29 protein-coding genes (2 of these 29 only partly in view) are annotated in these 57,671 nt (G+C 39.7%); 4 read left to right on the forward strand and 25 right to left on the reverse strand.

Annotation, left to right across the window (positions count from 1 at the left end):
• The 4 genes from BV902_RS05870 to BV902_RS05885 form a co-directional block, all read right to left on the reverse strand.
• On the reverse strand, positions 1-329 hold the beginning of the coding sequence (locus BV902_RS05870) for an ABC transporter permease (protein ID WP_075991149.1). 2,065 nt of this gene lie to the left of the window's left edge; only the first 329 of its 2,394 coding nucleotides appear in the window; it begins with the start codon at positions 327-329; its stop codon lies beyond the left edge, outside the window.
• A gap of 252 nt (positions 330-581) precedes the next feature.
• Positions 582-3,029, reverse strand: a complete 2,448-nt coding sequence (locus tag BV902_RS05875; protein WP_075991150.1) for an ABC transporter permease — start codon at positions 3,027-3,029, stop codon at positions 582-584.
• A 26-nt stretch (positions 3,030-3,055) separates the two neighbouring features.
• On the reverse strand, positions 3,056-5,497 hold the full coding sequence (locus BV902_RS05880; RefSeq protein WP_075991151.1) for an ABC transporter permease: 2,442 nt from the start codon (positions 5,495-5,497) through the stop codon (positions 3,056-3,058).
• Between the two features lie 204 nt (positions 5,498-5,701).
• A complete protein-coding gene (locus BV902_RS05885; RefSeq protein WP_070566237.1) occupies positions 5,702-5,926 on the reverse strand; it encodes a helix-turn-helix domain-containing protein in 225 nt (74 codons plus the stop codon).
• 196 nt (positions 5,927-6,122) lie between these two features.
• On the opposite strand from BV902_RS05885, the gene BV902_RS05890 reads away from it, so the two are divergent.
• Positions 6,123-6,746, forward strand: a complete 624-nt coding sequence (locus tag BV902_RS05890) for a hypothetical protein (protein WP_157625898.1) — start codon at positions 6,123-6,125, stop codon at positions 6,744-6,746.
• 143 nt (positions 6,747-6,889) lie between these two features.
• On the opposite strand, the gene BV902_RS05895 is transcribed toward BV902_RS05890, so the two are convergent.
• The 21 genes from BV902_RS05895 to BV902_RS05990 form a co-directional block, all read right to left on the reverse strand.
• A complete protein-coding gene (locus BV902_RS05895) occupies positions 6,890-9,286 on the reverse strand; it encodes an ABC transporter permease (protein WP_075991153.1) in 2,397 nt (798 codons plus the stop codon).
• 27 nt (positions 9,287-9,313) lie between these two features.
• Positions 9,314-11,719 carry an ABC transporter permease gene (locus BV902_RS05900; protein WP_075991154.1) on the reverse strand — a complete coding sequence of 802 codons (2,406 nt, stop codon included), beginning with the start codon at positions 11,717-11,719 and terminating at the stop codon, positions 9,314-9,316.
• 246 nt (positions 11,720-11,965) lie between these two features.
• The gene (locus BV902_RS05905; protein WP_172840647.1) at positions 11,966-14,290 is read right to left on the reverse strand and encodes an ABC transporter permease; all 2,325 of its coding nucleotides are present in this window, start codon (positions 14,288-14,290) and stop codon (positions 11,966-11,968) included.
• A gap of 97 nt (positions 14,291-14,387) precedes the next feature.
• Positions 14,388-15,857, reverse strand: a complete 1,470-nt coding sequence (locus tag BV902_RS27650; protein ID WP_216640435.1) for an ABC transporter permease — start codon at positions 15,855-15,857, stop codon at positions 14,388-14,390.
• A 17-nt stretch (positions 15,858-15,874) separates the two neighbouring features.
• The gene (locus tag BV902_RS27655; protein WP_216640436.1) at positions 15,875-16,792 is read right to left on the reverse strand and encodes an ABC transporter permease; all 918 of its coding nucleotides are present in this window, start codon (positions 16,790-16,792) and stop codon (positions 15,875-15,877) included.
• Between the two features lie 33 nt (positions 16,793-16,825).
• Positions 16,826-19,216: an ABC transporter permease gene (locus tag BV902_RS05915; RefSeq protein WP_075991156.1), complete on the reverse strand. Its 2,391-nt coding sequence runs from the start codon at positions 19,214-19,216 to the stop codon at positions 16,826-16,828.
• Positions 19,217-19,267: 51 nt separating this feature from the next.
• Complete coding sequence (locus tag BV902_RS05920; RefSeq protein WP_075991157.1) at positions 19,268-21,661, reverse strand: ABC transporter permease; 2,394 nt, start codon at positions 21,659-21,661, stop codon at positions 19,268-19,270.
• A gap of 39 nt (positions 21,662-21,700) precedes the next feature.
• Positions 21,701-24,085 carry an ABC transporter permease gene (locus BV902_RS05925; RefSeq protein WP_075991158.1) on the reverse strand — a complete coding sequence of 795 codons (2,385 nt, stop codon included), beginning with the start codon at positions 24,083-24,085 and terminating at the stop codon, positions 21,701-21,703.
• 90 nt (positions 24,086-24,175) lie between these two features.
• On the reverse strand, positions 24,176-26,536 hold the full coding sequence (locus BV902_RS05930; protein ID WP_075991159.1) for an ABC transporter permease: 2,361 nt from the start codon (positions 26,534-26,536) through the stop codon (positions 24,176-24,178).
• Positions 26,537-26,636: 100 nt separating this feature from the next.
• Positions 26,637-29,027, reverse strand: a complete 2,391-nt coding sequence (locus tag BV902_RS05935) for an ABC transporter permease (protein ID WP_075991160.1) — start codon at positions 29,025-29,027, stop codon at positions 26,637-26,639.
• 215 nt (positions 29,028-29,242) lie between these two features.
• A complete protein-coding gene (locus tag BV902_RS05940; protein ID WP_075991161.1) occupies positions 29,243-31,606 on the reverse strand; it encodes an FtsX-like permease family protein in 2,364 nt (787 codons plus the stop codon).
• Between the two features lie 32 nt (positions 31,607-31,638).
• The gene (locus BV902_RS05945) at positions 31,639-34,020 is read right to left on the reverse strand and encodes an ABC transporter permease (RefSeq protein WP_075991162.1); all 2,382 of its coding nucleotides are present in this window, start codon (positions 34,018-34,020) and stop codon (positions 31,639-31,641) included.
• A 69-nt stretch (positions 34,021-34,089) separates the two neighbouring features.
• Positions 34,090-36,498, reverse strand: a complete 2,409-nt coding sequence (locus BV902_RS05950) for an ABC transporter permease (RefSeq protein WP_075991163.1) — start codon at positions 36,496-36,498, stop codon at positions 34,090-34,092.
• A gap of 47 nt (positions 36,499-36,545) precedes the next feature.
• Positions 36,546-39,017, reverse strand: a complete 2,472-nt coding sequence (locus BV902_RS05955) for an ABC transporter permease (protein ID WP_075991164.1) — start codon at positions 39,015-39,017, stop codon at positions 36,546-36,548.
• A gap of 34 nt (positions 39,018-39,051) precedes the next feature.
• Positions 39,052-41,472, reverse strand: coding sequence for an ABC transporter permease (locus BV902_RS05960; RefSeq protein ID WP_075991165.1), 2,421 nt, complete (start codon positions 41,470-41,472; stop codon positions 39,052-39,054).
• Between the two features lie 62 nt (positions 41,473-41,534).
• Positions 41,535-43,910 carry an ABC transporter permease gene (locus BV902_RS05965; protein ID WP_075991166.1) on the reverse strand — a complete coding sequence of 792 codons (2,376 nt, stop codon included), beginning with the start codon at positions 43,908-43,910 and terminating at the stop codon, positions 41,535-41,537.
• A 133-nt stretch (positions 43,911-44,043) separates the two neighbouring features.
• Positions 44,044-46,449 carry an ABC transporter permease gene (locus tag BV902_RS05970; RefSeq protein WP_083663489.1) on the reverse strand — a complete coding sequence of 802 codons (2,406 nt, stop codon included), beginning with the start codon at positions 46,447-46,449 and terminating at the stop codon, positions 44,044-44,046.
• 44 nt (positions 46,450-46,493) lie between these two features.
• Entirely contained in the window at positions 46,494-47,171 is a 678-nt protein-coding gene (locus tag BV902_RS05975; RefSeq protein WP_046672289.1) for an ABC transporter ATP-binding protein, read from the reverse strand.
• Between the two features lie 91 nt (positions 47,172-47,262).
• Positions 47,263-49,629 carry an ABC transporter permease gene (locus BV902_RS05980; protein ID WP_075991168.1) on the reverse strand — a complete coding sequence of 789 codons (2,367 nt, stop codon included), beginning with the start codon at positions 49,627-49,629 and terminating at the stop codon, positions 47,263-47,265.
• A 30-nt stretch (positions 49,630-49,659) separates the two neighbouring features.
• Positions 49,660-52,035 (reverse strand): ABC transporter permease, encoded by a 2,376-nt coding sequence (locus BV902_RS05985; protein ID WP_075991169.1) that lies wholly within the window; start codon positions 52,033-52,035, stop codon positions 49,660-49,662.
• 75 nt (positions 52,036-52,110) lie between these two features.
• Entirely contained in the window at positions 52,111-53,364 is a 1,254-nt protein-coding gene (locus tag BV902_RS05990) for an efflux RND transporter periplasmic adaptor subunit (RefSeq protein WP_075991170.1), read from the reverse strand.
• A gap of 645 nt (positions 53,365-54,009) precedes the next feature.
• On the opposite strand from BV902_RS05990, the gene BV902_RS05995 reads away from it, so the two are divergent.
• The 3 genes in view from BV902_RS05995 to BV902_RS06005 are tightly spaced (at most 32 nt apart) and all read left to right on the forward strand, a layout consistent with a single transcriptional unit that may run on beyond the window.
• Positions 54,010-55,392: a TolC family protein gene (locus BV902_RS05995; protein ID WP_158638948.1), complete on the forward strand. Its 1,383-nt coding sequence runs from the start codon at positions 54,010-54,012 to the stop codon at positions 55,390-55,392.
• Positions 55,393-55,424: 32 nt separating this feature from the next.
• Positions 55,425-56,786 carry a sigma-54-dependent transcriptional regulator gene (locus BV902_RS06000; protein WP_070566332.1) on the forward strand — a complete coding sequence of 454 codons (1,362 nt, stop codon included), beginning with the start codon at positions 55,425-55,427 and terminating at the stop codon, positions 56,784-56,786.
• Between the two features lie 3 nt (positions 56,787-56,789).
• Positions 56,790-57,671 carry the 5' portion of a sensor histidine kinase gene (locus BV902_RS06005; RefSeq protein WP_075991171.1) on the forward strand. Its footprint extends 438 nt past the window's final position, so only the first 882 of its 1,320 coding nucleotides appear in the window; it begins with the start codon at positions 56,790-56,792; the stop codon falls past the right edge of the window.

Here is a 57,671-nt window from a genome sequence, read left to right on the forward strand (position 1 = left end):
AGGACTGTTTTTTCACCAAAAAGGGGGTAACTACCGTAGTTATAGACTATTTTTCTTCCTGCATATACAATATCAGGTAAACTCTGTTTTAGCAATGGAGCCAGTGAAGGTGAAGTTTCGTCCGTAAATGCACCTTCCGATTCAAGGCCAATTTGGTAGATATCCTTAAAATGTGGGTTCCATTTATCGTAACTCGTTTCGCGATTAATATATTGATAGGAAAGGATAAAACCCGTAAAACCCAGGGTCAGACCAACAATATTTAAGAAAGTAAAACCTTTATTTTTTAAAAGTTTGCGCCAAGCTAGTTTGAAATCATTTTTTGCCATTTTTTGGAGGATATTATGTTTAAACTAATGCGAACCAATTCACTCAATTAAAATTACAATCCCCTTGCCATTGTTGTAATTGTTTTGTTATAAGTGTTTTATGTTGTTTTTTTTGTTTTCGGATGTCCGATTTCGAACAGTTTACGTCCAGAATCGAACATCCATCTCCTAAGCCCTTGGTTCATTGCCCACAACGCAATAGGAAAGGCAATTACCAAGGCAACAAACACCAAATTTTAAGATTTTCTGACTTTATTCATCCCTTAAACTTTCGACTGGATTGGCACGGACGACTTTCCATGTTTGATAAGTAATGGTTCCGAAAGCAACCAGGATTGCACTGAGACCCGCTAGAATAAAGTAGAACCAATTGATTTCTATTCGATAGTTGAAATCTCTCAACCATTGATTCATTGCCCACCACGCAACAGGTGTAGCAATGATCAAAGCTACAAACACCAATTTTATAAAATCTCCGGAGAGTAATTTGAGTAATCGGATGGAACTTGCGCCGAGAACCTTGCGGACACCGATTTCCTTGGTTCGTTGCTGGGTCACGTAGGTTGCCAGTCCGAAAAGTCCCAGAGCGGCAACAAAAATGGCTACAAAAGCAAAGCAACTGAAGATATTTTTTGTCCGTTGGACATCTTGATATAGATCTGCGAAGCCGGCATCGAGAAAATTGTAATCGATTTTTTGATTTGGTGAAAACTTGTTCCAAACGGTATTAATGTCGGCCAATGTTTTGGACATTTCTGTAGATTTAGTCTTGATGGAAAGCATGGAGGGGCTGTTGGCGAGAGTCATACAAACGGGATAGTAGCCCTCATCTTTCATCGATTCAAAGATAAAATCGTCGACGACGCCGATAATGGTCCAGGTCATGCCATTGGTAATTTGTACGCCAATTGGATTTCCTTTGATGCCTAGATCAGCAAGCATTCTTTTGTTAACAATAGCACCAGAACTATCCGATGCGATATGTGGATCAAAGTTTCGGCCGGCTATAAGTTTTAGTCCAAATGTAGTGAGGTAGCTTTCGTCGATATTCCAGAATTGCCCGCCTTCTCCCAATTCAAGATCTTCTTTTCCTTTGGCCCAAAAAAGATTCCCATTTCTTTTTGCACCATCCAATTGGACCGGTAAGTAGTCGCCGATGGAGACATCACTTACTGTTGGAATGGCTTTCAATTCATTTTTTAATTCTTTTGCCTGGGAGGCAATACCCGTTATACCGCGGAGTACGATTACCTGATCCTTATCGAAGCCAATGTCTTTATTGAGCATAAAACTGATTTGCTGATTCGCAATAAGTGCACTGATCATCAATATAATAGATGTTGCAAACTGGAAAATAACCAGTCCATTGCGTAACAACGAAGATTTAGGATTGGTGACCGATTTGCTTTTTAATGCGTTGATAGGTTGAAAACCTGATAAATAGAGCGCTGGGTATAAACCGGCCAGAATGCCGATGAACAACATGCTCAAGATCAGCGAAGGCACAAAGTACCACACTGTCCACGGTATAAACAGCGCTTTGTTGGCTAGATTGTTAAATACAGGTAATAACAGGAAGGCTAATAATAACCCTATAAGGAGTGAAATAAGACTGTAACATATCGCTTCGGTCATAAATTGGAAAATCAGTGTCCGTCGATTTGATCCAATGGTTTTTCGAATTCCGATTTCTTTGGCTCGCGTTGCTGCATTCGCCGTTGATAAGTTGATGAAGTTAATACAGGCAATCAATAATATAAAAAATGCAATTCCCGCAAATACCCAGACCATCTTAATGTCGCCTTGATATTGTGTTGCCATTCCATATTCCGAAATATTCTTCGAGTGCAGGTGCATATCAAGGGCGTTTTGAAGCAATACGGTTGATTGCATCATTTCGGGCGATATTTTCATTCCATTTTTTTTGTTGAGCAAAATATAATGGTCCTGAATATAGTTTTTTGAAATGCTGCGCTGTGCATTGGCAATATCTGCATTCTCCTTCAGTTTTACATAGGTAATGTAATTCGTCGCGCCCCAATTGTTTTGCTCACCCGGGTAAAAAGGTTCGCCTGCAAGGGAAATAAAATAATCATAGCCATAGAGACTGGAATTGCTCGGGACATCATCGATCACAGCCGTTATGTTGTATAAGACATTTTTATTATTGTTCAGATAGATCGTTTGTCCTACGGCATTTCCTTTGAAATATTTCTGAGCCCTACTTTTGGTAATGACTATCGCATTGGGTTTGTCCAGCGCATGTGATAACTGTCCTTGTACGACCGGAAGCGGAAATATTTCCAAAATGGACTGATCAACATATACAAAACCTTTATCAAGGTAGTTCTCCGCACGGCCATTTACAGTAAACAGATTGCTTCCGGCACCAAATAAGGTATTGGGTAAAACGCGACCGGCTAATTCAACACTTGGGATTTCCTCTTGCAAGGTTTTAGCTGCTGGGGCAGGAAAGGCAAAGGTTTGCCTCACTTTATCACCATCGGGTGCTGAAACGATAAGACGGAAAACACGGTTCATGTTGGGATACATTTTATCATAACTGGTTTCATGTCGAATGTACAGCATAATAAGAATGCAAATCGCAATGCTAAAAGCGAATCCGCCGATCTTGATGATCGAGTACAGTTTGTTGTTGACCATATTTCGCCAAGCGATCTTTAAATTATTTACTATCATAATAAAAGTCTTTTACGGTTTTGTATTTATTCATCGCGCAGGCTATCCACAGGATTGGCGCGAATGGCTTTCCAAGTCTGATAGCTGATTGTGCCTAAAGCAATTAAAATGGCACTCATTCCTGCAAGAATGAAGTAGAGCCAATTTATTTCGATCCGATAGTTAAAATCTGTAAGCCATTGGTTCATTGCCCACCACGCAACTGGTGTAGCAATGACCAAGGCTACAAACACCAATTTTATAAAATCTCCAGACAATAATCGGAGTAATCTAATCGCATTGGCTCCAAGGACCTTACGTACGCCAATTTCTTTGGTCCGTTGCTGTGTCACATAAGTTGCGAGACCGAAAAGCCCGAGTGCAGCAACAAAAATGGCAACAAGAGCGAAACAAGTGAATATATTCTTGGTCCGTTCCACGTCTTGATAAAGAGCCTCAAAACCTTCGTCCAAGAAGCTGTAGTTAATTTGTTGATTTGGGGCAAATTTGTCCCATACTCCTGTGATATCAGCGAGCGTCTCTTTGAGATGTTGCGGTTTTACCTTAATAGAGAGGAGGGAAGGATTGCCTTGTAATGTCATACAAAGTCCTGCATACCCCTTATCCTTTAGCGACTCAAAAATAAAATCATCTACTACGCCAATGACGGTCCATGTATTGCCATTGGTGATTTTTGCACCAATGGGATTCTTTAAGTGAAGTTCGTCGGCCAATTTCTGATTGATAATAGCCGAACTGCTATCGGTGGCTCTGGTGGGATCAAAATTTCGTCCTTTATTTAAATGAAGACCGAATGTGCTCAGGTAATCCTGATCGATTTCCCAAAATTGGCCCTGTGTAGCCATATCAAGATCTTTTCTGCCATCGACCCAGAACGGATTACCATTTCGTTTGGCTCCATCGATGGGTACTGGAAGAAAATCACCCATGGAAACTGAGGCAACATTGGGGAGGCTCTTTAGTTCATTTTTTAAACTTGGAAGCTGTTTCGATAATGTTCCAATACCGCGAAGCACAACGACTTGTTCCTTGTCAAATCCCAGATCTTTGTCCAATATGTAGTTTATCTGTTTATTGGTTACCAATGCTCCAACGATAAGGATAATTGAGGTCGCGAATTGAAAGACAACCAAACTATTCCTAAACAGCGAAGATTTAGCGCCAATGACATTGTTTTTCAGTGCGGTAATTGGTTTAAATTTGGATAGGTACAATGCTGGGTAGATTCCGGCAAGACCACCGATCACCAATATGGCCACCAAAAGAGAAGGAAAGAAGTACGCTGCTATCCAAGGAATGGTCAAGGATTTGTTGGCTAGATGGTTGAATACGGGTAGTAGTAGCCAGCTTAGAAAGAGCCCAATAATCAGTGACAATACACTATAACAAATTGCTTCAACAAGAAATTGTCCAACAAGCAGCTTCCTGGAGGAGCCAATAGTCTTACGGATACCAATTTCTTTTGCTCTCGTTGCTGCATTTGCTGTCGATAAGTTGATGAAGTTAATACAGGCAATGAACAAAATAAATAAAGCTATTGTTGCGAAGGTCCAAACCATGCGAATATCGCCTCTGTTCAATGTACTAACTTTATCGTCGCTTATATCCACAGATTTTAAATGCATGTCGAGTGCATTCTGTAAAGTTATTTTTGCCTGCTTGAAAAGCGGATTAAGTTTCCGTCCTGATTTTAGATATTCAGGGAGATAATGTATCTCTAAGTAATTCTTTGAAATTTCTTTTTCTGCCAGTGCAACATTTACGTTGGGTTTTAATTTGACATAAACAGTATAATTGTTATTGAGCCAAGCAGTCTGTTCGCCTTGATAAAAAGGTTCTCCAGCGAGCGACATAAAAAAACTATAACCGGCAAGGGTCGAATTGTTGGGCACATCTTCAATGACCCCAGTGATGGTATAGGCCTTCGATTTATTGTTGTTGAGATAAATCGTTTGTCCAATTGGATCATTTTTAAAGTATTTTTCGGCCTTGCTTCTGGTAATAACCAATGTGTTGGGCTTATCGAGTGCATGGGACAGCTGGCCCGAAACCATTGGCATAGGAAACATGTCGAGAATGGACTGGTCGACATAGACAAATCCGTCATCGTAATGGCTATCCGGGCTGTTATTTAATGACAATTGGTTGCTGCCCGCACCGAATAACGGATTAGGTAGGATGCGCCCCGTTTGCTCAATGGAGGGTATTTCTGCTTTTAGGGTTGGCGCTACCGGTGCAGAAAGTGAAACCCAGCGCTCGGTTTTATTCTCTATGGGTAACTGAACAACCAAGCGGTAAATTCTATCCATAGCCGGATAAAACTTATTATAGCTCGTCTCATGTTTTAGATATAAAACAATAAGAATACAGATCGCAATACTAAAGGCAAAGCCACCAATCTTGATGAATGAATATAGCTTGTTTTTCGCCATGTTCCGCCAAGCTATTTTGAGATTATTTCCTATCATAGCAGAAATTTTTAAGGTCTGAATGACTGGTAGTTATAATCAAAACAGACTTTTAAGCTGAAATCAATTGCATTGCCACTTTGTTAATGTGTTGATAACTAGTTTGTTGTTTTAAATTTGAAAAGCTCGTCTGTACGATATCGAACAGTTGGGCGTTCAGTATCGCACAGACGTTCTAGGCGCTGACGGTAAATAGAGAATTGCTTACTCTTCAATCTCTTTCAGCTGGAGATGATCACATAGTTCGAACATCATTTTAGCTGGATCTGTATCAATAGCCAATGCGATCAGGTACATTTCATCCAAACGCAATTTAGCCGTTTCGGTCATCGTTAACTCATTAATTCTTGCCTTACTTAAACCTGTTTTGCGCGCAATTCGCGATTTATTAACGGATTTCTTCTCTAAAAATTCACCTAGCTTTGTCATAGTTATGATTTAGTATGCTCTTGTTTTGTATAGATAAATATACAAAATGTTATTTTTATTTATACAAATGTTTTTATTTTTGGAATATTTTCTATTCTTTTGTATTGAAAATCTATATCATTTAAATATGTCAATGATGAAAACAGCGAAATTTCAAAAAACAAAAGTATATAGGAGGAGATGCGGAGAGTTAGACATGCAAATATATTATCGTATGCTGCTACAACGTATTTCGCGGCACCTGTCACCCGAAGAAGTTTCTTTTTTAATGGGAAAGTCATTCGATTTTATAAATAAAGTTGAGACATTCAAAAGGAAAAGAACTTTTGTTCATGATTTGGTTGTCATGCAGCTTGTACTAGAAATAAAGAGTATGAATGAATTGATGCCTTACGGAATTGATTTGTCGTCACAGAAGTATACATATGAATTGCATGTAACTAAATTGGGTGACCGCGTTATTTATGAACTGTATAAAGTTGATGTAGAGCAAGATCAAAAAGTAATCGAATTTAAGCTAATCGATATTCGACATGATCTCGACCCGTATGAAATTTCGACAATAGAAGAAGTAAAAAAGATAAGTACTCTCTTGGATGAGAATATTGATATCGGATATTTTAATGTGGAAAAGAGACCTGATGAAATACACAACTTATGCTGTGCTAAACTAGAAAGGTATATACATCCTAAAAACCTGATTAAGGTGCTAGATAATTTCCTTAATCGGTCTGATGAACGCAAAATTATTCGGAAAGTATCTAAATACGGATTCTGTTATATTTTAGCTGCTCCCACGGATTCGACAGAAAAGAAATAAGCAATTTTTAGCTGTCCAACACGAACAGCTAAAAATTGCTTCAAAGATCCTAAGCCGTAGGTACACCAATTATAAACTTCCATTCCCAATAGGTTAATAATAAATACACTTTTTAGCTTAGATAACCTACGGCTTATTTTTTCTTATTCATCCCGTAAACTATTGACAGGGTTAATACGGGCTGTCTGGAATATGCGGGTGGCGATAATCGCTAAAGTTGTCAAACCAATACACAACCCTGTGAAAATAAATAGAACGATCGGTACATCTATATGATAGAAGAAATTTTCTAGCCATTTATGCATAAACCACCATGCTATAGGGAAAGCTATTAGAATCGCTATTAGGAGGAGTAAGATAAAGGATTTGGAAATCATATATGTGATCGTATTTACGGAAGCCCCAAGTACTTTACGGATACCAATTTCTTTTACTCTTCGTTCTAGCGTATAAATAGCAATAGCTACGATCCCTAAGATGGCAATCAGCATACTGGAACCGGTAAAAAGTGCTAATTGCTGGTATTGTTTTTTTTCTTTGTTATATTGATTCTGTACTTGATCTTCCTGCCAGTTGATCTGCGCTATCCGGTTTGGAAAAAATTTGTTCCATGTCTTGTTTACCAGTGCTAAAGCTTCCTTTTTCTTGCCTTCCTCTACTCGAATGAGCATACAGCCACCTTCCCATTCAGTTTCTGCCTTAATTGCAAAGGGACCGATCGGAAACTTTAAACTTGCTCCGTTAAATTCTTTAAATATACCCACTGGTGTATTTTTTAGGAGCTCTAAACTTTTATTGAGTTTAAAAGGGAGCCGTTGGGCTGTTCCTTCGGAAACGAGCATGTTTGTAAATACTGGTTGCCCATTGTGTACCGAATCCGTAAATGATCTGTCCAGTGCATAGTCCGCACTCAAAGGACGTCCGTCAATGAGTTTTATACCCATTGTTTTGATGTAATCATAATCTGCATAAACAAATACAATAGGCAGTTCTTTGTTCGGGTCGTGAGGGTCTTTTACTATTTTAAAATCTGCACTCCCGCTAAAGGGAGTCCAGCTTGTGAGGCTAACCGATGCGATGTATGAATTTTTTAATAGCTCCTGTTTGAAAGCCTGATCCTTTCCTTCCCAAGAGGTATAGTTGATGGCTAAAAGATTTTTGGGTTCGTAGCCAAGATCTTTGCTATACAAATAATGCAGTTGTGCCCGCATTGACATCATGCAGATCGCTACGACGATGGAGATAGCAAATTGGAAGACAACCAGTATTTTGGTAAATGCCATATTTAAGGGAAGTCTGAAGAAAGAAAGTTGCTTCCGAAGTTCAAGCGTTGGCTGTGTTTTCGATAGAGACAACGCAGTCGGTAAACTGCACAGCCAGCCTAGAATTATCCAGGTGGTTAGTAGTCCAGCAAACATGAATAAAGAATGCTGGTAGCTCATTGTCAGTGGATGCTCTAAATAGTTTTCAAATGCAGGACTGACAAGAATATAACCGAAAAATGCGATCAGAAAAGAGCTGGCAAAGAGTATTGTACTTTCTATGCCCATTTGTAAGATTAGATTTTTTCGGCTTGCTCCCAATACCTTACGGATACCTATCTGTTGTGTGCGTTTTAAGGCATGCGCAAAGCTTAGGTTAATGTAATTAATACTGACCAATATAAGAATAAGTGTCGCTATTCCCACCAGTAGATAAATATCTTGCATGGGATTCTCCCATCCTGTAATACTTTGTAGGTGTATATCTTTGATGGGTTCAATAAAAAGATTAAAACTTTTCGCCCAGTCATTCAGTTTTTGTCCATTGTACCATTTGTTTATTTTGGTCGAAAAGTGGTTAATATCAGTTGTGCTTTTGAGCAATAGAATTTGTGTTTGCAATGAGCCGGCCTCTGTCGGATTGAATTCATTTACCTTAGGCATCAGCACGAGCGCTTCTGCCTGAAAGGATGAATTATGAGGAATATCCTCAATAATAGCATTGACATAATAAGCCTCTGGTTCCCCTTCTTGCGGTTTATTGTAGAATGTGCTGCCGAGTACATCTTTTCCGCTGAAGTATTTTTGTACAGCAGAGGCTGTCAATGTGATGTTTTTTGCACCTGCAATAATTTGTTTTGGATTGCCTGCAATTATTTTTGTATCAAAAAGATTGAAAAAACCACTGTCAATTACTAAGGTACTGATTTCAGCTAGTTGTTTTGACAGACCGTCGATTGTTAATTTCTGTGAACTACTGTTGATCGTGGTATAACCTAAAATTTCAGGAAAATTAGTTTTCAAGACCTTTGAGAGACCTTCAGGAGCTCCTGAAATATTGGTTTTGACACCTTCCTGTGTTTCTTTGGGTACCACCCTCATTCGGTAAAGCTCATTGGAGTTGCCCCATTGTCTGTCGTAGGAAAGCTCATCAATGACAAGTGAACTAATTAACATAAATACCAGTAACGCGATGGTTAAGCCGATGAGATTTGATAGCGAATAGATCCGATTGTGCATCAATGTTCGCCAAGCGGTTTTAAGGTGATTCTTTATCATACTGTTTATGTGGATTGGTTTCTTAGATTATTCATCTCTTAATTTTTCAACTGGATTAAACCGAGTTGATCGAAATACAATAATACCAACCAATAAACTCAGCAAACCAATCAACGTGCCCAATGGTAACAAGTAGGTAAATGCATTGATTTCTACTCGGATAATGTAATTTTGTAGCCAGTATTGCATCAATAGATAGCTCAGTGGAACTGTCGTAAATGCAGCAAATAGGAAGATTCCGTAGTACTCTTTTGAAAAGAGTAACATCAAATGTGCTAGTGAAGCCCCAAGTACTTTACGAATGCCAACTTCTTTATTGCGCAGATGGATGGAAAGCGATATTAATCCGGTAAGTCCCAATGCCACGATCAGTAGCGAAACAACCGTAGCAATCTGGGAAGCGCGATGCAGCTGCAACTCAGTTTCATATAAACTTTTGATACGTTCATCCATAAACTTATACTCGAACGGTGCATCAGGTAGCAACGTTTTCCACTTTTTTTCCAGTTGTTGTACTGCATTGGAAAGAGAGCCTTTTTGTAAGCGAATACTGAGGTATCGGTATTGAAGGCTCTCATGTACATCTATCCAGATAATAGGCGGGGATGCCTGATGAAGTGTGTTGGCTACAAAATTTTCAGCAACGCCCACAATAGTCATTTTGTAACTAGGATCATTGATTGCTATTTGCTGACCAATCGCCTGCTCGGCATTTTTAAAGCCAAAATCATCCATAGCCTTTCTGTTGATGACGACTGGTCTATTATCCGCATGAGTAGCATAGTTTTTAGGAAGAAAAGTTCCCGCAATTAGCGGTATCTCATAGGTTCCCAAAAAGTGACTATCACTTGTAATCCGTTGTACCTGGATTTCTTTGTTTTCAACCGTACCAAATGCAGATTGCATATTGAATCCCAGTAATCCAGGTGTTTCATAAGATAAGCTTACAGATTTTACTTCTGGTTGCTGGCTGAGTTCATGTTGTAAAGTCTCCATTTTGCGAACACCATTTTCGGACCAATCTCTAGGTACTTGAACGGTTAATAAGTAGTCCTTGTTGTAACCTAGATTGCTATGGAGAAATAGGTCCACCTGTTTGGAAATAATTAGTGTGCAGGCCAGCAGCAGCAAGGCTACCCCAAATTGAAAAAACAAAAGAATTTTTCGTACCAGCTGTTTGCCGCCCAAGGTCGAAAACTGATTTTTGACTGCCGGAAGTACCGCTATATTGGAAAGCTTGATTGCTGGATATAGACCCGCCAGTAAACCAATTAATAATGTCATTATACCCAGTAGACCAAAAAAATAAATCGGCAATTCCATTAACGTAGGGAGCTTGCGCATCAAGATATGTTCGAAGATTGGGCTTGTCACGATATAGATTGGCAGACTGATTAATGTTGCTATGGCCACGATCAGGATATATTCGGTCATCAGTTGTCTAATAAGCTGCACCCGAGACGATCCCATCATCTTGCGAACACCCATTTCCTTTAATCGCGTAATATGCTGAGCGATACTAAAATTAATAAAATTTATAATGGCCATGGTCAAGATAAAAATAGCCGTCAAGATCAATGTCTGTATCATTTTGCGAACAGCCCCCTGGTTGTCGTCCAAATAATAGGTTTTCAATGGTTTTAAACTAGGGCTATATTGGCTGGAAAATTCCTTATCTGTATTTTTGCCTACCAGCGTCTCTATGGCAGCATCTACTTGTTCCGAGCTGACACCTGGCTTCAATTCAATATAGCCGGCAATATATGGATTATTCCAATTGTCTATAGATCGGCCAAAGAATTGCTCGTTGATGATCGGTAAAAATATGTCTGCATGCATATTCTTTGTGAGATCCATAATGGCATTTTGGACATCGGATTTGATGATTGCTGTAATTTCAAAATCGTGTTTTTCACCCTTGAAATTTTTTATTTGTAGCGATTTTCCAAGTACATCCGCATGGCCGAAATATTTTATGGCTGCTTTGTCACTGATGACAACTGAGAAAGGATTATTCAGGGCAGTATTGGCGTTACCCGCTAGAATATGGAATCCGAACATCGTCAATAGACTAGGATCTCCGAGAGACATCCCTTCTTCATGGATTGTTGCTCCGTTTGCTACGATACCTGTCAATCCATCAATCCGATAATAATTAGAGACGAGATTAGGATACTCCTCATATAAGGCTTTGGGGAGCGCCCCTAACGTGGTTAAGTTAATACCAAATCCTTCTTTCTTATACTTGCTTTGCAACAAAAATTGCCGATCAATATTTTTGATATTGCTATTCACTTGGTGTACATCCCATACATAGGCGCCAACAAGTAGTAGAAAAGTAATACCGCAGGTCAATCCAATTAGATTGATCAGATTTTGCACTTTTTTCTTTCCGATATTTCGCCAAGCAATTTTGAAGTTTGTAAAGTTCATTGTCTTATACTAAGAATTTATTCCGTTCATGAAGCTGTTTGTATAATGGGGCCTCGACATAGAAAACTAAAAATACAAATGTTTGGCCAAGTCTGTATGTTGTTGATAGTTAGTTTTTTTATTGCTGATGTGCTGCTGAATGCTGTTCGATATCGGACAGTTTGCCGTTCAATATTGTACAGCATTCAATCTCCAGCTCGGCGGATGCCTGTAGCTGGAGATCCTCTTCCATGCCGAAGCAGTCAATCATTCGTTCCGTAAACTATGGACCGGATTTGCTATTGCAGCCTTGATGGATTGCAGTGCAATGACCAATAACGTCAAGATTAATCCAGTGCAGAAAGCAAGGAAAAAGATCCACCAGCTAATTTCTATTCGGAATGGGAAATTAGTTAACCAGTGCTCCATGAGATAATATGCTACAGGAGTGGCAATGGTGAAGGCAATAGCCATCCACTTGAAAAAGTCCTGAGATAGCAAAATGACAATACCTGAAACGGAAGCGCCAAGTACTTTTCGTATGCCAATTTCTTTTGTGCGTTTGAGGATATTGATGGACAGCAAACCTAAAAAACCAAGTGAGCTGATACATAGCGATACAATAGCCGCAATCCAGATAAGTTTTTCAACCAACGCTTCTTTTTTATAAAGGTTAGCAATTTGCTGATCGTAAAACTTATATTGGAAAACTTCATCAGGATACCAGTTTTTCCATTGTAGCGCTAGCGTTTTCAATAATATATCTTGCTTATGTCCCTTAAACTTAACGGCCAGGTTCTTTAATCGGCTTTCATTGTAGCCAATTACGGTAGGGGATATAGGCTCGTTGAGCGAATTGGTGCTAAAATCTGCAACCACACCTACAATTTTTCCGATGTGCTCTTCATTGAGCCCGCCAGCATTCAAATTTCGACCAAGGATATCATTGGGGTTTTTAAATCCCAATGTAGTAGCCATCTGCCGATTGACTAAAAACTCTGGATTTTGTGGATTGTCATCAAAATTCCGTCCGGCCAATAATTTGATATGAAAGGTCCTGATATAGGTTGAATCGCCGATTGCATACTTAGCAGGCCATTTTTCCCATTCTGATCTGTTATCAAATTGAAAAGTTCCACCCCATACTTTTTCGTGTGATGGCGGATTGTCGCAGAAAGTAAATGATTGCACTTCCGTTCGATCACGAAGGAAATGTACAATTTTCTCTTTTGATTTCAGCATGTTATTCGTCATGGGAAAGAGAACCACTTGTTCACGATTAAAGCCAATATCGGTCTGCTTGAGATGGTTTACCTGTAAGACAATAACGAACGTGGCAATCAGAAGAATCATGGCGATTACATTCTGTACGACAATAAAAGATTTTCTGGTTAAGCTCCATGGGCCTATGGTCAACTTTTTTAAGGCTTGCTGGATTTTCATTCGATTTACAAAGATCAGCGGGTAAACAGAGGTGACTAGTGCGGTAGCGGCCCAAAGTATTCCAATTGTACCCAAAAATGAATACAGGTTGATAATTTGCACGGGCTCATCTTCAAATAGGTATTGATTGGCCCAGGAGATGGAAAGACCCAATAGTACTAACGCAAATAAGACTGAGCACGCTGTCAACAGCAAGGTTTCGATCAGAAACTGGTAATACAGTTGCTGCTTGGAACTCCCTAGTATTTTTCTGACCCCCATTTCTACGCTCCGGTTCATTTGTTGGGCAAATACGATATTACTATAGTTGATAAATGCCATAACACCAATGCCCACGGCGATAACAACTAAGATGTTCAATAAGGTTCGTTGGGTCCCTTTGCCATAATCCGCGTCAAAATGAAAATGGGGTAGTGGCAGTAGCTTATAATGAAAGTATTGAAGTACATCCTTGTCCCAATATTTCGTGATTAGCTTTTGTATACTTTTCTCCACAGCAGCCTGATCGGATGTATGTTTTAGTCTTAGTATGATGTTGTTACTTGAATTAGTATAGCCCCAATTGAGAAAGAATCCATCATCTTTGGGAATCTGCCATAAATTTGTCAGTGAATTTAACGATATATAGATATCCGAACGAAAATCGGAATTTTTCTTGCTGTCATCGATGATACCGATGACTTTTATGGGGAATTTGCCATCTACTAAAATTATTTTTCCAATAGGGTTTTCATCTTTAAAATAAATTTTTGAAATACTTTTAGTCAAGGCTACCGTATTGGGTTGATCCAGTTCCTCCGGTTTGCCTTGTATCCAAGGGAAATTTAATATGTTGAAATAGCTGGAGGAAGTAAATGACGCTTTGCCTGCTGTCTGATATAATTGATCCTCTATACGTAGCGTAAGATTTTTATTATCGATATATAATGCTGTTTTTTCTACTTGAGGAATTTCACGAGATATGGCGTCATACATGGCATAAGCGCCCCCTTTGCTGTGTTCTATCTTGTCCAATTTTAAATCTTGTACGACTAAAAAGGTTCGATCTTTATCGACGTGAAACTGATCAAAGCTCAATTGGAAACTATTGTAGATGTAGATAAACAAACTACAGGCCATGGCTAACCCTAGCCCGAAAATCGTCAGCATTGTATAGTAGCCGTGTTTAAATAATTGTCTTAAAGCTGATTTAAAATATAGCTGAATCATTGTTTGAGGTTATTGTATCGATAATTATAAACGTTTTTTATTCATCACGTAGACTGTCAACAGGCTTTGTTAGGGCCGCTCGTATCGCTTGTGAACTTACAGTAATTAAAGCAATAAAAACGGCTAGTGCTCCTGCTAGTACAAACATCCACCATTGCATCTCAATACGGTACGCAAAATTCTCTAACCATTTGTGCATCATCCACCAAGCTAGGGGAGAAGAAATGATAATGGCTATTAGCACGAGTTTGACGAACTCCGAGGAAAGCATACGCGTGATGTCGGGAACTGTAGCTCCAACAACTTTTCGGATCCCTATTTCTTTTCTGCGTTGATTGGCGGTGAAAATAGCCAAGCCGAATAAACCAAGGCAGGCCACAAAAATAGTCAGTCCCGCAAAGATGCTCAGTAATTTACCCGTTTTCACTTCTGCTTGGTAGGTCTGTGCGTATCGGTCATCCAGAAAGGAATAGCTGAATGGAATGTCTGTTGGAAAGGATCGATAGAGAGAGGCTAATTTTTGAATGAGCTTCTCCATATCGGCTGTTTGGGTTTTGAGAATCAAACTCCCGGCTTGATCGCTAAGAACCATCACAAGCGGGGAGATCTGCTCATGTAAAGAGCGAAAATGGAAATCCTTAACGACACCAATAACACGATAGCTTTTGTTGTCTTTATTGGTCAATATTTTACCAAGGCTATGATTGTTCCAACCTAGATCTTTTGCCGCGGTTTCATTGATGATGACAGAAAGGCTGTCATTACCAAATGTTTTTGCGAAATTTCGTCCTTCTTTAAGCTGCATCCCCATAACCGGAATATATTCTTCATCTATATCGTAACGAATCGTTTTGACCCATTGATCAGTATTGCCATCTGGATAGATGAAAAAATTGTTGTTGTTACTTTCTCCGGCAGGGAGATAGGACGAATGAGAGACATGCTTGATTCTGCTATCTTGCATCAATAAATTATAATATGTCTTTTCGTTTTTCCCCAAAGGCCAGCTCGGTATAATAAGGACATTATCCTTGTTGTATCCAAGTTTAATATGACGCATATAATCCAGCTGCTGAACAACCACCACGGTTCCAAAGATAAGTCCGACGGAAATGATGAATTGAAATACAACAAGCCCACTGCGCAAATTAAGGCCTTTAGTCGAACGACTTATTTTTCCTTTTAATACACGGAGCGGATTAAATGAGGATAAATATAACGCGGGATAGCTGCTGGAAAATAGACCGACGACTAAACCAAAAGTCAGCAGGAAGGGGATAATTTTAAAAGCGTCAAGTTTTTGGATTTCAATCTCTTTTCCTGAAATCTGATTAAATAGAGGAAGGGCAAGTAAAACAATTCCCAAAGCTATTCCCAAGGAAATATAAGTCAGGAGGACGCCCTCCAGCATAAATTGTCGCATCAGGTTTTGTTTGTCAGCACCCAATACTTTTCGTACACCTACTTCTTTACACCGCCTAAAGCCACTGGCTGTAGATAAATTCATGAAATTAATTGTAGCAATCAATAGCATAAAGAGTGCAATAGCACTAAAAATATAAGCGTAACGTATATCCCCCGAAGCGCTGAGTCGTAGTTGAAATTCGAATATAGATGGATATCTGTGAGCGGCTGTAGGTAAAGACCAATCTTATTTCCCGTTTTCTTGTATTCTTGGTAACTCATGCCAAAACCTGCCATAAATTGTGTGGCAACATGTTTGTCGAATAGCGTGGCTAAGTTTTTTTCGAGCTTTTCACGTGATGCATTTTTCGAAAGCAGCGCATAAGTATAATATTCGGAGGTCATCCACGAATCTGATCGTGAATCTTCCAGTGCATCCAAAGAGGTAAATACATCAAAATGAAAATGGGAGTTTTGAGGGACATCTTTGATTACGCCAGTGATTTTGAGGATATTTGGACTGTCTTTGATGATGAGGTCTCGACCGACAACATCGTTTGTGCCGAAGTATTTTAAGGCGGTGGATTCTGAAATCACTGCAGAATTTGGGGAAGAAATAGCTGTAGACAAATTCCCTTTAATAAAAGGGAGCGTGAAAATTTTGAAGAAAGAAGCATCCACGAAAGCCATTTTTTCTTCGTGAAATACTTTATTATTGACGACAAATAGGGGGGATCCACCGATTCGTAGTCGTGCAGTTTCTTCAACTTCGGGCAGCTCTGACTTCATAGTCGAAGCTACTGGTGGCATCACATGTGCCTCATTGATCGTTCCGCCCTTTACTGTTCCTCTGAAAACAACACGTACAATACGGTCTGCATGCTCGTTGTAACGATCAAAACTAAATTCATCGGTCACATATAAGCTGATCAGCAGGCAGGTTGCAATTCCCATGGCCAACCCAACGATGTTGATAAACGAAGTGGAGAAATTGCGGGTTAAATTTCTCCATGCTATTTTTAAATTATTCTTGATCATATTGAGGCCCCCTCTATTACTATAAATGAATATTTACTCGTTTCGTAAGCTATCTACTGGATTGTTTAGTGCGGCACGTATTGTTTGGAAATTGACAGTAATGATGCTGATTAAAAAGATGGCAAGCGCGGCAAGGATAAAGAACCACCATTGTACGCCCACATTGTACGCATAATCTTCGAGCCATTTTTTTGAAAAATACCCCGCTATTGGACTGGCAATAAAAATAGCCAAGGTGGATAAGATGAGATAATCTTTTGAAAAGAGACGTGATATGTCGAGCACTGTTGCACCTAGGACTTTGCGTATGCCAATCTCTTTAGTACGCTGTTCGAGATTTTGCATAATCAATCCTGTGATTCCTAAGGCGGAGATCAACAATGTCAATGCACTGAATAGGATAAACAATTGCACTTGCTTGCTCTCTTTTTCATATTGTTTTGCAATCAAATCATCTATCCAATGGAAGGAAACGTGTTTATCAGGATAGGTATTTTGTATAATTTGAGATACCGATCGAAAGATTTGTTGTTCTTGTCCTTTCCCTACTTTTATCAGCATATTGCCGCTTCCGTTAAAATCTTTTGCCAAAATTACTGTTGGTACTATTTTGCTACGAAAAGACTCACTATGGAAATCTTTAATGATTCCGACGGGGATAATTTGAAGGTCTTTATACAGGATACCGAGTTTGTCTATCCCAAGCTTTTTTGCCGTACTTTCGGTCACAAGGGCATTATTGATACCTTCGTCTTCTCCCAGATCCATTTCAACATGCGTATAATCTTCAGGAGTCAATAATCGACCTTTAACCAACTGGATTCCCAAAGTTTTGGACAAATCGACATCGCCACCGATGAAACTGACTTGGATATTTTTCCCTGGATCGTCCTTGTCAACGATTGTCTTGGCAAGGTAGCCTGACCCGATTGTCGGCGTCCAGGCAGCGACGCTGACCGATTCAACCCCGGTAAGTTGACCAATGCGATCTTTTATATTTGTATTTTGTGTACCCTTGTTGAAATAATCAATGTTTAGCACATTTTTGACTTCCATTCCCAAGGGAGCTGCTTGCATATAGCTGAGTTGGGACTTGATTGTTATAAGGCCAATGATGACGATAATGGCAATGCTGAACTGTGTTGTGATAAGCATTTTTTTGATAAAGACTTCTGCATGGGGAATTTTTGATAGCTTATTTTTTAAGGCATCTGAACTCTTAATACCGGAGATCAGCCATGCTGGATAAAAACCAATTAGCAGGCCAAGGGCAATTGCAGTCATGATAAATGCCAATAGCAACGGGAGCTGTATGGATTTAATATAAGCGAGATCATAGCCTATAAAGTGCTCCAGTTGGGACAATCCAAGTCTAAAGAGTACCAAACTGCATAATGCAGAAATAAAAAACAGTAGGATTGTTTCTATCAGCATTCGTCTGATCATCTGGGATCGGCTGGCCCCCAATACTTTATGTATATGAAGTGCTCTTAATTTTTTAACTGTTCTTACAGCGTAAATATTAATAAAATTGATGCAGGAAATAATAAAGACCAAAACGGCAACACCCACAAATATGTTTGTTGTTTTTTGGTTGCCGCTGATATCTGCACTGCCTAATGGCTCCATATATATATCCTGAATAGGCTGTAGGCGAAAGGAAGTCACATGTTTTGTGTTAGGACTGAGGTACCCTTTATACCAATGATTTAGTTTCTGCTCGAGATCTATTCTTGGTGTCCCGGGTTTTAGCTGTACAAATTGTTCGGTGTAGTAGCCTGAGCCATCTTTGCTTAATTCCATCGATATTTTGGGAACTAAAGCAATGGCGGAAGCTCTGAGCGTTGAATTATAGGGAAGATTATCCATAACACCCGTAATGATATAATCGGATGGCTTATCGGTATAGGGGTCGGCACTTTGGATGACTTTGCCGATGACATTTTCGTTCTTAAAGTACTTTTCTTTGAATTCTTTGCCGATGAGCAAGTTTGTTTTTCCTTGGACCAGCTGTTTGGGATTGCCTTCGAGAACCTTGATGCTCAACATATCCAAGATATTTATTTCCGACTCCAAAACTTGTATGCCTATGGACTGTGCTGAGCTTGCATGCGGTTTTAAATAATATTTTCTGGATTCTATCCGAGCCTCATTTTGAATCTCCGGAAATACTTGTTTGAGTTCCGTACTTAAATTAACGAATGTTCTGGACATTTGGCGTTCAAGGCCAGCCGTTGAATCTATGGTCACAATCCGAAAGAGATGATCCGCATTTCTCCAGCTTTTGTCATACGAATTTTCTTCAATGACAAGAGCAAATACGAGAAGGCACAAGGAAAAACCAATACTTAAGCCCAAGATATTGATCCAGGTATATTGTCGGTTGCTAATGAGGCTGCGAAAAGTAAGTTTGAATGAATTCATGCCTTTCTTTATGGTTTAAAACTATACGAAACAATGTTGTTAAACTTTGGGCTACTCATCGCGTAAACTGTCAACAGGGTTGCCTAATGCAGCCTTAATTGCTTGATAGCTTATCGTGGCCATACTGATCAGAATAGCCAATAGTCCAGCAATGACAAAATAATACCACTGTATCTCAATTCGATAACTGTAATCTTGTAACCATTTATCCATGGCCCACCAAGCGATAGGTGTGGCGATAAAAATTGCGACCACAACAAGCTTAATAAAATCGATCGAAAGCAAAGAGGTTACTTGGGTGACACTTGCTCCAAGAACTTTGCGGACAGCAATTTCTTTCATGCGCGTTTCGGCCATATAGGCGATTAATGCCAGTAAACCCAGACAGGAAATAAAGATCGTCAATCCAGCAAAGATCATGGCCAGTGTACCTATAGCTTTTGTCTCCTTAAATTTTTCTTCGTAGGTCTTGTCAATGAATTGATATTCAAAAGGGTAGTCTGGGTTGAACTTTTTAAAGATTGACTCAATCGTTTTTAAGTTGTCTGCGATGTCATTGTTTGGATTTAAACGATAATGGATCGTTGTAAACCAGGCTTGTGGTCCTAATATCACCATAGGTTTATTGTCTCCAAATGGCGATCCCATAATGAAATCTTTGACCACTCCAACTACGGTCCATTTTGTTCCATCGCCATCCACAATGCTATTGACCGGGTTTTTGAGGTGCAAACTTTTTACTGCGGATTCATTTAAAATCAAGGCAGTACTGTCTGTAGCAAATTTATAGATATCGATGTCGCGGCCTTGGATCAATGTCAAACCAAGGTTCTTTACAGCATCGGCATCGGTACTAAAACGGTTATAGGAAATGCGTTTGTCCTGTTCCGTTGGTGTGCCGGAGGTAAATCCCCAGCCATTGCTATAGAAATCGGTTACCGGCGACATGTTTTTCGAAACAGAAACAACTGCGTTGCTGGCTAACAATTCATTTCTAAGAATTTTGTAATTCTTCTCGAGGTCACCTTGGATACTGCTATAAAGTAGCCCATTTTCATTGTAACCTCGGTCGCGCTGTTTGGTATGTTGGATTTGTTTCGCGACAATGACTGTTGCGATAATCAATATAATAGCGAGACTAAATTGAATGACGACTAAGAGCGAGCGAATACTAAGGCCTCTTGTTTTAGAAACAAATTTCCCTTTCAAGGTCTTGATAGGCTGAAATGAAGAAAGGAAAAAGGCCGGGTAGGTACCCGCTAACACACCCGTAAATAAGGCAAAACCAATTAAAAAAAGCCAGGTTGGTAAGTTTAATAACGATAGGCTAAGCTGTTTTCCCACAAGCTCGTTAAAAAATGGCAGGACCATAAAAACAAGTATAGTTGCGAGTACCATGCCGATCAGGCTAATTAATATGCTTTCAACCAGGAACTGCGCCATTAGGCTTGTCTTATTTGCCCCAATTACTTTGCGGACACCAACTTCTTTTGCACGGCGTTCGGAACGTGCCGTACTCAAATTCATAAAATTGATGCTTGCCACCAATAAAATAAATACACCAATCCAAGCAAATAGCTTGACGATATCGATACGTCCGGAAGTATAATTTCCTCCTTTTCCGCTATTGTAAAGGAAAGAATCTGGATAGGGGAAGGCAAAAATCTCACCCGTATTTCTTGCAGAAGTATAACCGGCAGCTTTATTACTCGTATTGATATGATCTCTCAGATAGGTTCTGATTTTGTCGTTAAATGCGTTGACTGAAGCACCTTCTTTTAACAGGACATAAGTAGTTATTGAATTATTGCTCCAGTTATCGTCTACGTAACCGATTATTTTTGCATATTCAAATGGGAGGAGGATGTCAAATTTGAAACTTGAATTACTCGGAAGATCTTTAAGTATAGCTTGCACGGTGACTTGATTAACCGAGTCTATCCGAACTGATTTTCCAATGGGATCTTCATTTCCAAACAGCGCTTTTGCGTAACTTTCCGTAAGCACAAGACCTTTGGGATGATCAAATCTCACATTCTGTTCTCCTTTCACAAAAGGCAAAGAAAACATTTTGAAAAAATCAGGATCGATGAAAACAGTATTTGCGATCAGTTTCTTTTCATTGAAAGTTGTTAAAAATTGCGATCCCTCATTATATCTGGTAAAAGCTTCGATATCTGGAAAATCTGCAGCCAATGAGGGCGCTAGTATTTTAGGTGTATAGGCCCAGGCTGATTTTTCGCCTTGAAATTCGTCACGATTACTCAATACGTGCAGGCGATCACCCTTCTCATGAAAGCGGTCCATGGTTAACATGTTCTGCAACCAAAGTGCTATAAGTAATGCTCCGGCCATACCGATCGCCAATCCGATGATGTTAATCAGGGAGAAGGATTTGTTTTTCACCAGGTTGCGCCACGCGATTTTGATATAGTTCCTTATCATAATTATATTAGCTGTTATCTATGATAGTTATAAGATTCTTTATTCGTCCCGTAGACTTTTGACAGGATTGGCTCTTGCTGCTTTAACAGCCATTGTACTGACTGTAAGTAAAGCAATCATTATCGCTAATGAGCCCGCCAATGCAAATATCCACCACTGTATATCTACGCGATGTACGTAGTCTGCCAGCCATTGATTCATAATCCACCAAGCGATAGGAGAGGCGACGAGCAGTGCAATACCTATCAGTATAATAAAGCCTCGGGACAATAATGTAATAATTCCGAATACAGAGGCGCCAAGTACTTTTCGGATACCGATTTCTTTTTGTTTCTGGATCGTTGCAAAAGAGACTAGTCCCAATAAACCCATAGATGCTATCAGGATTGCGAGTCCTGAAAATAAACCTGTCAGCGTCATTGTGCGTTTTTGACCGGCAAATTTTAAAGCATAATCGTCATCAATAAAACGAATATCTATGGGATAATCTGGATTATACTTTTTGATCAGGGATTGGATACCTTCTATATTCGCCAATAGGCCTTTAGCAGTATTTAACCGGATATGAAAATAATCGGCATAACCCATAGGGCCTTGGATCATCATAGGTTCGATATCTTGATAAGGAGATTGCAGCACAAAATCTTCGATAACCCCTACTACATGATAGGTACGTTGGTATGCCGTACCTTTGGATACCGTAACTGGTGTGCCGATGGGATAGGACAATCGCATCTTAGCAACAGCAGCCTGGTTCAGTAGCAACGCATTGGAATCAGAGGGGTGTGTATAAATATCGATATCCCGTCCTTGTACTAATTTGATCCCCATTGTCTTGATGAAATCACAGTCTGTCGCCATATTGTTGAATACGACGTCATAGTCTTCTGGCCGGTCATTGGGCCAGGAGTATCCCCAGCTATTACTTCCCGAACGACTGATGCGCCCCCAGGATTTGGTCATACTACTGGCAATATTTTGTTGGAATACTTCATTCCTTAAAGCCTCATAGTTTTTATTTAAATTTCCCTGAAGTGGTACATATATCAAGTTGTTACGGTCGTATCCGCTATCTCGATGCTCCCCAAAGCGTATCTGTTGACCGATTATAAATGTACATATACCTAGACCTATCGATATAGTGAACTGCAAAGTAACGAGTATTTTTCTGGGTTGAAGGCCTGATTTAGATGGTAAGACATTTCCTTTTAAGGTTTTTACTGGATCAAAAGCCGATAATACAAAAGCAGGATACAATCCCGCGCAGAGCGAACAAAAGAAGATAATGGCGAGGAATAGGCAGGAGAAAAACAGCGGATGATCCATGATTACAAGATGTCCGCTGATAAGCTTATTGAAAGACGGAAGCGCCAAGAGAATAAATAATAGCGCCAAGACTCCGGCCAGAAAGGTTAAAATAAACGATTCTAATAGAAATTGTTGAATGAGCGATTTTCTAGGCGCACCCACTACTTTACGTAAGCCTATTTCCTTGGCACGTCTTTCGGCTCCTGCGGTGCTTAAGTTTATAAAGTTGATACAAGCTATTAGGAGGATAAATATTCCGATCAGTCCAAATAACTGTAGCGTGGTAATATTACCTGCGACCATTTGTCCGTTGACCGATTTATTGTAAAGATGCCAACGGCTAGCTGGATAGAGATATATGGTCGCTTTTGTGGTCCTGTTGGTGTGTTTGGAAACCATGTTTTCGATGTTCCTGTTGACAGCGTCCACTGTTGCCCTTTCTTTTAGAAGAGCGTAAGTTTCATGGTTATAGGCTGTCCACGAATCACTAAAAGTCATGCCTGTTTTGGCCCGGTAATCCAATGAACAGAGGAAGTCATTTCCGTAGAATTTGGAGTTGGAGGGAATATCCTCAATAATTGCTTCGACAGTTAAGGAAACAGTGGTATCCATTTCGACTCGGCGTCCAATGACATCAAGCTTACCGAATAATTTTTTTGCAGTAGATGCAGTTAGCACCAAAGCATCCGGACGGGACAAGGGAGAATCTGAGTTTCCGGCTAGAATTTTGAAATCAAAAAGTTTTAAAAAAGCAGAATCTACAGCGACACCTGAGGCACTTAAGCTTGGTTCGGCATCATGATGGATACGATGGTCAATCTTCCACGTGCGCACCACCTGTTCTATCTCAGGGTGTTCCTGCTTTAAGAACGGGCCTAGTACATGTGGTGTATTTCCCCAGGTATGGTGACTGCCATCAAATACATCGCTTGTATAGACTTGATATAGGCGGTCTGTGTTGGTGTAAAAGCGGTCAAATCTTATTTCTGAGTTGATCCAAAGGGCGATTATCAACGAAATCCCCATACCTAAAGCTAAGCCCAGAATATTGATAAAGGAATATCCTTTGTTCTTCCATAAGTGACGCCACGCGATTTTGATATAGTTCCTTATCATGGTTTTAATTTTTCGTTTTGCAGCGCTTTGTTCGATTGAAGCGAACCAACTGTCGCTCTATTTTTTGCTTTACGTACTTAATTTTTGCGCTTATTCGTCTCTCAATGTCTTTACGGGATTACTATTGGCAGCTTTTATGGCTTGTGTACTTACTGTAAAGAAAGCTACGAATAAGGCGGAAATTCCTGCTAGTGCAAAAAACCACCATTGTATTTCAATCCGATAAGAAAAGTCCTGTAGCCATTTGTTCATTGCCCACCAAGCTATTGGCGAAGCAATTAGAATGGAAATAATGACAAGCTTAACAAAATCTTTCGATAACATTGCGGTAATTCCAGTTACCGAAGCGCCGAGTACCTTACGAATGCCAATTTCTTTGGTCTTTAATTCAGCAATATAAGAAGCAAGACCAAATAGCCCCAGGCAAGAGATGAAAATAGCCAATCCTGAAAAAATGAATGCGAGTTGAGCTGTCTGTTGCTGATCTTTGAATTTAGCTGCAAATTTCTGATCCACAAACTGGTACTCGAAGGGGTAGGCCGGATTGAACTTTTTAATAATTTCCTCAATTTGCTTTAGGTTCATTTCCATCGCTCTGTTTGGACTGGTGCGTATAACCATATTCAACATCCAATTTTTTGAAGGATAAATCAGTAAGGGGGTTATTGGACTATAAGGTGACCCCGTAATATAATCATTGATTACACCAACGATAGTATAAGTTTTATCGCCCCATTTGAGATAGCTTCCTATTGGATTTTCCAGTTTCATTTCTTTGACAGCAGCTTCATTAACTAGTACAGAAGCACTATCTCCCGGTAGCCTGCCATAATCGATGTCTCGACCAGCAATGAGCTTTAATCCAAGAGTTTTAACAAGGTCACTTTCAGTGCGTCCAAGTTCAAAACCCATTTTCTTTGCTTGTTCTGGGTTAGCTCCAGGCCATAGGAAACTACCTCCGGAACTGGCTCCATTTTTAGTAATTGACCAGCCCGTACGAGTAACAGCTTCGGCAATGTTAGCAGTGATCAGCTCCGACTTAATAGCCTCATAATTCTTTTCCATACCGCCTTCAATGGGTACTTCGATAAGTTGTGAATTTTCATAGCCTATTTCACGCTGGCTGGCATATTCTATTTGCTTGCGTACGATAATGGTTGCTATAATCAGTATAATAGCAATACCAAATTGAAATACAACCAGTAATTCTCGAAAATTCAGGGAAAACTTGTTTGTCCGTCCAAATATTTTGAGCGATTTTATCGGTTTAAAAGAAGAGAGCACGAAAGCAGGGTATAGTCCTGCAAGTATCCCTGTAAGGAAAATAAAACCAATCAGGGAAAACCAGATCGATGAATCTGAAAATGAAAAGATTAATGCTTTATCTAAAACCTGGTTAAATAGTGGAAGAGTCAGTATTGTCAATACGATAGCACATGTACCTGAAATAAAGGTTAACAATAAAGATTCGGAAAGAAATTGTATGATTAAATGGAAGCGTTGGGCTCCTACAACTTTTCTTACTGCAACTTCTTTTGCTCTTTTTTGGCTGCGGGCTGTACTGAGGTTGATAAAATTGATACAGGCGATCAATAATATTAATAAACCTATTCCCGCCACCAATTTAACTTGATCTATTTTTCCGCCAACAGCAATACCCTGCTCAAATTTTGAATACAGATGCATTTTGGACATTGGATAGAGGAACATGGAGCCTTTTATTTCATGGTTTGTTTTTTTGTTGATTATATTATTTAGCTTTTTATTAAAAAGATCAACATCGGTTCCTTCTTTTAGCTTGATATAAGTATAGAAAGTGTTTGAACCCCAGCCAGATGAATAGGTTTCGGCTTTTTCTAAAGGTATCAGATAGGTAAAGTCGAAACTTGTGTTACTGGGGAGATCCTGCATAATTGCCGATACCCTATACAGTTCTTTATTGTCGAGAAGAATCGTTTTATCTATTGGATCAGTTTTGCCAAATATGTTGTTAGCAAGACTTTCCGTCAGGACGATATCTTTTGTATCTTTTAGAGCCTTCTTGCTATTCCCTTTAAGAAGTTTGAAATCAAATAATTCAATAAATGCTGGATCGACTTCATTTCCCTTGGATTTAATCTTCTTATCGCCAAAAGACATCAGGGCGGTACTGCTCCAATACATCCGCGCAGCGCGTTCAACCTCGGGGTAATCTGCTAGCAGAGCCTGACATGCCGGTGCCGAAGTGATATCGTTTACGTAGATTTTTTGCTGATCTTCATATTTGTTCCAAAGTTTATATATGCTTTCCTTATTGCTGTAAAAATTGTCGAATTGCAATTGATTTTTTATCCATATACCGATGATCAGTACTGCTGCCAATCCGATAGAGAGTCCAATAATATTAATCGCAGAGTACCCCTTGCTTTTCCATAGGTTCCGCCATGCTATTTTGATGTAATTTTTAAGCATATCTGTCGTATTAGGTATCGATAAATAGAAAAAACTTGAATTTTAAAGGTCCAGCTTGTTATTTATCAGGTGTCTTTATTTTTATTAGCTACTAAAACAATTACTCATCTCTTAAACTATCAACCGGGTTTAGAATCGCAGCCTTTATGGTTTGAAAACTAATGGTGATAAATGATACCAATAATGCACTTATCGCCGCCACAATAAATACCCACCAGTCTAGCGTGATGTGGTAAGCAAAATTCTCTACCCATCGGTGCATGGCATACCAGCCTAAGGGTACACTGATCAATACAGCACACAGGACCAGGGCCATAAAGTCAACACTCAATATGTTGACAATCTTGATCGTTGAAGCACCTAATACTTTACGGATACCAATCTCTTTAAAGCGTTGTTGCACAGCATACGCTGATAGTGCAAATAGTCCCATACAGGCGATAGCAATTGTAATGATGGAAAATAACTGCATTACCCGTGTTGTTTGCTGATCTTTGAGATATAACTTGTTATAATCATCATTGAGAAAGTGATATTCAAAACTGTTTTTTGAATCAATATCTTTTATAACAGCTTTGATCTGCGCAAGAACATCTTTTACCGGCGACGTCGGATTGAGTCGAATGAAAATATTGCCGAAATAATCATATTCTGGAAAAAGTACAATTGGTTTGACTTCGTTGTGTAATGATGCAAAGTTAAAACTCGCCACAACTTGTTTGATACTGCCCTTACGTCCGTTCAAATTGATTTTCTTTCCAATAGCCTGTTCAGGAGTAAAACCCATGGCGGATGCCGCAAGTGTATTCACTACAAACCCATATTCTGGTGAAATAGTGTCTTGCGCGCGCAAAATGTCCGCATCTGACAACGGTGCGCCGGCGACAGATGGAATATGAAAAACGGATACGAAATCTTTTTCAATCGGAATTGCAGTGACATCCATATCAAAATCATTGGGTTGGCCTTCGACCTCCCTAATGCTGTAGCCTCCTTGGATATTGACAGGATTGTCATACGAAGCAGTAACGCCCTGGACACTATTGAGCTGCATTAGCTTTTCTTTTAATAGCTGCCTTTCTTTATCTTGCCATCCTCGGCCATCAATGACCAGCATATCAGAGCGATCCAATCCAGTGTTTTTAGACTGGATAAAATCCATCTGTCTACCCGCAAATAAGGTGCAGATAATAAAAAATATAGAGATACTGAATTGAAAAGTAACGAGCACCTTGCTTAATGATATACCATGTCGTTTTTCAGTTAGTTTCCGCTTAAAAATGGAAATAGGTTTTGAACTAGCAATTGAATAGGCAGGCCAGCCACCCGACAGAAGCGTCAACAAGGCTATGAAAACAAGTAAAATCGTATAAAACCGAGGGTCTGTCCATACGGTTAATTTCATTTCGGTACCCATAAATGAACTGAATACGGGTAACAAAAGTACTGTAGTCAGAAGACTAAAAGCAACGGCTAGAAAAACCATGAGGCTACATTCAAAAAAGAACTGAAAGAATATCGTTTTCTTTGCTGCACCCAGAACTTTCTTGACACCGATTTCTTTCTTGCGTTCAAGCGCATGCGCTAATACCAAATTTGTAAAATTGATGCAGGTTAAAATAATAAGCGCAGCACCTAACGCCAGTAAAATATAGATATAAGTAATGTTTCCTGTACCTGCTGCTTTGGAGTGAAGATGGATATCGGTCAGCTTTTCTAGGATAAATCGAAATTGATAGCCCTGTTTTGTTGCTTCGGCGAATTTTGATTTTGTCATTTGGTCCAATTTCTGTTGGATCGAACCGAACTGATCTTTGTTTTTGAGGAGCGCTATAGTTATATCATTTGCAGATGACCAAGCCATTTCTTTGTAGCGTTCTAATCCTTTATTGGAAAGGAGTGCAGAGAAGTTCAACTGTGTATTTGTGGGCAGGTCTGCAATGATACCTGTGATTTTCCAGTTGACTTTGTCAATGGATAGTGTCTGACCGATGGCCGACTGATTGGGGAAATATTTCGCCGCGAGCTTTTTTGTTAAGACAATCTGATTTGGTTCTGCTAAGGCTGATCGTGAATCACCTTCGAGAAAGGTATAACCTAAAGTTTTAAAAACATTTTGGTCAGCATAAAGTAGGCCTTTTTCAGTTATTAGTGCCTCTTTGGATTCTATTTTACCGCCTTTGGAATAGCTGTAGAATCTGGTTGCCTGTTCTACATCCGGAAATTCAGCTTGTAAAGCAGGAGCTAAACCTGTTGGTGTTACCGCAGAATTTACTTCTTCCGTGCTATTGGGTGCTTTATAAGTGAGGCTAATATAAGCTAGACGGTCTGCATTGGGAAGGAAACGCTCATAACTGGATTCATGATAGATGTACGCTGCCAACAATAGAAAACATGTTATTCCGATGCTGAGGCCAAACATATTTAAAAGAGAAAAACCTTTGTTTTTTCTGATATTCCGCCAAGCAATTTTAAAATAGTTCTTTAACATGGTTATGAGCATTTAGACTGTTAATTAGGCTATATTCTTGTCACTTAGCTCGCTTTAGTAGAAGGCTCCGTTATTCGAAAAATAGCAAAGCCAAGTAGTTCAATTCGTTTGCCATAAATATAATGTATTGATTTTTAAGTTTTTGGTGTGTTTTTATGGTGGTTTTAAATGTTCGGAAACGGACAGTATAGTGTCCGTCCCCGAACAAATTGGTCTTATTCGCTTCTTAAGGTTTTTACAGGATTTGCTAATGTTGCTTTAATCGCTTGGTAACTAACGGTTAATAAGGTGATGATTAGCGCGGTTAAGCCTGTGATAGCAAAGACCGTCCATGTAATTGATATGCGGTAGACATAGTCTTCGAGCCATGATTCCATGAGGAGATAGGCTAAAGGGGCTGCGACTAAAAAGCCAATGCCTGTGAGCCAAATGTATTCTGTGGAAAGTAGCCGCCACAAGCCAAGTTCTGACGCACCCAATACTTTACGAATGCCGATTTCTTTTTCTCGTTGCTCCGTAAGAAAGGAAACCAGCGCGTAGAGACCAAGACATGAAATGAGTATGGCCAACCCTGTAAATAAACTGGTCAAGCTCTTGATCATTTCCATCTGTTGAAACTCTTTGGCATATTCCTGATCCGTAAATGTATAATCAAAAATAAGATCAGGGTCTATGCGATTGAACGCTGTGGAAATCGCTTTTAGGTTTTGTTTGAGGTCTTGATTTTCATCCAGTTGAAGCGTTATTTTATTCTTTGGTAAAAATTTTAGAAAATAAGCCGTCGGTGTAATGGATTTGAAAGGAGATTCGGAAAGCGTATTTTGAATAATACCCAAGATGTGGTAATTGATACCGGCACGTGAAAGCTGTTTGCTGTTTAGATCGGTAACCCCCATAAATTTGGCCGCCGCTTCGTTCAGAATAACAGCAGTTGAATCTGTTTTGAAATCTTTTGAGAAATTGCGTCCTTTTATAAAATTCCACTGTACAGTATTCGCGAAGTTTTCATCTACGGTGAAGATCCCCATGATCGCACCGTCTTTGGAATCATTACCTTGCCAATTAAAGCCACCACCTGTTAAGGATAGGTGGTTCACAAAGTTGGAAGAAAGGGCGGCATCTGCCACAAGGCGCTGACCGATCAGCTCTTTTCGAAGTACATCAAAGTTTTTGACGATAGTTGAATTGGATGAAGTAATGTTTATCAAATTTGAACTTTTATAACCTATTGGACGATCCTTTGTGTAATGCAGTTGCTGAATCACCAGATAAGTGGATATCATCAGAAAAATAGAAATAGCAAATTGCACGATGACCATTGCCTTTCTACTTCTTGATCCGCCTTTTCGGCTGTTGATTTTACCTTTAAGGGCAAGAATAGGATTAAATGCCGATAAAAATAACGCCGGGTACATGCCTGCTAAAAGACCTATAACGCCTATTCCTACTAAGGAGTAGCCATAGAAACGAATATCGGTAAAAGGGATATGCAGTGTCGTATGTGTAATCGTTTTGACCCAAGGCAAAAGCAATGTCGCGAATAGAACAGCTAACAAAAATGCGCAGGCTACTGCGAGGATGGATTCCACAAGAAAGCCAGCAATAAGCTGCCGGCGATTGACGCCAACAGATTTTAAAACCCCGATTTCTTTTCCTCTTTTTAAGCTTCTCGCCGTACTCAGGTTAATAAAATTGATACTGGCCAATAAAATGATGAATACGCTTATCCAAACAAACATCCATACATATTGAATCTGTCCGCCTACGTTCTTTCCATTCTTGAACGAATCATATAAATGCCATTTGGACATCGGATGTAACAGGATCTCAGGTTTTATATCCGTCAGTTTTTTGTTGATGATATTGGTTAGTTTATTTTCCAAAGCGGGAACAAAGGCATCATTGTCGATTTTGGCGAAAGTGCTGAAATAGCAGCTGGACCAGCTTTCTTCAATACCTTGGTCTTTTGCAATATAATCGACAAAGGGCAATACATAATCTAAGCCATAAAAAGTGTTGTTGTCAGGAATATCTTTATAAACACCTTGAACAGTATACTGTTCTTTGCCATTCAATTGAATTGTTTTCCCGATGATCTCTACCTTATCGAACAGTCGTTTTGCTAAGGATTCTGAAATTATGATGGTCGATGGATTGCTCGGTGTGGTACTATTTCCTTGTACAGATTCGAGAGAAAATAATTCGGCAAATTTTCCCATGGCGTAAAACCCCGGTGCATTAAGCTTCTTATCACCTACCTTAAGATTATTGCTTTCCATATTCGTGATCAGTGCTGCATCTTGCATTTCATTTTTGAAATCAGACGCGATCGTTTTGACCAAAGGAATAGGGGTGGAGCGATCAGTAGATTTCTCATCATTGAAAGTCCCGGTCATCATGACCTGATAAATATGTTGATAATTGCTGTAATGCTTATCAAAAGAAAATTGTTTCAGTACCCATAATGTACTTATCAGGGCAACAGTAAACCCCAATGCTAATCCCAAAATATTTATTGTTGTGTTTAAGGGACTGCGCTTCAAATTTCTCAGCGCTGTTTTTAGGAATAATCGAATCATTTTATGCTGTTGTTTTGGTTCTCAAATATAAACTATTCATCGTGCAAACTTTTTACAGGATTGGCGTATGCCGCTTTGATGGACTGGAAACTCACCGTAAATAATGCAATAGCAATGGTTATCCCCGCCGCATATAGAAATATGGTAAATGGGAGAGTCGTTCTGAAAGCAAAACCATCGAGCCAATTTGTGCTGAAATATACAGCGATTGGTACTGCGATGACATTGGCTAAAATGACTAAGAGTAAAAATTCCTTGTTTAATAATTGTATAATACCGAATACCGTTGCGCCAAGGACCTTTCTGATACCAATTTCTTTGGTCCTAACCTGTGCGGTGTAGGTGCATAGTCCTAAGAGTCCTAAGCAGGAGATGACGATGGCAATCAGGGCAAAAAAATTGAATAAGGAGCCTTGTTTCTGCTCATTCGTATATTGCTTTTGATAGCTTTCGTCCAGGAAGCTGTAATTCATCGGCATATCATCATAATAACTTTTCCAGATCTGTTGCAAGGAGTTTAATGCGGATTTTGTACCAGAAGTTGTTGTTTTAAGGTATAGCTGCCAGCAATCTTTTGGGCTATATTGAAAGACCATAGGCTCAATCTTTTGTCTGGCGCTCGCATAATTAAAGTCTTTTACAACCCCAATAATAGTTCCCGGAACTGTTCGAATGCGTAAACGTACGCCAATCGGATCTTTTAAACCCATTTCCCGCGCTGCCGATTCATTGATAATGAAATGGGTTGAATCGGCTATGGAGCCTGTGAAATTACGACCTTGCGTAAGTTTTATCTTAAAAAAGTCGAGCGCCGATTGATCGGAATATGTCATATTGAACCAAAGATTGGATTTGCTTGGCTTTCCTTCCCAATCGTTGTCCCCAGTTGAAGCACCACCATAAACCATGTCGCGGCCAAGACGAATAACATCATCAATATCCTTATTTTTTAGAAGTTCGGTTTTGACAGCATCAAAATGTTTGGACATTTTTGGCGCCATAGTAACGGAAATAATATGATCCTTTTCGTAGCCTAAATTTTGATGTTTTATAAAATCCAATTGACGGCCAATAACAATTGTTAAGGTGATAAGAATTATAGAAACAGTGAATTGCAGGACAACCAGTATTTTTCGTGCACTGGAATTTTTTATGGTAAATCGACCCTTCAATACCTTAATTGGATCAAACTTCGATAAAAGCAGGGCAGGGTATACACTAGTAAGTACTAGTGTTCCCAAAAGCATAATCAGTACGCTTATCCATAACGTAGGATTAAAGAGCTGTAGCGAAATCTGCTTCCCTGAGAAATTATTAAATAGGGGGAGACCAATAAATACGAAGGCAAGTGCCAATGTTGATGCAATGACAAATAGTATGGTTGTTTCCAATATAAATTGGAAAAAAAGTTCCTTTCTACCTGCGCCGATAACTTTACGTATCCCCACTTCTTTGGCGCGCGACAACGACCGTGCAGTAGAAAGATTGATATAGTTAATACTTGCTATTACAAGAATCATAATCGCTACACCTATAAAAACTCGAACATTGTCAATTCCTGCATCACCCCCATCCATTTGGTAGAGATGCACCTTTGCGAGTGCTTGTGTAACGTAGGGGACAGGGGCATCCTCAGGTTTGTTCCTTTCGTGTATCGCCTGAAGCTTTTTTGAAACTGTAGCAAGATTTGCATCAGGCCTCAGCAGCAGATAGGTTTCGAATGAAAAATTGGACCAATCTTCATCCATGGAAGATAGAAAGGTCTTATTATCATAGGTCGTTTTATTTTTGATGTAGGCTTGCTCATTAAATCTCGAAATGGGAAGCAGAACCTGAAATTGAAAAGTAGAGTTTTCAGGATAATCAGCAATGACACCTGATACAACACAAAGGTCCTCGATACCTAATGTTACGGTTTTTCCAATTGGATTTTCATCACCGAAATACCGACGTGCCGTGCGCTGGGTGATTACAATGGAATTGTTGTCAGGGAAGGGTTGTTTTGAATTTCCCTGTAGTAGCGGAAAATCGAAAACCGTAAAATAACTGGGGTCTACAAACGCAAAATTCTTTTCGTTAAATCTCTTCTCTTTATGTTTAAGTGCAGCATCTCCAATTTTGAAAATACGTACTGCATCTTGGACTTCAGGAATTTCCTTTTTTGCAAAATTTCCTACGGGAGCAATGATGGATCCAAAGATTCGTTTTGATATCCCCGTTCCCCCTTCTATTCCAATTTTGTAAATGGAGCGCTGATGTTTATGGAATCGGTCAAAGGACAGCTCATCTTGTATCCATAGCAATAGGAATATCCCCACAACCATTCCTGCTGTTAATCCTAAAATATTAATGGCACTGTAGAATTTATTAGAAAAAATACTTCGCCATGCGGTTTTGATGAAGTTCTTTATCATTGTTATGGGGGTTTAAGTTCTTAATACATGTTATGAATACACATAAGCCTATCTCTTTTACTCGCTGATTTACTCATCCCTTAGACTATTGATCGGGTTTGCTTTTGCTGCAAAGACACTTTTGGTTGATAGTACAAGACTTGCAAAGGCAATCAACCCTACGGCTGACAGCCCAAAAATCCAGGGACTTATTGTGGTTCGGTAAACAAAGTCGTTCAGCCAGCTATGCATAAAATAATAAGCAATTGGAAAAGCTACCAGACAGGCTATTGCAACCAGTGATAGCAAATTCCGAAGCAGTAAAAATGTGATCTGGAAAACAGAAGCCCCCAATACTTTGCGAATTCCAATTTCCTTTGTGCGCTGATTTGCCGTAAATATGGCAAGTCCAAATAAGCCTAATCCAGCAATTAGCACAGAGAGTCCTACTGCCCAAGAAAGGAGCTTAGACAGCTGCTTCTCTTGCGTATAGAAGTTCTGGATGACCTCATCTACAAACCGTAGGTCCAATTCATCATCAGGGAACACCGATTTGTAGCTTGATGTTATTTTATCAATGGCGTTTTTCCAGTTTTCAGGATGCGATTGATCCAAGGCAATATGGAGTACATATCCTTCTTTACTGCCTGTATAAAGAACTGGTTTAACCCCTTGTCGCGCTGAAGACAAATCAAAATCCTCCATTACACCAACGATGATGTTCTGTCCATTTTCGAAGGTTTTACCAATGGCATCCTGCGGGTTTTTGATATGCAGTAGTTCAAGTCCTTTTCTATTGATCAACATTTCACTTGTTGAATCCAATAAACGGATATTTCTTCCCGCTAAAAGCGGAATCTGATAGACATCTAAATAGTTTTCATCACCCGATCGGCTATCAAAAGTCAAGGATTCCTTATTTGGCGATTGATCGTAAGCGATTGCGGTAGTCATCCAGCCATTCATTGCAGGAGCGATATTCCCAAAACTTATGGCCTTGATATCTTTTAGCTTTTTGAGTTCATTTTTAAGAACTACACCTTTTGCCGAATTTTGGAAAGCTCCAGGAATATAGAGATTGACAATAGCATCTTTCTGGAAGCCCATATCTTTATGAGTAACATAATTTATTTGGCGAACGACGATAAGCACGCAGATCAGGAAAGCCTGGGCCATGACAAACTGGAAGATGGTCAGTGCTTTGCGTATCCATGCACTTCGGGAAAGATTCGTGTTCTTTCCGAGCTGGTTTTTGAGCGCTAGCACCGGAGCATATCCTGTCAGTACCCAGGCAGGGTAAAATCCGGCTAGTAAGGTTACTAAGATCAATTGTCCAAATAGAAAGAAAACAATAACGCTTTTGTCCAGGCCTTCCATGCTTAGGTTTTTCGGAATAAATCCTTCAAAGACATGTAAGAACAATGGCAATAATAAGACCGCAAGTACTGTTGCGGTCAAAGTTATCAGAAAAGTTTCGATCAAAAACTGTTTGATCAATGTAGTTTTAGAACTACCCAACGTCTTACGAATACCCACTTCTTTGGCTCTTTCGATGGATTGCGCCGTGGATAGGTTGATAAAATTTACGGCCCCCAGGGCTAAGAGGAAAACTGCAAGTAAAATAAGGTTGCGTAGTGCTTCCGGATGGGTGGCGTCATAATTAAATCTTGTATCAAAATGTACATCCGCCAATGCTTGTAATTCAAGCTTATCGTTAATTTTCTCCCCTTCTTTGTATTTATATTTTTTAAGGAGATTCGCGATATTACGCGCTATTAAAAGAGGGTTACTTTGCGCTTTTGTTTTGATGAGCACCTGATGTGAATCCGATATGCTGTTCCAAGCTTCCCACGTATACATGTTTTTTAGATTGTTATCCTGAGGGATCGTCGACTCAGCGATGAAGCTTTCAAAATTGAAATCCGAATTATGCTGCGGATTTTCAATTACACCAGCGACCTGAAGTGGGATACTATCTGCATAGATGATGGTTTTGCCAATCACATTTGCAGGCAGTTCTTTTCCATAAAATTTTTCTAATGTTTTCTCTGTAAGGATAATATTTCCGGATGAATTCAAAGCTTTAGCGCTTCCAGCCAACAATTTTGAAGGGAAAATATCGAAATATTGGCTGTTCGTGAATACCATCTTCTGTTCTTTCGGGAAAGTCTGGAATTTGTCTGTTGCCAGAGAAACTTTTAGCTTTTGGACATGGCTTCGATAAATCGGGACTACAGCCTCCAAGTTGGGTAACTCTGCTTGCATGGTGCGTACCAACGGTACGTAGACGCCGGCATTTTTGAACTCTCCGTTATTGACAACACGATAGACCTGTTGTTGATTGGGAACATGTTTGTCAAAACTGTAGTCGTATTGGATCATCAGGAAAATAACCAGCGTCGCGGTAATACCAATCGCGAGACTCGTGATATTGATGAACGTGATCAACTTATGTTTTTTAAAAAAACGATAGGCTGTTTTAAGTGAATTTACAATCATTGTTATTTCGTTTTTTGTTAATCCTCCAATTTGATATACTCGTGTTGCTATTCGTCCCGTAAGCTATTGACAGGATTTTGGATAGCCGCCTTGATCGATTGAAAACTAATGGTCAGTACAGCCGCAAATAATGCAAGCCCAGCGCCTAAAATAAAAGGAGTTGCCGTAAGATCGATGCGGTAGTAAAAATCTTCCAGCCACTTGCTACACGTCCACCAGGTCAATGGTGCGGCAATTAGGATACTGATTAAAATGAGCTGTACGAAGTTCTTAGCCAATAAATGAAAGATACTTGGAATACTTGCACCCAAAACTTTACGGATACCGATCTCTTTGCTGCGTTGGAAAGCCGCAAGGGTAATCAGCCCAAAGAGACCCAAACAACCGATTAAAACAGCAACAATTGTACTCACGTTAATTAATTTGGCCAGATTTTGCTCTTTTTGATAAAGAGAAGCGATCGTTTCATCGTAGAATTTTATTTCTATCGGGAGTTCCGGAAAAAACTGTGTATATACTTTATTGATCGCTTGGATACTGGTTTTCCATTCTTTGCTGTTTCCCGATAGTTTTATATTGAAGGTATAAGCACCGCGACTAAAACTGCGCAAAGCCAAAGGTGTGATCTCTTTATAGAATTCCTGGGCATGAAAATCTTTAATAACGCCAACGATCGGGAAGGTACTGTCCTCTTGACCAATTGACTTCCCGATGGCATCTTGAGGGGAATTGAAACCGAATGCCTTGACAGCAGATTCATTGATGATATAGGCATTGACAGTATCTGATTGTGGTAGGTTATTTCCCGCGATTAGCTTCATGTCATATACAGCTATATAATTCGGATCTGCATTTTTAAAGAAAATATCGGATGAAATTTTCTCTTTTAAGGTAGGGTCTTGTCGATGAAACCAAGAGGAGGAGTAATTGTTTGTCAAAGGCTTGCTGCCAATTGAGGCTGCCGAAACACCTTTTATTTTTTGGATCTCATGTAGGAGTGTTTGTTTCTTACTTTGATCCAGTTTTTCCTCATAAAATTTGTTGATGAGCTTGGAAGGTAGATCGAAAGTAACAACAGCATCTTTGTCGAATCCCATATCTTTGTTGAGGGTATAGGAGAGTTGCTGGCCGACAATGAGTGCTGAAACCGTAAAGAATTGAGCAATAAAGAACTGGAATACAATCAACGTTTTCCGAAGGTTGATTTGTGTTTTTCCGATTTGGAACTGCTTGCCGGCACGAAATAAGTTGACAGGCTGTACCTTTTTAATTAACCAAGAAGGATATGCCGAGGAAATTAAAGTCGTTACGGTCAGTAAAATTGCGATAAACAGCATTGATGTCGTCGAATTGGTAAAATCCTTTACTTTTTCCGGAATCATTTCCTGGAAATATAAAAACGCTAGTTTGGTCAGAAAGATGGAGATAACAAGTGCAATGGCAATTGTAAATAAAGATTCAAAAATAATTTGGCTAACCAATTTTCCCTGGCTACTTCCCAATGTTTTACGGACACCGATATCTTTACTCCGTGCTGGAATTTGTGCCGTACTAAGATTGATATAGTTGATACAGGCCAAAAGCATCAGAAAAGTAGCTACGGCAATTAACCCATAAATAACGGTTTTACTTGTTCTTTCGGCGTACCATTCTTTTATATGGACTGCAAAATGGGAATCTTTTAGGGGCATGACAACAACCTTACGGTTGTTGTCAAACTTCGATTTTCTTTCCTGGCTGAATTCCTGCCATTTTTTTTGTCCGATTTTATTGATAGCAGCCTGGATTGGAAGGTCTTTTACACCATCTTTTAATCGGATATAGAGTCTGTCGGAACCATTGGTATTCGTCCAGACATTGAGTGGATAAACTTCCTCTTTAAGCAGTACGAACTCTGTACCATTGAACTCTGTATTGAAGCCGAGGTCGTCAACAATTCCGGCGATCGTTTTGGGGATACTGTCGTTGTAAAAGATGGTTTTGCCAATTAAGCCCTGTACAGCCTGGTTTGGGAAATAAATGGCAGCCCTTTTTTTTGTCAGTACAATGTCGTTGGCAGTTGAAAATGCTTTCTCAGGTGAACCTGCTAACCATTTGTAGCCAACGAGCTTGAAGTAGTCGCTGGTGGTCTCCGTCACATTGCCTTCAGCCTCATCAAAGTCCTCGACAAGTTTTTGATTTTTTTGTCCCTTGTTGATTGTGACAGATTCCATTTGATAATTTCTGAATGCTGGAGCGACCAGTTCCACGCCCGGAATTTCTTTTCGAATGGCCTGATAAAACGGCTTGGCCAATCCCCCATTGTAATTATCCTTGCCATCATTTTTAAACTGAGAAATGATCCGATAGGTTCGATCAAGCTGAGGAACTCCAGTTTCAAAACTATACTCATAATTGACAATCTTAAATATGACCCAACATGACGTAATGCCGATGGCTAGTCCAATAATATTTAATAGGGAGAATAGTTTATTCTTCCAAAGTTGTCGAATTGCCGATTTTAATAGGAGGTTGTTCATAGCTGGAGTATCGTGATGGGATTAAATTATATTGTTATTCGTCTCTTAAACTATCTACAGGATTTGCCTTGGCAGCCTTGAGTGTTTGAAAACTCACCGTTACTAATGCGATAATGATTGTAGCAAAACCAGCAAAGACAAACATCCACCATTGTGGTTCAATGTGATACGCAAAGTTGTCAAGCCATTTTTTCATCGCCATCCAAGATAGTGGTGTCGCGATGAGAAGCGCTACAGCCAATAACTTGATGAAGTCGGAAGAGAGCAGGAGGATTAAATTATAGATGGATGCACCGAGAACTTTCCGTACGCCGATTTCTTTGGTCCGCTGTTGGGCTGTATACGTAACAAGTCCCAATAAACCTAAACAGGCAATAAAAAGTGCCAGGCCGGAGAAGGCTGTAAAAAGTCTTCTAAAATTAAAATCCGCTTCATATTGTCGATTGAAATTGTCGTCAAGAAAGCTATATAAAAATGGACGGTTTGGTACAAGTTCATTCCACAGCTTGCCGATTCTGGCAACGGTCTCAGGCTGGTTTACATGTTGGATATTTAAGGTTAAATAGCGGCTGCTGCTTGGTTCAAGTCGCAAAGCTAAAGGCTCAATCTTACGGTGTAAAGAAAGGTAATTGAAATCTTTCACCACACCGATAACCGTTCCTTCTCTTCCCCATTGACGAAATTGTTTGCCAATAATATCTTGTGGATTTGAATAGCCCCATTGTTTTGCGGCAGATTCATTGATAACAAGTGAATGGGCCGTATCTGCTGGGAAATCTCTGGAATAGGCACGCCCTGCGGCCATTTGCAGACCAATATTAGGAATAAAGTCAACATCGACTTCATATAAGAAAGGAGCAAATTGACTCATTGTTCCGTTTGCTGACATGATTTCTGTTCCTGCATTTGGAAAAAATGTTCCCGGTACCGTACGTGATGCCGTGACAGACAAAACATCTTTATCTTTTGCTAGTGTAGATTTTATCGCTTCAAGGTTATTGTTTACCTTATCATCGAAATTATAATCTATCACAAGCCGTTGATCTTTTTGAAATCCAAGATCTCGGTGCTGTAATTGATCTAGTTGAGAAAAGACGACGACTGTACCTGCAATGAGCGCAATAGAAAGGCAAAATTGGAAAACAACTAATACGCGTCGTAATAATGTACCCCCTTTGCCGTTGCTATAACTTCCTTTAAGTACTGCAATCGGTTTGAAATTTGCTAGAATCAACGCGGGATAGCTGGCAGCAAGAAGTCCTGTAAAAATGGTAGTGAATAGGAATATTGCCCAGGTCGTCCCATTTTTCAGGGATGAATAATTGAGGTGTTTGCCCGAGAATGCTTCCAAAAAAGGGAGAAAGGCCATAACGAGCAGTATCGCCAAAATACTACTGACGAATACAAGAACCAATGATTCAGACATAAACTGAAAGATCAGATTGCTTTTGCTTGCTCCTATGGTTTTTCGTACGCCGACTTCCTTTGCTCTTTCCATTGACCTTGATGTAGCCAGATTCATAAAGTTCACACAGGCGATCAGTAAGATGAATCCGCCAATAATGCTGAATATGTATAAATTCTGATAGCTTCCATTGGTACCGGGTTGACGATCCGCAGACGAGTGCATGTAAGCTTGCAGAAGTGGCTCGATATGGAAATTGTATTTTGCATTTGGGTTTTCATTTGTTGGGAGATGCCGCTTGAGAAACTCCGGTATTTTCTGGTCGAACTTTACAGGATCAAAGTCTTTTGAAGCGAGAAAGTACGTGTAGAAGTCTACATAATCCCAGCCTTCTTTATTAAATACGTCTGGCCGTGCTTTTCGGAATGTACTCATCGAGAGCAATGCGTCGAACGTAAAATGTGAATTAGGGGGGACATCGGCCATTACTGCCGTTACAGTATATAGACCTGCGTCAGCACGACCAGCAGCTAAACCTCCCTCAAGCGTCTTGCCAATGGGATTTTGATCTCCGAAATATTTCTTAGCGGTACTTTCTGTTAATACGACAGAATAGGCGTTCTTTAAGGCTGTATGCGGATCGCCGGCCAAAACCTTCCAACTGAAGACATCAAATGCAGTAGAGTCCATGAAAAATACATTTTCCTCCTGGAATCTTTTATCGCCTTGTTTGAGCAGGATAGATGTTTGCCCTGAAAATTGAACGACCTTTTCGATTTCAGGGAAATCTGCTTTGATGGCTTCACCGATTGGACCATTGCCCCAGATTTGATGCTGCTCTGTGCTGCTTACATCTTTATAGTCATGGACGATGCGGTAAATTCGATCTTTATTCACATGATATTTGTCGTATGACAATTCATTTTGTACATAAATTGCTATCAATAGACAACAGGCTAATCCTATTGCCAAGCCAATTATGTTTATGGTTGAATACCCTTTATTTTTGGAGATATTGCGCCAGGCTATTTTTATATAGTTCTTGATCATCGCTTTATTCTTTAGTTTTAGTGTATCAATATGTTTAATCCACTTTTACTGTATTTTTCTTATTATTCGTCTCTTAAACTATCTACGGGATTGGATAAAGCTGCCCGAACAGCCTGATAGCTGACGGTGAAAATGGCGATCAGCAAGGCCAAGATACCACCGAAGACAAATGTTTGCACCTCTAGATCTGTTTTATAGGCAAAATTGCTTAACCATTGTTTCATCAGGTAAACTGCAATAGGGCAGGCAATCAGAATGGAAATGGAGACGAGTATCACGAAATTTTTCCCCAATAGCCGGACGACTCCAAAGGTGCTAGCGCCAAGAACTTTACGGATGCCAATTTCCTTTACACGCATTTGCGCTTCGTGAGTTGCCAACGCAAACAGACCTAAAGCAGATATAAAAATGGCGATGCCAGCGAAAATATTGAACAACAAACCTGTGCGCTGCTCGGATTTATATAGACTATCAAATTGCTGATCAATGAAAGTATATTTGAAAGGGGCGTCTGATGGATAGCGGTTATAGATCTTTTCTAAAACTTTAATGGCCTCAGGGGCTTTTGTCGTACTCGTTTTAACATAAAGTGTGCCCGATCCCCAGCGCGTCCAGAAGACCATTGGGCCTATTTTATCTTTGATGGATTTGAAGTGGAAGTCTTTCACAACACCGATAATTTGTCCAGGGAAATCGTGGAAACTCATATTGGATCCCACGTACGGCGGTTTTAATCCCATCTGTTTCGCCAAAGTCTCGTTGATGATATAGCCGGACGAATCAACCGGCATTCCGCTAAAGTTTTTTCCTTCCAGGAATTGCATGTTCATCAAAGGAATAAAATCCTTATCGATGGTCGCTTGAGCAACAATGAGTTTGTTGTCTTTGGACTTGCCGGGCCAATCGATATCGCCCGTGGCATTTCCAAAATCGGTCATGTTGTATAAACTTGATAGGGAAACCCCTTGTATCGCCTCATTGCTTTTTAGTTCAGCACGTATCGCGTCCATATGTTTGTAAGCCTCCTCAGGAAGACCAAGTGTTAATACATGATCTCTATCATACCCCAAATTGATCTTTTGGATAAAGTCCAATTGCTTTTTAATAATCAGCGTACATACAATTAGCGTTACGGAGAGTGTAAACTGGAAAACCACCAATATTTTACGCATGGTATTCGAGGAAACACCTTTTATTGATTTTCCTTTTAACGAATGAATGGGATTGAACGAGGAAAGCTGTATCGCAGGATATATACTGGACAGTCCCAATGTGCCTATAATTGCTGCCCCAATATACAGCCATATCGTCGTGTTATGGAAAGATAGACTGATTGATTTTTGTGCGATCTGATTATATCCGGTATGAAGGATCACGATAAGGATGAAAGCGATCAGTAGTGAACAAAGAAATACAACAACAGTTTCGGTGATAAATTGTAGGAATAAATGGAGACGGTTGGCGCCGATTATTTTACGGATACCAACATCTTTCGCCCGATCCAATGCTCTTGCAGTACTTAGATTGACATAATTTACCGCACCGATCACCAGGAGCAATATCGCAATGATCCCAAAAATCTGAACCATGCGAAGTGTCGATTTATTTCCGTCAGGAGCGATTAAATGCATGGTTTTGAGTGGATCTAAAACAAATATAGTCGAGTTTTCACCGTCGCGGGCTTTGGTATAAGTGTCTGTGACCGATTTTCCGATAAGTGCTGCAGAAGCATGAGGTTTGACTTTAATATACGTTGAAAAACTATAGTTGCCCATATCTTCATCTATTGTTTTCCATTTACCGTTACCGCCCCAGTTTGTAAACCGCTGTGCATGATACCCCAGTGGGATAACGACATCGAATTGCATCGAGGAGTTTTGTGGAATATCGTTTAGGATACCTGCTACGGTGAAGAGATCTTTCTGATAACGGAAAGTTTTTCCAATGGCTTTTTGCGTACTAAAAAGTTTTTCAGCAGTTGATGGGGTGATAAGTGCCTGTTTATAATTTTCCTGAAAACCTGCAAGCGAGCCCTCTTTCAAGGGGAAATGAAACATCTTGAAAAAATTACCATCGACATAATAGATGTTCATATCAGTTACCGGACGTTTCAGTTTGTCATTGACCAACGTGGTATTGTAATCCTGTGAAACACGCGTTGCGTAATCTACCTCTGGTACATTTTGGGCATAGTTTCCTATAGGCCCGGGGGATGTCCCCCATATCGAACCGTTGTGCTCGGGATCCAAATGAGAATTGACTTTGTAGATCTGTTCAAAGTCTGGGTGGAATTTATCAAAGCTCTTTTCGTCCTGTACCCAGAAAATAATTAATATGGAGGCAGTAAGGCTGACCGACAGACCTAATATATTGATCGCGGTATAGAATTTTCTTTTCCTTAATTCTCTAATTGCGGTTATTAAATAGTTCTTTATCATGGTGATAGGCTTTCTTTGATTAATTTTGTTTTTTTGTCACTCCTTGTGGCGCTTTATTCAAAACAAGGATTGTGATGGGATCATGACTGATTCCCATCATTCTCCTTGATCACTATTGAGCTTCTTTACTATTTTATTCATCTCTTAAACTATTTACTGGGTTTGCACGCGCTGCTTTTATGGATTGGTAGCTCATCGTAAAAAATGCAATAAGTAGGGTTGCGGCTGCCGGAATGATAAACATCCACCAGGATAGATCTATTTTATAAGCAAAATCATTCAACCATTTGTGCATCGCCCACCAAGCAATTGGGGTAGCGATCAAAATAGAAATGAGTATAAGTTTGATATAATCTTTTGATAATAATCCAATAATCCCCAGTACCGTACTTCCCAACACTTTTCGAATACCAATTTCTTTTGTACGCTGTACCGTCGTGATGGTAACCAGGCCGATCAATCCCAGGCAGCTGATGAGAATTGTCGTCGATGTAAATAGATTGATGATCTTCGAGAATTTTAGATCACTGCTATAAAGTTCTTTGATTTGCTGATCATAGAAATCATATTTGAATGGCGCTTTTGGATAATATTTTTGCCATTCTTTTTCAATCTGTTTTAATGTTTCGGGCCAGGTAGCTGAATTATTATTGAGTTTGACACTTAGTCTGTTTAATTCCCATTTTTTAATGGAACTCAGCATAACGACAGGCTGAATGGCTGCATGGAGATTTTTTGTGTGAAAATTGTCGGTTACCCCCACAATCTGACGCTGTTTGTCGGTATACGTAACAAAGCTCCCTACAGCATTTTCAGCAGATTTAAAACCTAATTTTTGAACGCTGGCTAAGTTTAACACGATGCCTGTGCTGGTATCGGCCAATTGCAGCGGGCGGCCAGCAAGCATTTTAAAATTATAGAGCTTAAAGTTATCTTGGTCGACAAATTTCATTTGTACATCGGCTTGTACCTGTCCCGTATCACTTTTGGCAAACAAGGCATTTCCCCAATGGTCGTTACTCATGGGCAGATGCCCCAAGGAAGCCTGCTCTACACCTGCGATGTGCTTAATCGCTTGTTTGAAAACAAAAGGATCAACATTACTGTCCTGATAGCTTTTACTCGGGAAACGTAGGGTAATGATCGCATCCTTATCGAAGCCGTAGTTATTCTGTAGTGCATGTTTCAATTGTAGACCAATGATGCAAGTTGAAATAACAAATAGCTGGGCAATCAAAAATTGAAAAACAATGAGCATTTTTCGAAAAGAAAGATTGCCAAATTTGAGCGTTTGCGCATTCGAGATTTTAATGACTTCAACAATCTTGACTTTGTTTGTCAATAAAATCGGATAACCTGAGGAAATTAAGGTAATCGTAATTGTAAGTGTTGCTAAAAATAGCGATACACCCCAGGGATCTGGATATAGCTTGAGCTGATCGGGAATATATGCTGCTAAAACTGTTTGAATGAGAATAAGTAAAGGCCAAGATAAAAGCACCGAAAAAGCCGTAATGCAGAATGTTTCTAGCAGAAAGGACTTTGTAATTCTTTTCTGGCTTTCTCCCAATGTCTTTCTGATACCAATTTCCTTGGCGCGTTGTGGAATTTGGGCTGTAGCGAGATTGATGTAATTGACACAGGCGAGTAAGAGCAAAAATATACCTATGCCGATAAGACCGTACATTATTTTCTGATCAACATTATTTTGCGCGTAAGAAGTAAAATGTAAGTCTTTTAAAGGAACTGTATTTACATGCATTTTAAATCCAAACTTGTCAAATTCAGCATGTGTCATCTCATACGCCTTTTTGTCGGCTGTCTTTATGAGGTTAGGAAGGGAAGCCGATGATTTTACCTTAATAAAGAGCTGCCAATTGGAATTTGAATTGTTCCAGTTTGTGCTATTCCATTCCTGTTCTGGAATCCGGATAAATTCTTTACCCAAAAAGCTGCTTGGATGCGCTAGATCTTTTACAATACCGGCGACATTGTACAATGTACTATCATAGGATAAGGTCTGTCCTATGATTTGGTCTATTGACGTGTTTGGGAAATACAATTTAGCCCGCGATTCTGTCAGGATGACTTCATGGCTATTTTTTAGTATATTCCTTTGGTCGCCAGCTAACCAAACATAAGGTGTCATTTTGAAATAGTCTCCCGTGGTACCGATGATTTCGGGCTGATCTTCAAACTCTATTTTCTGCGCTCCGCGATTATTACTGACACGCTCGAAGTATTGTTTAAAGATGGGTACTGTCAGTTCAACATTGACAAAGTTTTCCTTGATATATGCCGGTAATGGTGCGGGAACACCATCGAAATGATCCAATTTATCCCTTTCCTCATAGGAGGTATGGACCTTGTAAATCTGCTCACTTTCCGGATGATGCTGATCAAAACTAAATTCATAATTGACGATACGGAAAATTAGCCAACAGGCACTTATTCCGATGGCAAGCCCAAATACATTTAAAAATGTGAAAAGGCGGTTGCGCCATAATTGTCTGAAAATTAATTTAATCGTGCTCATCATCTATAGGTTATTAGGATTAATATCTTGGTTATATATGAGTTGTCTTATACCGAAGTTGTTTCCATAATCACTTGTCCGTCTAGCATGCGGATTACACGGTCAGAGAATTTTGCATCGTGCTCACTGTGTGTTACCATGACGATGGTTGTGCCGGCCTCGTTCAATTCAGTCAGGAGTTGCATAACTTCGTTGCCGTTATTGGAATCGAGGTTACCCGTAGGCTCATCGGCAAGGATCAGTTTGGGATTATTGACAACCGCACGAGCGACAGCCACACGTTGCTGTTGACCTCCGGAAAGCTGTTGTGGGAAGTGATTGCGACGGTGCATGATCTGCACTTTTTCCAAAACTTCTTCTACACGTTTTTTGCGTTCTGCTGCTGGAACATTGGTATAAACCAGTGGAAGTTCCACGTTTTCAAATACGGTCAGCTCATCGATCAAATTGAAGCTCTGGAACACAAAACCAATGTTATGTTTGCGAAGATCTGAGCGACCGCGTTCTTTGAATTTGGCAACTTCAATCTCGTTGAATAGATAGCTTCCTTCATCCAAATCATCCAATAGACCAATGATATTGAGTAAAGTCGATTTCCCACAGCCCGAAGGCCCCATTACAGCAACAAACTCTCCCTCTTTGACATGGATATTGAGGTTGTTTAATGCGACGGTTTCAACTTCTTCTGTGCGGTAATACTTTTGAAGATTTGTGATTTTGATCATATTTTTTGTGCTCATGGTTTTTATGTTTTGTATCCTTGGCGAAATTGCTTTGGACAGTTACTATTTCTGTTATTAAATTCTTTTTTAGTGTTTATTGATCTCTTAAAGTCTTTGTCGGATTGGCTATCGCTGCTTTAAATGCCTGTGAACTGATGGTCAATAGGGCAATGATAATAGCTGTCAGACCACTGATGATAAAAATGGTCCAGGAAATATCGATATGATGTGCATAATTAGTTAGCCATTTGCTCATGATCATCCACGCAATAGGAAAGGCAATGATACATGATATTGCTACAAGAATGACAAATTCACGGTTGAGCATTTGGATAAGTCCCGAAACAGAGGCGCCCAAGACTTTACGAATGCTGATCTCTTTTGCGCGTTGCTCTGTTGCAAAGGCGGCTAAACCAAATAGACCTAAGCAGGATATAATGATAGACATCAGTGCAAATACACTGGATAGTTGCTGTACAAAAAGCTCCGCTTTAAACTTATTATTGAAACTATCATCTAAAAATTTATAGTCAAAAGGGAAGCCTGGGTTATTTTTGACGATGACCTTCTCGATTTGTTGAATGGCATCTGGTAAATCTACTCCAGCCTTTGTCTTGATGGTCATAATCCCATTATCTCTATTCATTGGTAGAAACAGCATCGGCTCAGGATCGGCATACACATTGTTATAAACGAAGTTCTTGACGACACCGGCGATGGTAAACTTTGCCTCACCGTAGCTGATGATGTTACCGGCCACAAGGCCATCTTTTTTGATCAGTTTTGCAAATGCTTCGTTGATGACAACCGATGTGCTGTCGCCTACAAAATTTTGATGAAAATTTCTACCGTCAAAAAGTTTTAAGTCTAAAGCTGGAATAAGGCCCTCATCAGAACGTAACATACCAATCAAAATACTGGCATTTGGATCTTTTCCCTCCCAGCTAAAACCGGACGTATTGGAGTTGATATTGAGGATACTCATGTCACTGACACCGACTTCTTGCACAACTCCAGTTGCTAATAATTGATTTTTAATGAGTGGCAGATGTTTGGCCATATCGCCTTGTAGCGCTGTAGTCAACACCTGACTCTTATCAAAACCGAGATCTCTGTTCTTGTTGTGCTGAATCTGTTGGTAGATGATAATGGTACAGATAATTAAAACAACTGAGGCTGTATATTGCAGGATGACCAACCCTTTACGGACGAGACTTCCACTACCGGCCTTCTGTTTCGCCCCTTTGATCGTTGAAAGCGGCTTGAATGCCGAAAGGAAAAATGCGGGATAGCTACCTGCAAATAATCCACATGCTAATGTTATTGTCGTTAAAAATAGCAGGTGTGAGGGGGCTAAAAGATTAACCTGAAGATCCTGGCCTATCATGGTGTTGAACGGCCTGATGAAGATATAGATTAGTAATATAGCAACAAGAGAGGAAATAATTGCCAAAACAAGGGATTCTCCCAAGAATTGCACAATGAGCGATTTGCGACTTGCACCAACCACTTTGCGCATCCCAACTTCTTTTGCTCTTTTTTCAGATCTTGCAGTTGCAAGATTCATGAAATTGATACAGGCGATCAGCAAGACAACCCATGCAATGAAGGTAAATAAACGGATATTTTTAATGCCACCTTCTTTTTCAATACCACTGTTATCAAACTGATTGTAGGTAATCCAACGTTCCATTGGATAGAGGAAATTCTGTGAAAAAGTGACTTCACCATTGGTCTTGTGTTTGACGAAATCCATCATCTGCTTGTTAATCTGATCGACGTTGGCATTCTCTTCGACCTGAACTAGGGTTTGAACACTATTGTTCCCCCAATTTTTTAGAAAATCCTGACCTGCTTCAAATTTTTTGAAAGGGATGAGCCATTGAAAATCATAGCTGCTATTTTTGGGGAGGTCCTTGATTACCCCCGCAATAATAAATGGCTCACTATTGTTTGTTTTGACGGTTTTTCCCAAGGCAGGACGGTTGCCAAATAATTTCTTCGCTGCAGTTTCTGATAATACAATGTTATTGACCTGATCAAAGGCAGTCTTTCGATCCCCTTCAAGAAATGCAAGGGATAGCACATCAGCGATGCTTCCATCGGCATATACACCATTTTGAAATATATTATTGTCTCCGACGGAAAACAGCATTGGCGAATTCCAGCTTATGCGTACTGCATGCTTGATGCCTGGGATTTCTTTCGCTATGCTTTGGGCAAAGGGTCCTGGGGTAGATTCAAATACATAGGTGGCTCCATCGTATGTCTGTTTTGATTTGACAATGTAGATATCCTTTTTGTTGGCGAAATTATCGTTGAAGCTCAACTGATTTTCAACCCATAAAAAAATCAACGATGCCGCAGCAATCCCGACCGCCAGTCCAAAAATATTGAGAAAGCTGTAACCTTTGGTTTTCCAAAGGTTACGAAGTGCGGTTTTAATAAAGTTTTTAATCATCGTATATCTTGTATTATTTATTTTATTACTCTATTCGTCTCTTAAAATTTTTGTAGGGTTGACCATTGCCGCTTTGAGCGAAACTGAACCGGCTGTAAGAACAACCAATAAAATAGTTGTTATCGCCGCTAATAAGAAAACCCAAGGATCTATTGATGTGCGGTAAACATAATTGTCAAGCCACTTGGAAATAATCAGCCAGGAAATCGGAAAAGCAATAAGGAAGGACACGATCACTGGGATCATATAATCTCTACCGATCATCATAACAATATCCTGTTTCGATGCACCTAGGGTTTTACGGATTCCAATTTCTTTCAGTTTAGATTCTGTGCTGAACAATACAAGCCCGGATAATCCGATACATGAAAGTAAAATGGTTATAGCGGCAAATAACTGAACAAGTTTTCCATGGATAATATCCTTTTTATACATTTTATCAAAAGATTCATCCATAAAGGCATAATTGAAGGTTGATTGGGGGTTGTATTTGTTCCATAGCTTTTGGACGGCAGCAAGCGCTTGTTCTTCATGTCCTGGGCTGGTCTTGATATACATTCCGCCAAGTGCATAACCCATACCGGAAAAAAAGATGCAAGGTTTTATAGCTGTTTTTAGGTCATTAAAATTAAAATCCTTCATGACGCCCACAATGGTCAGTCTTTTTCCCTGAAAAGTAATGGTTTTACCAATGGGATTTTTTAAGCCCATTTGTTTAATTGCAGTTTCATTCAGTAGTGCATGACTGCTATCGGAAGGAGTTTTTGTAAAACCAGCTCCTTCGGCTAATTTAATGTCTAAAACAGAAGTGAAGTTTGGATCAATAGCAACGCGTCTAATGAAAAAATTAGACTGCAGTTGGTCTTTCCCATCCCAATTAATATCGGCGGTTTCAGATCCGATGTTACTGATGTCGTTGCTGGCGGCGGTAACTCCTAAAATACCCTGTTGACGCTGCAGTTCGTCTCGGATTGCTTCGTAATGCGTCAAGAAGTTTTTCTGTTCAAATAAAAAGATATTTTCTTTGTTGTATCCTAAATCCTTGTGGCGCATATAGCGCAACTGTTTCTCAAAAATAAAAGTAGTGATAATCAGTATGACCGTGCAGCAGAATTGTAGGACAACAAGTCCTTTTCGTAGATTATTTTTGTTGCCAAATAATGTGCTGTTATTTTTTAGCTGGCTCAACACCTTGTTGCTTGAGAAAAGTATAGCAGGGTAGATTCCTGCAATTAATACGGTTGTTATAAAGGTGAGTAGAAAGATAAACCACAGTTCGGACGAAAGAAGGCTGAATTGAATGTTTTTTTCAGCGAGCACATTAAAAAATGGAATGGCTAGATAAGCGAGTAGGGTAGCAATACCTAATGAAATCAAAAACAGCACCGCAGACTCGGTCAGATATTGAAGAAAAAGATGACTTCTCTTAGCGCCAATAATTTTACGAATACTGATTTCCCTTATTCTTTTTGTAACTCGGGCCGTAACCAAATTGACGTAATTAATACAGGCAACGAGTAAGATAACAAAGGCAATGACTGCAAATATATAAACGGACTGCATACCGCTATCCTCACCTTTAGGGGTATATAGATTTGTTTGTGTTATTTTCTGTAGGAAGAATGCAAATTTGGTATACAGCGGATTTCCTTGAAAATTGTCTTTTTGAATGGCGGTAAGCTGCTGTGCCACCTGATCCGGATCGGCCCCTGGCTTTAGCAAAAAATAAATGTAATATTGAAAATTGCCCCATTTTTCATCCAGAGGCTCTTTGGATAGACTGGCCAGTAGTTCAAATGGTAATAGATAATCAGCCTTAATGGAACTATTGCTAGGGAAGTCTTTGATGACTGCTGTAATTAGAAAAGGCTGTTTACCAGTTTTCAGAATAGGGTCAACTTCTAAAGAGAGCGTTTGTCCTAATGGGTTTTCATTTTTAAAATATTTATTGGCAATCTTTTCTGTAATAACGATCGATTGTTTTCCTTGGAATAACTTTTCGGGAGTCAATGATTCTGTACTAGCATCGAATACGCTGTTAAAGGTACTGTCAACATACACCCCATGTTCGCTGGCCATCAGTTCATCTTTATTGAACTGTATGTCCTGCCCAGCACTTATGCGGCAAGCCTCTTGTATTGCGGGAATTTTTAATTTTCCATATAGTGCAATTGGCGGTGGTGCAGCATGAACGAATTGGTCATTTTCCTTATCGAAGTTTGTTGACAGTTCATAGACTCGATTCGCATTATTGAAGACTTTATTAAAGGACAATTCGTCCGTAATCCAAAGGGCAATGACAATAACCACTGCTAGACTAATACTTAGTCCAGCAATATTCAGAAGTGTAAACTTCTTGTTTGTAAGCAAGGAACGAATTCCAGTTTTGATCACGTTCTTTATCATTGTCCTTCTGTTATTTGCATAGTGGCTATTGAAAGGACTGCATGCATTGTCTTTTCAATAGCCGCTATGCGATTTTTATTTTTTAATATTCAGCTCCTGTACCTTGTCATACGTTTCGTAGCTTGATACAATAACTTTATCTCCAGGTTGTAGACCTTTGATGACCTCATAATATTCCGGATTCTGTCTTCCTAGTTGGATATCCACACGATACGCTGTGCTTCCATTTTTATCCAATTTGAAGATCCAATTACCACCGGTCTGTTGATAGAATCCTCCTTTTGCCAGTAATAATGCTTTTGTCTCGTCACTTAACGCTAAACGTATCTGCAAAGTTTGTCCACGACGAATCCCTTTTGGAACATCATTGATAAATTCCATGTCAACCTGGAAGCGTCCATTGGTAACTTGTGTATAGACTTTCTTGATACGGAGTTTGTAGGTTTTTTCACCGATAGAAAATTCACCTTGTAGATCTGGGAAAATACGGTTGATATAATGTTCGTCAATATCAGCACGCACTTTGAATCCTGTCAAAACATCGATTTGTCCCAATCGTTCTCCTGCATTTTTGTTTTGTCCGATTTCTGCATCGAAAGCTGTCAATTGTCCGTCAACAGGCGCTCTAACGATCAGATCACCAATTTTTCTTTTCATCAGTTCCAATGCACTCTGTGTACGTTGATAAGTTTGCTTATCCTGATTAGTTTTTTGCGCATTGGAGATTTCGTCCTGTTTTAGGATCTGTTTGGTCAAGTTGACCCGCTCTTTTTGATAGTTGTATTCGTTCTTTGATTTTTCGAACTCTTGTGTGCCAATGGCTTTCTCAGCGAGTAATTTTTTATTGAGGTTATAGACACGTTCTGCTTCTCTATAGGCTTGTTCTACATCAGCCATTTGGTTGCGGTTGTTAATCGATGCTTGTTGTGCATTGGTCTGCGCTATTTGGGACTGTGTCAATAGATTCAGCACTTGTGTTTCTTGTTGTACCAAGGTAAGCTCCTGATCGGTATTGGAAAGACGCATGATTGCATCCCCTTTTTTTAAGATAGCGCCATCTTCTACAAACTTTTCTTCTACACGTCCACCGACAGAAGCGTCGAGGTATATGCTGCTAATAGGAAGCACAGTGCCATTTATAGGGATAAATTCCTGAAAGTTTCCATTTTTTATTTCGACGATAGAGATGCGGTCAGCTTCAACATTCAGTTTGCTTTTGCCGGAGGTAAAATAGAAACTGGCGCTGATCAATCCAACTAAGCCAGCAACCCCCACAATAGTCATGATACGTTTGCTATTCCACTTCTTCTTTTCTAAAGGTCTGTCCATAATTTAATATCAATTTTGTATGTAACTATGAAAGCTGTGCCAAGAATGTAAATTATTGATTGATAGGTTCTTGTTTTGTTTAGTTTTAAGCTTGGTGTTCGATAGCGGACACTTCTTGTACGAAGGCGTACAACTGGAAGTTTTTTGCTGTTTTGGGCGTCAACTGAAGCACTTTTAGCAAATATAAGCTAACTGCCGTGAAGCACATTAGTTCCGGTGGGGCAAAGGTTACTCTGTTGGGGTAACTTAGGTAAGAGGTAGGTCGCTATATTGACCGATCGGTCCTAAAGGTTGGTAAAAATGGTCTGTTAAAATTTAGGATTTAACTATATTACTTTCGTTATTTACTCGACCCTTGTTCGGTGCTTAGTCGGAGCTTGTTCGGTACTTCTTCGGTGCTTCTTCGGTTGTGACCGAAAAAAGTCCGAACAAGCTCCGACTGATATCCATTGAATGGAAGAATAACTATCGAACTTGATTTGAATTATTCTGCTATTTATACAGTTTGTCTTTGCTATTGTCCAACTACGCACACCGACTGTTCATTAATGAACATTTTTGAAAATATGTTTTTTGTATCTATTTGATAGTTAGTGTTTTTGTTGTTTGGCATGGCGATGGTCAGCAAGAAAATAAAAAATGGATATGAAGAGAGTCTATATATATAGTACATTATGCTTTTTATTGAGTTATGCCAAGGCAGGGGCGCAACAGACGGAGCAGCGACTAACGGAAAGAGTGGCTGGCACAGCAACAATTGCAGCGGTCGACGATAAACAAATTACCAAGCGGAGCTTAGCTGAGTGTATTCAGTTGGCAATAAAGGCCAATCCAACCTTATTGCAGAATGAACTCGATGTGAGACGTGCGGAGGTGAATTTAGCACAGGCTAAAGCGAATAGACTTCCCGATGTTGATGCAAGCCTACAACATAGCCTAACATCAGGAAGATCTCAGGATAATTCGACCCTTCAATATATTTCATCCAACAACTCAACAGGAAATTTTTCTTTGGGCGCAAGCCTTCCAATATTTAGAGGGTTCCGTTTATTTCACGATATCCGGATGCGTGCTGATGCAAAGACTGCCGGTAAATTGACTTTTGATACGCAGATTAATGCGTTAAAACTGGACGTTATTACCGCTTATATCCAAAGCTTAACTGCTCAGGATATATTGCGGCAATCAGAAATGCAGACTGAAGTAACCCGAGAACAGGTCAGACGTGCGGAGAGTATGCATAAGGAAGGTGCAATTAATCCTGGGGATTACTTTGATCTGAAAGGACAACTGGCAAATGATGTCAACACGATTGAAAATAATCGTCAGTTACTATACAGTAGCCGCGTGAAGCTTGCTGCCTTACTAAATATGGATGAAAATCAATTGGGCGAATTGGATAACCTCGGAATAAAAGAAAGCGGGCAACGACTGGATGCGAAACAGCTCTATGAAATGGCCGTTGATCAATTGCCCGATATACAGGCGCTGGATTATCGGATCAAAGTGGCGGAGCGGGATATTAAGATTGCAAAATCATACTATTATCCGTCATTGAGTCTGAGCGCTGGTTTAGGGTCAAATTATTCTAAATTGGGAATTCAGGGAACGTATTGGTCACAAATGCGTAATAACGTAGGAAAGTATATTTCTCTCAATCTTTCTGTTCCGATTTTTAATCATTTGCAAGTTTATAACAACGTCCGCTTGGCAAAATTAGATCTGCAGACGGCTAGATTTCAAAAAGAGATCCAACAAAATGTTTTGCGGTCGGCGACGTCCAATGCGGTTTTTAACTTGCAGAATGCAAGTAACATGATTACACAATTACGTAGTCAAAATGAAAACTACGCGGAATCTTTTCGTATTGCCAAGGTAGTTTTCGAATTGGGAAACAGTAATTCAGTGATTTTTTTGACCGCAAAAAATAAATTCGATAACAGCCAGATTCAATTGGTCGTCAAACAGTATGAATGGCTGCTGCAAAAATATATCAATGATTATTACGCAGGCTCGTTGAATTTATAGTTATCTTAGTATCTTCAATGAAGTCAGGAAGTATGAAAAAAGCATCTATTTTAGTCGTTGATGATGACCAGGACTTATTAACTGCGGCAAGAATCTTGCTTAAACCTAAAGTTAGTCATATTCAAGTTGAACCCAATCCGGAGAATCTAATAGCACATCTGGAGAAGACACCTTATGATCTGGTGCTTTTAGATATGAATTTTAAAAGTACGATTAATACCGGTAATGAGGGATTATATTGGTTGTCCCGGATCAAAGAAAAGTTTCCACAGGTACATGTCATTATGATTACCGCTTATGGAGCTGTTGATCTCGCTGTAAAATCGCTGAAACAGGGAGCATCGGATTTTGTCGTGAAACCTTGGGAAAATGAGCAATTATTGGCAACGATAGAAAGCGCTCTTGCCGAATCAAAAAATAAAGAAAAGAAAAGTAAAAGTTCCTTGCTCAGTAGTGGGAGCAGTCCTGATTTGATTGGTAATTCCATTGTTATGGACGAATTGCAATATAAATTGGAGAAAATTGCCCCCACAGATGCGAATATATTAATATTAGGTGAAAATGGGACCGGGAAAGACCTGATTGCTCAAGCCATTCAGCGAAGATCCTTACGTTCAGATCGGACTTATGTTAAGGTTGATGTCGGGGCGCTGACAGAAACGTTATTTGAAAGTGAGCTTTTCGGTTATAAGAAGGGCGCATTTACAGATGCACGTGAAGACCGCCAAGGTCGATTCGAAGCTGCAAATGGGGGAACATTGTTCCTCGATGAAATTGGTAATATCTCTTTGCAGCAACAAGCCAAACTGTTAACCGTACTGCAGAATAGACAGGTTACACCGTTGGGTTCCTATCAACCAATATCGGTGGATATACGCTTGATCTCAGCAACCAATGTGCCATTGAAACAGCTTGCAGATGAAAGCCGTTTTCGAAAAGACTTAATTTATCGGATCAATACCGTTGAAATTCAGGTACCGCCCTTACGTGAACGAGGAGAGGATATCAAGCTATTGGCTAATCATTTTCTCGATATTTATTCGAAGAAATACAATAAGCGGATTGAAGGCTTTGAACCAGATGCGGTAAAAAAAATGTGCGCATATCATTTTCCCGGCAACGTCCGAGAACTCCAATACAGCATCGAGCGTGCTGTTATTATGGCTGATCAGCTCAGTATAGCTGGAAATGATCTTTTTTTCTCGCCAATAGAACAACAAATAGATAACCGCGTTGTCGAATCCAGTCCCAGCAGTCAAAATCTGGAAGAATTGGAACGTAAAGCAATCAAATCGGCGATTGAACGTTATAACGGAAATATCAGTAAAGCTGCAAAAGAATTAGGGCTTACCAGGGCGGCACTTTATAGACGTTTGGAGAAATATGATATTTAGTCGATGAGGCACGGAAAAATCTTAAATGCAATCAAGGTTATCTTACTGCTGGTAGCAGCACTTGTGAGCGCTTATTTGCTACTTAAAAGAGAATATGTACAGGCGGCTTTGATCTTTTGTATGATGCTATACCTGGGTTTTAACCTATATGCACAGTATAATTTTTTGGCCAGGCAGCTGATTGAATTTTCCGAAGCGGTCAAATACCGCGACTTTACCAGACGTTTCTTGGTGAAAAATACAAAGTCAGTGGAAGGGCAGCTTTTTATGGCCTTTAATCAAATCAATGAGACTTATAAGGAGATCAGCATCAAGCAGGAGATTCAGCACCAATACCTGGATCGTGTGATCAATATGCTGAATTCGGCGATTATCTTTTATGAGATGGATAGTGGTAAGGTCATGTGGGTAAATGAGGCTTTCAAACAGCTATTTCATTTGCCCCATCTCGGAAACATCGCAGGGCTGAAGAAAAAGAACAACGATCTTTATGAAAAAACCATGTTGCTTGAAAATGGACAGCAGCAGATGGAGTCCGTTCAGTCAAGTAAAGGAAAAATAAAATTATTGATTCAGAGCTCAAGCTTTGAGACACAGGACGCTTTGTTTCGCATTGTGGTGTACCAAAATATCAACGAAGCAATTGATGAGACTGAGACAAAGGCATGGCATAAATTATTACGTGTACTGACACATGAAATCATGAATTCCATCGCTCCGATCAGCTCACTTGCTGAAACCTTAAACGGTCGTTTGGACCATTTTAAAGGAGCTGAAGATATTGATGATCTAAAAACAGGTATTTCCACCATCAAACGTCGTAGCGAAGGACTTTTACATTTTGCGAAGAGTTATCGTATGATCAATAAAGTCGATCAGCCTCAG

This window comes from Sphingobacterium sp. B29, assembly GCF_001952815.1.
In the GTDB taxonomy this organism is placed as follows: Bacteria; Bacteroidota; Bacteroidia; order Sphingobacteriales; family Sphingobacteriaceae; genus Sphingobacterium; species Sphingobacterium siyangense.

What these genes read in the sequence shown, in the direction of transcription:
- BV902_RS05875 (WP_075991150.1), bottom strand. Translation starts at nt 3,029, where the DNA reads ATGATAGTAAATAATTTAAAGATCGCTTGGCGAAATATGGTCAACAAC.
- BV902_RS05880 (WP_075991151.1), bottom strand. Translation starts at nt 5,497, where the DNA reads ATGATAGGAAATAATCTCAAAATAGCTTGGCGGAACATGGCGAAAAAC.
- BV902_RS05885 (WP_070566237.1), bottom strand. Translation starts at nt 5,926, where the DNA reads ATGACAAAGCTAGGTGAATTTTTAGAGAAGAAATCCGTTAATAAATCG.
- BV902_RS05890 (WP_157625898.1), top strand. Translation starts at nt 6,123, where the DNA reads ATGCAAATATATTATCGTATGCTGCTACAACGTATTTCGCGGCACCTG.
- BV902_RS05895 (WP_075991153.1), bottom strand. Translation starts at nt 9,286, where the DNA reads ATGATAAAGAATCACCTTAAAACCGCTTGGCGAACATTGATGCACAAT.
- BV902_RS05900 (WP_075991154.1), bottom strand. Translation starts at nt 11,719, where the DNA reads ATGAACTTTACAAACTTCAAAATTGCTTGGCGAAATATCGGAAAGAAA.
- BV902_RS05905 (WP_172840647.1), bottom strand. Translation starts at nt 14,290, where the DNA reads ATGCTGACGATTTTCGGGCTAGGGTTAGCCATGGCCTGTAGTTTGTTT.
- BV902_RS27650 (WP_216640435.1), bottom strand. Translation starts at nt 15,857, where the DNA reads ATGAATTTATCTACAGCCAGTGGCTTTAGGCGGTGTAAAGAAGTAGGT.
- BV902_RS27655 (WP_216640436.1), bottom strand. Translation starts at nt 16,792, where the DNA reads ATGATCAAGAATAATTTAAAAATAGCATGGAGAAATTTAACCCGCAAT.
- BV902_RS05915 (WP_075991156.1), bottom strand. Translation starts at nt 19,216, where the DNA reads ATGAATTCATTCAAACTTACTTTTCGCAGCCTCATTAGCAACCGACAA.
- BV902_RS05920 (WP_075991157.1), bottom strand. Translation starts at nt 21,661, where the DNA reads ATGATAAGGAACTATATCAAAATCGCGTGGCGCAACCTGGTGAAAAAC.
- BV902_RS05925 (WP_075991158.1), bottom strand. Translation starts at nt 24,085, where the DNA reads ATGATAAGGAACTATATCAAAATCGCGTGGCGTCACTTATGGAAGAAC.
- BV902_RS05930 (WP_075991159.1), bottom strand. Translation starts at nt 26,536, where the DNA reads ATGCTTAAAAATTACATCAAAATAGCATGGCGGAACCTATGGAAAAGC.
- BV902_RS05935 (WP_075991160.1), bottom strand. Translation starts at nt 29,027, where the DNA reads ATGTTAAAGAACTATTTTAAAATTGCTTGGCGGAATATCAGAAAAAAC.
- BV902_RS05940 (WP_075991161.1), bottom strand. Translation starts at nt 31,606, where the DNA reads ATGATTCGATTATTCCTAAAAACAGCGCTGAGAAATTTGAAGCGCAGT.
- BV902_RS05945 (WP_075991162.1), bottom strand. Translation starts at nt 34,020, where the DNA reads ATGATAAAGAACTTCATCAAAACCGCATGGCGAAGTATTTTTTCTAAT.
- BV902_RS05950 (WP_075991163.1), bottom strand. Translation starts at nt 36,498, where the DNA reads ATGATTGTAAATTCACTTAAAACAGCCTATCGTTTTTTTAAAAAACAT.
- BV902_RS05955 (WP_075991164.1), bottom strand. Translation starts at nt 39,017, where the DNA reads ATGAACAACCTCCTATTAAAATCGGCAATTCGACAACTTTGGAAGAAT.
- BV902_RS05960 (WP_075991165.1), bottom strand. Translation starts at nt 41,472, where the DNA reads ATGATCAAGAACTATATAAAAATAGCCTGGCGCAATATCTCCAAAAAT.
- BV902_RS05965 (WP_075991166.1), bottom strand. Translation starts at nt 43,910, where the DNA reads ATGATAAAGAACTATTTAATAACCGCAATTAGAGAATTAAGGAAAAGA.
- BV902_RS05970 (WP_083663489.1), bottom strand. Translation starts at nt 46,449, where the DNA reads ATGATGAGCACGATTAAATTAATTTTCAGACAATTATGGCGCAACCGC.
- BV902_RS05975 (WP_046672289.1), bottom strand. Translation starts at nt 47,171, where the DNA reads ATGATCAAAATCACAAATCTTCAAAAGTATTACCGCACAGAAGAAGTT.
- BV902_RS05980 (WP_075991168.1), bottom strand. Translation starts at nt 49,629, where the DNA reads ATGATTAAAAACTTTATTAAAACCGCACTTCGTAACCTTTGGAAAACC.
- BV902_RS05985 (WP_075991169.1), bottom strand. Translation starts at nt 52,035, where the DNA reads ATGATAAAGAACGTGATCAAAACTGGAATTCGTTCCTTGCTTACAAAC.
- BV902_RS05990 (WP_075991170.1), bottom strand. Translation starts at nt 53,364, where the DNA reads ATGGACAGACCTTTAGAAAAGAAGAAGTGGAATAGCAAACGTATCATG.
- BV902_RS05995 (WP_158638948.1), top strand. Translation starts at nt 54,010, where the DNA reads ATGAAGAGAGTCTATATATATAGTACATTATGCTTTTTATTGAGTTAT.
- BV902_RS06000 (WP_070566332.1), top strand. Translation starts at nt 55,425, where the DNA reads ATGAAAAAAGCATCTATTTTAGTCGTTGATGATGACCAGGACTTATTA.